The organism is Paenibacillus sp. LjRoot153 (assembly GCF_964253085.1).
Lineage (GTDB): Bacteria > Bacillota > Bacilli > Paenibacillales > NBRC-103111 > Paenibacillus_E.
This window is the reverse complement of the sequence record NZ_CAXUQH020000001.1, coordinates 7,432,645-7,490,315: the sequence shown is the minus strand read 5'-3', so window position 1 is coordinate 7,490,315 and position 57,671 is coordinate 7,432,645. Positions and strand designations below refer to the sequence as shown.

General features: G+C 48.0%; 50 protein-coding genes and 2 pseudogenes (2 of these 52 only partly in view). 40 read left to right on the top strand and 12 right to left on the bottom strand.

Annotated features, from left to right (window positions below; all coding sequences use genetic code 11):
• The 4 genes from ACSQ8P_RS32410 to ACSQ8P_RS32395 all read left to right on the top strand — a co-directional run.
• A protein-coding gene (locus ACSQ8P_RS32410; RefSeq protein WP_436238952.1) for an OmpL47-type beta-barrel domain-containing protein crosses the window boundary here: on the top strand, positions 1-2,492 show its 3' portion. The gene continues 799 nt to the left of window position 1, outside the view; the window shows 2,492 of its 3,291 coding nt (coding positions 800-3,291); its start codon lies beyond the left edge, outside the window; its stop codon occupies positions 2,490-2,492.
• 166 nt (positions 2,493-2,658) lie between these two features.
• Positions 2,659-3,867, top strand: a complete 1,209-nt coding sequence (locus ACSQ8P_RS32405) for a multidrug effflux MFS transporter (RefSeq protein WP_436238951.1) — start codon at positions 2,659-2,661, stop codon at positions 3,865-3,867.
• A gap of 100 nt (positions 3,868-3,967) precedes the next feature.
• Positions 3,968-4,804: a hypothetical protein gene (locus tag ACSQ8P_RS32400; protein ID WP_436238950.1), complete on the top strand. Its 837-nt coding sequence runs from the start codon at positions 3,968-3,970 to the stop codon at positions 4,802-4,804.
• A 184-nt stretch (positions 4,805-4,988) separates the two neighbouring features.
• Entirely contained in the window at positions 4,989-5,129 is a 141-nt protein-coding gene (locus ACSQ8P_RS32395; protein WP_436238949.1) for a hypothetical protein, read from the top strand.
• Positions 5,130-5,801: 672 nt separating this feature from the next.
• Here ACSQ8P_RS32395 and ACSQ8P_RS32390 read toward each other — a convergent pair.
• Positions 5,802-6,746, bottom strand: coding sequence for a DNA-3-methyladenine glycosylase family protein (locus tag ACSQ8P_RS32390; RefSeq protein WP_436238948.1), 945 nt, complete (start codon positions 6,744-6,746; stop codon positions 5,802-5,804).
• Between the two features lie 152 nt (positions 6,747-6,898).
• Here ACSQ8P_RS32390 and ACSQ8P_RS32385 point away from each other — a divergent pair, with 152 nt between their 5' ends.
• The 7 genes from ACSQ8P_RS32385 to ACSQ8P_RS32355 all read left to right on the top strand — a co-directional run bounded on the left by ACSQ8P_RS32385 (position 6,899) and on the right by ACSQ8P_RS32355 (position 13,285).
• Positions 6,899-7,441, top strand: coding sequence for a bifunctional transcriptional activator/DNA repair enzyme AdaA (locus ACSQ8P_RS32385; RefSeq protein WP_436238947.1), 543 nt, complete (start codon positions 6,899-6,901; stop codon positions 7,439-7,441).
• 30 nt (positions 7,442-7,471) lie between these two features.
• Positions 7,472-8,035 (top strand): methylated-DNA--[protein]-cysteine S-methyltransferase, encoded by a 564-nt coding sequence (locus tag ACSQ8P_RS32380; RefSeq protein WP_436238946.1) that lies wholly within the window; start codon positions 7,472-7,474, stop codon positions 8,033-8,035.
• Between the two features lie 229 nt (positions 8,036-8,264).
• Positions 8,265-9,926: a spore germination protein gene (locus ACSQ8P_RS32375; protein WP_436238945.1), complete on the top strand. Its 1,662-nt coding sequence runs from the start codon at positions 8,265-8,267 to the stop codon at positions 9,924-9,926.
• On the top strand, positions 9,926-11,041 hold the full coding sequence (locus ACSQ8P_RS32370; protein WP_436238944.1) for a GerAB/ArcD/ProY family transporter: 1,116 nt from the start codon (positions 9,926-9,928) through the stop codon (positions 11,039-11,041). Before ACSQ8P_RS32375 ends, ACSQ8P_RS32370 begins: the two co-directional genes overlap by 1 nt.
• Positions 11,022-12,239: a Ger(x)C family spore germination protein gene (locus ACSQ8P_RS32365; protein ID WP_436238943.1), complete on the top strand. Its 1,218-nt coding sequence runs from the start codon at positions 11,022-11,024 to the stop codon at positions 12,237-12,239. The genes ACSQ8P_RS32370 and ACSQ8P_RS32365 overlap by 20 nt, the downstream gene beginning before the upstream one ends.
• Before the next feature lie 15 nt (positions 12,240-12,254).
• Positions 12,255-12,455, top strand: a complete 201-nt coding sequence (locus tag ACSQ8P_RS32360; RefSeq protein WP_436238942.1) for a CLC_0170 family protein — start codon at positions 12,255-12,257, stop codon at positions 12,453-12,455.
• A 14-nt stretch (positions 12,456-12,469) separates the two neighbouring features.
• A complete protein-coding gene (locus ACSQ8P_RS32355; protein WP_436238941.1) occupies positions 12,470-13,285 on the top strand; it encodes an SPL family radical SAM protein in 816 nt (271 codons plus the stop codon).
• A gap of 21 nt (positions 13,286-13,306) precedes the next feature.
• On the opposite strand, the gene ACSQ8P_RS32350 is transcribed toward ACSQ8P_RS32355, so the two are convergent.
• Positions 13,307-14,245, bottom strand: coding sequence for a helix-turn-helix domain-containing protein (locus ACSQ8P_RS32350; protein ID WP_436238940.1), 939 nt, complete (start codon positions 14,243-14,245; stop codon positions 13,307-13,309).
• 201 nt (positions 14,246-14,446) lie between these two features.
• Here ACSQ8P_RS32350 and ACSQ8P_RS32345 point away from each other — a divergent pair, with 201 nt between their 5' ends.
• From ACSQ8P_RS32345 to ACSQ8P_RS32320, 6 genes are all read left to right on the top strand, one after another.
• On the top strand, positions 14,447-15,184 hold the full coding sequence (locus tag ACSQ8P_RS32345; protein ID WP_436238939.1) for a ThuA domain-containing protein: 738 nt from the start codon (positions 14,447-14,449) through the stop codon (positions 15,182-15,184).
• 225 nt (positions 15,185-15,409) lie between these two features.
• Positions 15,410-16,261, top strand: coding sequence for a helix-turn-helix domain-containing protein (locus ACSQ8P_RS32340; protein ID WP_436238938.1), 852 nt, complete (start codon positions 15,410-15,412; stop codon positions 16,259-16,261).
• Between the two features lie 105 nt (positions 16,262-16,366).
• Complete coding sequence (locus ACSQ8P_RS32335) at positions 16,367-17,884, top strand: ABC transporter substrate-binding protein (protein WP_436238937.1); 1,518 nt, start codon at positions 16,367-16,369, stop codon at positions 17,882-17,884.
• A 17-nt stretch (positions 17,885-17,901) separates the two neighbouring features.
• A complete protein-coding gene (locus tag ACSQ8P_RS32330; protein ID WP_436238936.1) occupies positions 17,902-18,804 on the top strand; it encodes a carbohydrate ABC transporter permease in 903 nt (300 codons plus the stop codon).
• Positions 18,801-19,625, top strand: coding sequence for a carbohydrate ABC transporter permease (locus ACSQ8P_RS32325; protein ID WP_436238935.1), 825 nt, complete (start codon positions 18,801-18,803; stop codon positions 19,623-19,625). The genes ACSQ8P_RS32330 and ACSQ8P_RS32325 overlap by 4 nt, the downstream gene beginning before the upstream one ends.
• A 52-nt stretch (positions 19,626-19,677) precedes the next feature.
• On the top strand, positions 19,678-21,075 hold the full coding sequence (locus ACSQ8P_RS32320; protein WP_436238934.1) for a sulfatase: 1,398 nt from the start codon (positions 19,678-19,680) through the stop codon (positions 21,073-21,075).
• 571 nt (positions 21,076-21,646) lie between these two features.
• Here ACSQ8P_RS32320 and ACSQ8P_RS32315 read toward each other — a convergent pair.
• Together ACSQ8P_RS32315 and ACSQ8P_RS32310 are read right to left on the bottom strand one after the other, a co-directional pair.
• Positions 21,647-21,949 (bottom strand): hypothetical protein, encoded by a 303-nt coding sequence (locus ACSQ8P_RS32315; protein ID WP_436238933.1) that lies wholly within the window; start codon positions 21,947-21,949, stop codon positions 21,647-21,649.
• Positions 21,950-22,281: 332 nt separating this feature from the next.
• Positions 22,282-24,339, bottom strand: a complete 2,058-nt coding sequence (locus ACSQ8P_RS32310) for a Tat pathway signal sequence domain protein (protein WP_436238932.1) — start codon at positions 24,337-24,339, stop codon at positions 22,282-22,284.
• Positions 24,340-24,637: 298 nt separating this feature from the next.
• Between ACSQ8P_RS32310 and ACSQ8P_RS32305 the strand changes: the two genes are divergently transcribed.
• From ACSQ8P_RS32305 to ACSQ8P_RS32250, 12 genes and pseudogenes are all read left to right on the top strand, one after another.
• Positions 24,638-27,037, top strand: a complete 2,400-nt coding sequence (locus ACSQ8P_RS32305; RefSeq protein ID WP_436238931.1) for an alpha-L-rhamnosidase C-terminal domain-containing protein — start codon at positions 24,638-24,640, stop codon at positions 27,035-27,037.
• A 57-nt stretch (positions 27,038-27,094) separates the two neighbouring features.
• Positions 27,095-28,237: a serine hydrolase domain-containing protein gene (locus ACSQ8P_RS32300; protein ID WP_436238930.1), complete on the top strand. Its 1,143-nt coding sequence runs from the start codon at positions 27,095-27,097 to the stop codon at positions 28,235-28,237.
• Between the two features lie 41 nt (positions 28,238-28,278).
• Positions 28,279-28,602, top strand: a pseudogene (locus ACSQ8P_RS32295) (SGNH/GDSL hydrolase family protein); the annotation flags it as partial.
• A gap of 36 nt (positions 28,603-28,638) precedes the next feature.
• Positions 28,639-28,767 (top strand): annotated as a pseudogene (locus ACSQ8P_RS32290) (family 43 glycosylhydrolase); the annotation flags it as partial.
• A 311-nt stretch (positions 28,768-29,078) separates the two neighbouring features.
• Positions 29,079-30,155 carry a family 43 glycosylhydrolase gene (locus ACSQ8P_RS32285; RefSeq protein ID WP_436238929.1) on the top strand — a complete coding sequence of 359 codons (1,077 nt, stop codon included), beginning with the start codon at positions 29,079-29,081 and terminating at the stop codon, positions 30,153-30,155.
• Positions 30,152-32,560 carry a glycoside hydrolase family 3 N-terminal domain-containing protein gene (locus ACSQ8P_RS32280; RefSeq protein ID WP_436238928.1) on the top strand — a complete coding sequence of 803 codons (2,409 nt, stop codon included), beginning with the start codon at positions 30,152-30,154 and terminating at the stop codon, positions 32,558-32,560. The genes ACSQ8P_RS32285 and ACSQ8P_RS32280 overlap by 4 nt, the downstream gene beginning before the upstream one ends.
• A gap of 29 nt (positions 32,561-32,589) precedes the next feature.
• Positions 32,590-34,098 (top strand): apiosidase-like domain-containing protein, encoded by a 1,509-nt coding sequence (locus ACSQ8P_RS32275; RefSeq protein ID WP_436238927.1) that lies wholly within the window; start codon positions 32,590-32,592, stop codon positions 34,096-34,098.
• Between the two features lie 100 nt (positions 34,099-34,198).
• Entirely contained in the window at positions 34,199-35,500 is a 1,302-nt protein-coding gene (locus ACSQ8P_RS32270) for an ABC transporter substrate-binding protein (RefSeq protein ID WP_436238926.1), read from the top strand.
• 85 nt (positions 35,501-35,585) lie between these two features.
• Positions 35,586-36,527 carry a carbohydrate ABC transporter permease gene (locus ACSQ8P_RS32265; RefSeq protein ID WP_436238925.1) on the top strand — a complete coding sequence of 314 codons (942 nt, stop codon included), beginning with the start codon at positions 35,586-35,588 and terminating at the stop codon, positions 36,525-36,527.
• Positions 36,517-37,353 carry a carbohydrate ABC transporter permease gene (locus ACSQ8P_RS32260; RefSeq protein WP_436238924.1) on the top strand — a complete coding sequence of 279 codons (837 nt, stop codon included), beginning with the start codon at positions 36,517-36,519 and terminating at the stop codon, positions 37,351-37,353. Before ACSQ8P_RS32265 ends, ACSQ8P_RS32260 begins: the two co-directional genes overlap by 11 nt.
• Positions 37,354-37,411: 58 nt before the next feature.
• Positions 37,412-39,145: a cache domain-containing sensor histidine kinase gene (locus ACSQ8P_RS32255; RefSeq protein ID WP_436238923.1), complete on the top strand. Its 1,734-nt coding sequence runs from the start codon at positions 37,412-37,414 to the stop codon at positions 39,143-39,145.
• Positions 39,146-39,165: 20 nt separating this feature from the next.
• Positions 39,166-40,764 carry a response regulator gene (locus ACSQ8P_RS32250; RefSeq protein WP_436238922.1) on the top strand — a complete coding sequence of 533 codons (1,599 nt, stop codon included), beginning with the start codon at positions 39,166-39,168 and terminating at the stop codon, positions 40,762-40,764.
• Between the two features lie 2 nt (positions 40,765-40,766).
• On the opposite strand, the gene ACSQ8P_RS32245 is transcribed toward ACSQ8P_RS32250, so the two are convergent.
• Positions 40,767-41,000, bottom strand: coding sequence for a hypothetical protein (locus ACSQ8P_RS32245; RefSeq protein ID WP_436238921.1), 234 nt, complete (start codon positions 40,998-41,000; stop codon positions 40,767-40,769).
• On the opposite strand from ACSQ8P_RS32245, the gene ACSQ8P_RS32240 reads away from it, so the two are divergent.
• On the top strand, positions 40,999-41,604 hold the full coding sequence (locus tag ACSQ8P_RS32240; RefSeq protein ID WP_436238920.1) for a hypothetical protein: 606 nt from the start codon (positions 40,999-41,001) through the stop codon (positions 41,602-41,604). The genes ACSQ8P_RS32245 and ACSQ8P_RS32240 overlap by 2 nt on opposite strands.
• A 160-nt stretch (positions 41,605-41,764) precedes the next feature.
• Here ACSQ8P_RS32240 and ACSQ8P_RS32235 read toward each other — a convergent pair whose 3' ends face one another.
• Positions 41,765-42,394, bottom strand: coding sequence for a GntR family transcriptional regulator (locus ACSQ8P_RS32235; protein ID WP_436238919.1), 630 nt, complete (start codon positions 42,392-42,394; stop codon positions 41,765-41,767).
• A 73-nt stretch (positions 42,395-42,467) separates the two neighbouring features.
• Between ACSQ8P_RS32235 and ACSQ8P_RS32230 the strand changes: the two genes are divergently transcribed.
• The 7 genes from ACSQ8P_RS32230 to ACSQ8P_RS32200 all read left to right on the top strand — a co-directional run bounded on the left by ACSQ8P_RS32230 (position 42,468) and on the right by ACSQ8P_RS32200 (position 48,478).
• The gene (locus ACSQ8P_RS32230; protein ID WP_436238918.1) at positions 42,468-43,103 is read left to right on the top strand and encodes a GntR family transcriptional regulator; all 636 of its coding nucleotides are present in this window, start codon (positions 42,468-42,470) and stop codon (positions 43,101-43,103) included.
• 79 nt (positions 43,104-43,182) lie between these two features.
• Complete coding sequence (locus tag ACSQ8P_RS32225) at positions 43,183-44,331, top strand: mandelate racemase/muconate lactonizing enzyme family protein (protein WP_436238917.1); 1,149 nt, start codon at positions 43,183-43,185, stop codon at positions 44,329-44,331.
• 17 nt (positions 44,332-44,348) lie between these two features.
• Positions 44,349-45,344, top strand: coding sequence for a zinc-dependent alcohol dehydrogenase (locus tag ACSQ8P_RS32220; protein WP_436238916.1), 996 nt, complete (start codon positions 44,349-44,351; stop codon positions 45,342-45,344).
• A gap of 14 nt (positions 45,345-45,358) precedes the next feature.
• Entirely contained in the window at positions 45,359-46,216 is an 858-nt protein-coding gene (locus tag ACSQ8P_RS32215) for a fumarylacetoacetate hydrolase family protein (RefSeq protein ID WP_436238915.1), read from the top strand.
• 27 nt (positions 46,217-46,243) lie between these two features.
• The gene (locus ACSQ8P_RS32210) at positions 46,244-47,011 is read left to right on the top strand and encodes an SDR family NAD(P)-dependent oxidoreductase (RefSeq protein ID WP_436238914.1); all 768 of its coding nucleotides are present in this window, start codon (positions 46,244-46,246) and stop codon (positions 47,009-47,011) included.
• A 33-nt stretch (positions 47,012-47,044) separates the two neighbouring features.
• Positions 47,045-47,917, top strand: coding sequence for an SMP-30/gluconolactonase/LRE family protein (locus tag ACSQ8P_RS32205; RefSeq protein ID WP_436238913.1), 873 nt, complete (start codon positions 47,045-47,047; stop codon positions 47,915-47,917).
• A 165-nt stretch (positions 47,918-48,082) separates the two neighbouring features.
• Positions 48,083-48,478, top strand: a complete 396-nt coding sequence (locus ACSQ8P_RS32200; RefSeq protein ID WP_436238912.1) for a stalk domain-containing protein — start codon at positions 48,083-48,085, stop codon at positions 48,476-48,478.
• Positions 48,479-48,554: 76 nt separating this feature from the next.
• On the opposite strand, the gene ACSQ8P_RS32195 is transcribed toward ACSQ8P_RS32200, so the two are convergent.
• From ACSQ8P_RS32195 to ACSQ8P_RS32175, 5 genes are read right to left on the bottom strand one after another with little or no spacing between them, the layout of a single operon-like run.
• Positions 48,555-49,331, bottom strand: a complete 777-nt coding sequence (locus ACSQ8P_RS32195; RefSeq protein ID WP_436239663.1) for a 3-hydroxybutyrate dehydrogenase — start codon at positions 49,329-49,331, stop codon at positions 48,555-48,557.
• Positions 49,332-49,370: 39 nt separating this feature from the next.
• The gene (locus ACSQ8P_RS32190) at positions 49,371-50,036 is read right to left on the bottom strand and encodes a 3-oxoacid CoA-transferase subunit B (RefSeq protein WP_436238911.1); all 666 of its coding nucleotides are present in this window, start codon (positions 50,034-50,036) and stop codon (positions 49,371-49,373) included.
• Between the two features lie 24 nt (positions 50,037-50,060).
• Positions 50,061-50,747 (bottom strand): CoA transferase subunit A, encoded by a 687-nt coding sequence (locus ACSQ8P_RS32185; protein ID WP_436238910.1) that lies wholly within the window; start codon positions 50,745-50,747, stop codon positions 50,061-50,063.
• A 25-nt stretch (positions 50,748-50,772) separates the two neighbouring features.
• Positions 50,773-51,960 (bottom strand): acetyl-CoA C-acetyltransferase, encoded by a 1,188-nt coding sequence (locus ACSQ8P_RS32180; RefSeq protein WP_436238909.1) that lies wholly within the window; start codon positions 51,958-51,960, stop codon positions 50,773-50,775.
• Entirely contained in the window at positions 51,957-52,868 is a 912-nt protein-coding gene (locus ACSQ8P_RS32175; RefSeq protein WP_436238908.1) for a 3-hydroxyacyl-CoA dehydrogenase family protein, read from the bottom strand. The genes ACSQ8P_RS32180 and ACSQ8P_RS32175 overlap by 4 nt, the downstream gene beginning before the upstream one ends.
• A 136-nt stretch (positions 52,869-53,004) precedes the next feature.
• On the opposite strand from ACSQ8P_RS32175, the gene ACSQ8P_RS32170 reads away from it, so the two are divergent.
• Together ACSQ8P_RS32170 and ACSQ8P_RS32165 are read left to right on the top strand one after the other, a co-directional pair.
• Entirely contained in the window at positions 53,005-53,898 is an 894-nt protein-coding gene (locus ACSQ8P_RS32170; protein WP_436238907.1) for a LysR family transcriptional regulator, read from the top strand.
• A gap of 569 nt (positions 53,899-54,467) precedes the next feature.
• Positions 54,468-54,884, top strand: a complete 417-nt coding sequence (locus ACSQ8P_RS32165) for a VOC family protein (protein WP_436238906.1) — start codon at positions 54,468-54,470, stop codon at positions 54,882-54,884.
• 506 nt (positions 54,885-55,390) lie between these two features.
• Here ACSQ8P_RS32165 and ACSQ8P_RS32160 read toward each other — a convergent pair.
• Positions 55,391-56,623, bottom strand: coding sequence for a M16 family metallopeptidase (locus ACSQ8P_RS32160; protein WP_436238905.1), 1,233 nt, complete (start codon positions 56,621-56,623; stop codon positions 55,391-55,393).
• A 603-nt stretch (positions 56,624-57,226) separates the two neighbouring features.
• Between ACSQ8P_RS32160 and ACSQ8P_RS32155 the strand changes: the two genes are divergently transcribed.
• Positions 57,227-57,671: the 5' portion of a TetR/AcrR family transcriptional regulator gene (locus ACSQ8P_RS32155; RefSeq protein WP_436238904.1), read on the top strand. 134 nt of this gene lie beyond the right edge of the window; only the first 445 of its 579 coding nucleotides appear in the window; it begins with the start codon at positions 57,227-57,229; the stop codon falls past the right edge of the window.

Genomic DNA, 57,671 nt, shown 5'->3' with positions numbered 1-57,671 from the left:
CGGTTGATCAAGGTGTGTATAACGGAGGCGGCATCGCGGAAGGTCCGTACGTGGCTATTTCCAAAGCAGGCGCAGGCAAGGCTGCCTTCATCGGGGATTCCTCACCGGTCGAGGATGCAACGCCGAAATATGTGCGCGAGGATACGGGTGCGAAGAAGACGACTTATGACGGTTTTAAAGAAGTGGACGACGGAACGCTGCTCGTCAACATGGTGAACTGGCTTTCTACCAAAGAAAGCTATACCAGCTTCGCAGAAGTAAGCGGCATGCAGTTGGATCAGCCGACGGCTTTGCTGCCTTTTGAAGCTCCGGCGGCATCGACAGAACCACAGCCAGAGCCTTGGGCAGCGCCAAACGCAGGCTACAAATGGTACGACCGCAGCACGTTTAAACCAGGTTCCTATGGCGGCCCTGCGGCAACGGCGAGTACCACGTACAGCTTTGTGAAACAAGCGGTATTGCCGAATGCGGCAGACTTCCCGATCAGAGTCGTTGTGGATAACTTGCCGCCTTCGACGACCGTAACGGGTTTCTCCCTGGGAATCTATCTGGTCAGCGGTGGTTCACAAATCGCCAAAGTACAGAATGCAGATGGCACCTGGCCGACAACTTACGCGTATAGCTCCGCGTTCAGTGTAACTGCAGATATCAACGGACACGCGACGAAGGATCTGAATGTACGCGTTGTTCCGGGAACGACCGCGCCAGCGAATCTCAGATTGCGCTTGAATGGCACGAATCTGAAAACCGAAGCCGTCACTTTTGGAAATGTGCCTGCAGAAAACTTGCCGGAAGAGGAGAATCCGATTCCTGCCAAGATCGCCATTTCGGAAGCACGTGCGAAAGCAGCAGGTACGTTGGTGACGGTAGAGGGTATTGTTACGACGGAGCCGGGTGCTTTTGGCGGGCAAGCCTTCTACTTGCAAGATGCGACAGGTGGCTTGTATGTATTCCAAAGTTTGAGTGGCTTCCACCAAGGGGATACGGTAAAAGTAACAGCCTCAACAGCGCTATTTAACACGGAGTTTGAGCTTGCTGATCCTGTAGAGATTGCCAAAACAGGCGTCGCTGCACTCCCAACACCAACCCCAGTATCCGCTGTGACAGCGGACAACCAAGGGCAATTGCTCACACTTAGCGATGTAACGATTAGCAACATCATCACAGCAACACCGACGGGTTCTTTTGAATTCGACGCTGTCAAAGACGGCGTAAGCAATCACATTCGTGTCGATACACGAACAGGTTTATCCTTGAGCACCTTCCCGTACACAGCTGGGCAAAAGGTGACCATACAAGGTGTTGGCGCTATTTTCAAAGGTGTCTATCAATTGAAGCCACGGGGCTTGAGCGATTTCAGCGTGGCTGCTGATACCACTGCACCAGTAACAACAGCTGCCTTATCCAGTGAACCGAATGGAGCGGGTTGGTTCAAAGATGACGTTACCGTCACGTTAACTGCCGTAGATGATCAAGAAGGTGCGGTGGCTACTCAATATGCCACTAATGGCGGTACTTCTGCGGCATACACAGCGCCAATCATGATTGGTACTGAGGGCTCAACAACAGTGAGCTATTCCTCTACGGACGGTGCGGGTAATGTTGAAGCGCCAAAGTCCTTGCAAGTGAAGCTGGATAAAACAGCGCCTACAGCGACCCTAACCGAGTCGGGTCATGCGGTTAAGGATGTGACGGATGCGACTTCGGTGACATTCGATTTGGCAACCAGTGATACAATCTCGGGTGTTGTAGAGCAATCCCTGACCTTGGATGGTCATGCGATTACAAGCGGTCAAACGATTGCCGCAGGCAGTTTAGCCGTAGGTGCACACACTGTGGCGTATCTTGTAGCGGATGCTGCAGGGAACACGACGAGCGCGTCTCAGACATTTAACGTGGTTAAGCCATTATCCAATGGCGCTCCTGGCAAGCCCGTTTTATCCTCCAATAACGGCTATTCTGGTTTAAAAGATGGCAACTACACGATCACGATGAACATGTGGTGGGGGAATAATGGTACGATTTTCAAACTATACGAGAACGGTGTTCTTATCAGCACGAAAACACTTTCCGATGCGTCCCCAGCGGCTCAAATCGCCAAAGTGGATGTATCCGGTAAACCAAACGGCACGTACACTTATACCAGTGAACTTATTAATTTATTCGGTACGACAACTAGTCAACCCATCGTTGTAACGATTACTGACGCATCCCCAGGTAAACCAGTCTTATCGCAGAATAATTGGGATGGGGATGGCAACTACAATGTGAGCATGAACATGTGGTGGGGCACCAACGCAACAGGGTATCGCCTCTACGAAAATGACGTGCTCATTGATACGAAAAGTCTGCAAGCTGCTTCACCGAGTGCACAAAGCGCTGTAACAGCAATTGCTGGTCGCGCAATCGGTGTTTATCAGTATCGCGCCGAGCTGTTCAATGCAGCTGGCGTGACATCCAGCGACGTGGTGAATGTCACGGTTACGAAGTAGCCGGAGGTAAAAGAGAATGCAGTGCAGCCCTTCTGGTCTTAGACCGGAGGGGCTGTTCTGTGTTCGCACCTACCGCGAGCAGGTTATCCTTCATGCTGAACCAACTAGACAAAACCATATCCCAATGGTAGGTTAAATGGATAATTAGGAAAGTAAGTGATCTCATATGTCCATTACTTCGCAAGCTAAAGAAATAACGAGCGGCAGCCGCTTATGGATGGTGCTGGTGCTCGGTTTACTCGCCTCCTTCGGGCCGCTTTCCCTCGATATGTACTTACCTGCGCTACCTGTCATAGCGGGTGATCTCCATACAACGACTTCGCTCGCACAAATGAGCTTAACTGCCTGCATGCTCGGTCTCTCCCTAGGCCAGCTCATTGCTGGATCGGTGAGTGATGTGCGCGGAAGACGCATGCCTCTGTTGGTCGGCCTCTTGATTTATGGCGTAGCCTCAGCACTTTGCATGGTTGCTCCATCGATTTGGGCGTTCCTGATCCTGCGCTTCGTGCAAGGGATGGCGGGAGCTGCTGGGATCGTCATTTCCCGAGCGATCGTTCGTGATATGTATGAGGGCGTGGCGTTGACGAAATTTTTTGCGCTGCTGATGCTTGTGAATGGTTCGGCTCCCATCCTAGCTCCGATTATCGGGGGACAGCTGCTGCAATTCACCTCATGGCGCGGTGTCTTTCTTGTGCTCAGCTTGATCGGTGTCGTGATGCTAATCATTGTTGTACTTGGGCTAAAAGAAACCCATCCGCCGGAACGCCGCTCCAAAGGCGGGCTTACGAATACCCTGCGTATATTCCGAGGTCTACTCACTGACCGTTTGTTCATGGGCTATGCGTTAACGCAGGGGCTCATTTTCGCAGGCATGTTCGCATATATTTCAGGGTCGCCGTTTGTTTTACAGGATATATTTGATGTTTCTCCACAAATGTTCAGTGTAATCTTCGCGGTGAATGGGGCTGGTGTTATCCTTGCTGGTCAAATTACGGGACGACTTGCGGGCAAAGTCAGCAATCACCGTTTGCTTGCTGGAGGCTTAGCGATAGCAGTTCTAGGAGGCTTGTTGTTGCTCGTTGCAACGCTTAGCGGGGCTGGGCTCATGTTGATATTGCCGGCGTTCTTCCTCATCGTGGCCTGTATTGGTCCGGTTTCGGTATCAACTTCCTCCTTGGCTCTGCAAAATCAAGGGAAAACAGCCGGCAGCGCAGCAGCCTTGCTAGGTCTTATGACCTTCGTCATCGGTGGTTTAGTAGCACCACTTGTCGGTCTTGGCGGCAGCCAGACAGCTGTACCTCTTGGCATAATCATCGCTGCTATGGAGCTGGGTGGCGTGCTTTGCTTCGTTTTCCTAACGAGAAAAAAAGCGTGATCGGCGAATACTTTTTTTAAAAAAATTCAAAGATTTTTCACAATTAACGTTTATACTGAAAGAAGAATTGACCAATTTGTGAAAAAGGTGGCTAACTCGCATGAAGCGCATTCATAAAACGTGGCTTATCGGCACACTGGCAGCTGGATTATTGATCAGTGGCGGCTTCGTACTTCAGTATAATCAAGCATTTGCTAATGACACAGACACGACGACTCCTGCACCTAAGAAGATTCAGGATAAACATAGCTTTGAAAAGCGTCAAGCACCAAGAGGCAGCTTTGATTTCGGTAAGGGCGGTATTGGAGGCGAAATCGATTTTTCTGCCATCCTTGGCATAGATAAGGGCGTCCTTAAAGCGGAAATTGATGCGGGTAAAACCCTCGTTCAAATCGCTCAGGAGAAAGCCAATCTCAGTGAAGAGGCGCTGCTTGCTAAACTGACAGAGGCGGAAACGAAGAAAATCGATACAGCACTTAGCGAGGGGAAAATCAAGCAAGAGCAGGCGGATAAGCTCAAAGATGGGCTCGCCGATCGGTTGAAGAAAATCGTAGAAGCGAAGCCTCACGCAATGAATTTCGATAAAAAGCCAATGCCTCGCGGCGGGAATATGCCTGGTGGTGTATGGGGCGATCCGCATGAAATCGCAGCGATTCTCGGCATCACCGAGGAAGAACTAGCGACTGAGCGTCAAGCAGGGAAGTCCCTTGCCGAGATCGCTGCAGCGAAAGGCATCACCGAGGATCAGTTGATCGCTAAGATCAAAGACAGCATGACGGATAAGCTGAAAAGCTTCGTTGAACGCAAAGGCGGCGGCGAGCGTCCAGTACCACAGCCACGTGGAGATGGTGGTTCGTTCAAAGGTAAGCCAGGCCACGGCGGGGAGCAGAGAACTGCTCCGTCATCAGCACCGAAAGCGACGCCTTCGGCTACTTAATTCGTGGTCGTAATCGACTTATAGGAATAACAAAAGGTTGCCACATTCGATACCATTCGAGCGAGGGCAACCTTTTGTGCTGAGTCGGGTGAGATGGAGGGAAGCGGTTAGGTGGCGTAGAAGTTTTCGCAGGAACATCGTGTTAGGTAGAAGAGTAGGAGTAACTTGAAGGAGGAGTAGCCAAATGGAAGAACTTATCGGTCATTGTCGTACATGTGAGAAGCCCATCTATTGCAAAATGGGATTTCTGGATGGCGTCGTACAGCCGGATAAATCATTAGTATGCTTTGCATGCTCAGGTGAGGTCCAGGAGGAGGATGAGTGAGTGGGTGTGGAATTGGAGGAGTGAATGATGAACTCTGATGCTGAAAGGAATGGACTAGTAACATCAATGACTGATCCGCGTCCTGAACAAATTAGCGGCACCAACTGATGAATTACCGCCAGAACAAATTAGCTACTTCAACTGCTGATTCTCGTCAGAACAAATTAGATAGCGCACAATTTCCCTTACCGACCAACATTAGATTAATCCTGCTCCCTCACTCTCTTTTCACTCTACTTTCCACTTCACTCTTCATCCCACGCTTCCCCTCACTCCCCAATTATGGACGCTTCCCAGCATTAGATGGAAAAAGTACATCTATTTTCATGTGATTTCGCTAAAATAAGCATTTAACTGGATAACATGTAGTTATTTCAAGCAATTTTGCTCAAAAGGGTGAAATGTTGAGGAATTAGCTACATGAAATACAGTTAAATGGTTTTACAGCTGAAATTTGCCGAATTTAGCTACATAAAATACAGTTATTTTGTGGCGAGGGCGAGGGCGAGGGCGAGGGTTAGGGTGATGGGGTGGGCGCGCTCGGGGGACGCCCGGCGGTCGCAACCTCGGTGAAGCCCGGCGGGCGCGCTCGGGGACGCCCAGAGTGACCCATGCTGCCGCACCGGTGGCCGCGTCTAGCGTCGTGTCGCTAGCCGCGTCAATCAGCCGCGGCTAATACAACACCCGCCACAAGTAAAACGTGGCGTAGGCCTCCCAGCCCCGCCAGCCCTCCGCGAGCTGGCGGATCTCTTCGAGCGAGGGCTTGGCCTCCAGCCCAAGCACATGCTTCAGCGCGTTATGCAGGCCGACATCGGCCAACGGGAACGCAGCGGGGTTGCGCAGACAGCGCATCAGCACATAGTTGGCCGTCCAGGGGCCGATGCCGCGAATGCGCAGCAGATCTTTTTCCATGGCTAGGAAATCGCTCATCGCAAGCAGCCCAGCCTTGGACAACGTGCATTCCGCCATGAGATTGGCAACGCCAATAAGGTACTCCGCTTTTTTACCCGTGAATTGTAAAGCGGTGAGATCCTCAGTCGTGAGTGCAGCGATGCGCTCCGGCGTCGGGAAAGCCCAATACGTTCGTCCCTCCCAATGCAGGGAGGTGCCGAAGTGCTCGACTAGACGCCTCTTGAGCGTATAGGCAAAAGCCAAATTAATCTGCTGACCGATAATCCCCCAGCTCATCGCCTCAAACAAATCCGGAATCCCCATCAAGCGCAGCCCTCGGAATTCCTCCGTCACTTGCCGAAGGATCGGATCCTTCATCTCATAAAATGGCGTCAAATCCGTCCCCAAATCAAACCACTCCCACACATAGCGAGCGATATTTTCATGGTCTGTAGAAGTTAAACTAGCACCATTATAGTGGACAATTCGGATATGAAGCACTTCGTCATCCTCACTGTGGACAGCGATAAGCGCGAGGTTATCCCCAACGGGCAGCAGCTTATAGATGCTGGAGTTATCCACAACGAATAGGCACTCATTCGTTGAGCGGCTTAAATAGCCGATATTTTGCTCGTATCGAAAAGGGCCTGGCAGAGCTAGCGAGAGCGTGCTCGATTGTTCGTGCCATTGTAGGCTGGATGGGTCAAAGGCTTGCAGATGTGACATCGTCATTCTCCTTATCGTAGGAAGTCGTTACATGCATTATCGCCGAGAGCGGCTTTTGTAATCTTGCTTTCTCATCTCGGAACCCTTACAACCACAGGCATGTTTGGGTATACTGAGCTTATAAAAGGAACGCAAGGAAAGGGGCATCCGGTATGCAGGAGCGGTTTTGGCAAGCTATCGTAGCGAATGATGCGGCGTATGATGGGACATTTTATTATGCGGTGGCGACGACAGGGATTTTCTGCCGGCCTTCCTGTAAATCGAGGCTTCCGAAGCGGGAGCATGTGCGTATTTTTCATCATCAACAAGCGGCTATGGCTGAAAGTTTCCGTCCTTGTAAAAGGTGTCGGCCTGACGGCATCCGGCTTCCCGATGAGACATGGGTTGCGGAAATGAAGGCGCATATCGAAGAGCACTTCGCCGAACCGCTGTCGTTAGCGACGCTTTCGGAGCATTTTTATGCGAGTACGTACCATCTGCAAAGGACTTTTAAACGAATAGCTGGCGTGACGCCGCTTATGTATATTGGGCAGGTCCGGCTGGAAGCTGCTAAAAAGCTTCTCATCACCACGGACTTGGCCGTGCAGGTGATTGGGTCGCGGGTGGGGATAGCGAATGCTGCCCATTTTGCGACGTTGTTTCAGAAGAAGACCGGGCTTACGCCGACGGAGTTCCGACAACAGCTAGTTCATTAACGATAACCGAGTTGGGAGGTTGGATGCAACATGGGGAGAGAAGTTACGGAAAGTAAGGTAAACCATAAGATCTACTGGGGTGCGGTTCGGTTGCAAGGTCGTAATTTCGTGATGGCCATAACGGATGTAGGGTTGGGTTATTTGCAGTTTCAGAAAGGTGACTCGAGAGATGGCGTTGACGTTGAAGCGTGGCAAGAATTCACCCAATGGGCGAGAAAGATTGGACACCCAAGCGGATGGTTTCAGCAAGAGGATCGGTTAAAGCCTTACATGCTGCAATTGGATGAATATCTGCGAGGAGATCGGGCGGTGTTTACACTCGCACTGGATTTACGGGGGACGGAGTTTCAACAGTCGGTCTGGAAAGCACTACATGGCATTTCACATGGTGAAACGGTAAGTTATTCACAGGTGGCCCAGTCGTTAGATAAATCCAGTGCTGTGAGAGCGGTCGGAACAGCCATCGGCGCAAACCCTGTGCTTATCGTTGTACCTTGCCATCGAGTCGTAGGGAAGGATGGCGCGCTGACGGGCTATCGTGGCGGGCTGGACAATAAGGAGAAGCTTTTGCGGTTGGAGCGGCAAGGGAAGTAAGTCAATGAATTTCTATATGTAATAAGGATTTTACAACTTTATGGGAGTCGTTTATTGTCACTATTCAATGACATTAAGCTGGCTCCTATTCTCCGTTATTGATAATAAATTCACTCCCATGTATTCTTCCATGCATAGAATCTCAAATATGGATCAAAATACGGGGAAGGAAATGAATGGGAATAGGAAGCTGAATTCATCATGAGCGTGTTTACAGGGGGCGAATTGCATGACCTTTTGGAGTTGGTATAAGCTACGGTCAAAACAAATTTCCCCAAGTCAGCAGCCTCGGATGATCCCGCTGAAGGATTCACCTGCTCATCAGGTTATGGAAGCAAATAAAGAGGCGAGTGTCAGCACGCAACTCGAAGCGACGATAACTTTCGTTCAAAAGATACTCGGCGAAAATGACGATTTCATCATACGTCGAATTTGCATGTTTGACGATCAACCAGCTGTCGTGATGTATTTCCCTGATTTGATTGATAAACAGTATTTGAACGATCATATTTTAAAGCCTTTGATGCTAACGTCCTCTCAAGATTATGCTAAAGCAGTAAGCCGCCCTATGAAAGAGTTTCTTTTGAACGATACGCTTTATGCGTGTGAAGGAAGAACGGAAACACATCTGAATGATATTATCCAGGCCATTGTAGAAGGGAACACTGTTCTTCTAGTTGACGGAATAACGGATGCGTTTATCTTCAGTACACGCCATGTTGACAAGCGGTCGATCACACAGCCAGAAACTGAACAGGTGATCCGTGGCGCACGGGAAGGTTTTATCGAAATGTTGGGTACGAATTTGGCCCTGCTTCGTTACCGTCTCCCGACGCCGGATTTACGGATAAAAACGATTCGAATTGGACGTATCACCAAATCCAAAGTGGCGCTCTGCTACATAGATGGGGTTGTGAATCCTGCACTCGTAGAAGAGGTGTTCAGACGATTATCGTTGATTGATATCGATGGCATCCTGGACGCTGGGTATTTGGAACAGTTTATTGAAGATAACCATATATCCCCGTTCCCGCAAATTCAAAACACCGAACGACCGGATAAAGCGGTCGCAAATCTGATGGAAGGCAGAGTTATCCTGCTTGTAGACGGATCTCCGTTTGCTCTCATATTGCCTACGGTATTCAGTCAATTTTACCAAACGGTCGAAGACTACTCAGAGAGGTATCTCCTCGTCAGTTTTATACGGCTATCACGCTTGGTAGCCCTGATTTTCTCACTGATTTTCCCGTCGTTATATGTAGCCTTAATTTCGTTTAATCCGGAGCTGATCCCTACTGAGTTTGCGGTAGCGGTAGCGGGGGGGAGAGCGGGGGTGCCTTTCCCTTCCGTCATAGAAGTTTTGATCATGGAGATATCCATGGAAGTATTAAGGGAAGCAACACTTCGGCTGCCGCAGCAGGTTGGTGGAGCGCTCTCCATTGTTGGCGTGCTTGTCGTTGGGCAGGCAGCGGTTGCAGCAGGATTTATCTCTCCGATTACGGTTGTTATCATCGCTTTGACGACGATCGGTTCCTTTGCCACACCGGCTTACAATGCGGCCTTGGCCTTGAGACTGCTGCGCTTTCCACTTGTGGTTTTATCTGGCATATTCGGCTTATATGGGGTGATGATCGGGTTGATTCTGATCGCCAATCATATGCTTTCTTTAAGATCATTCGGTGTTCCTTACTTGAGCCCGCTAGTCCCTGGTAATTTTCAAGGGATGAAGGATACGCTTGCACGGCTGCCGCTGTGGAGCATGCCCAAGAGACCGGCACTTTTACACACACCGAATGACACCCGCCTTGGGAAAATAACGAAAGAAATGAGTGAAGAAGCTCCAAACAACACATTAGACCCTTTGAAGTGGAAAAAGGAGGAACGTAACTGATGGAACATCCTCGCCAGATCACAGTCATTCAAGCGGCGATCATACTGATTAGCACAATCATTGGGGTGGGCGTATTAGCCCTCTCGCTATTTGCTGTCAGAGCTGCCGATTCCGGGGCACCGCTTGTAACATTGCTAGGTTTTTTGGTTGGTTTATTAGGACTTTGGCTGATAACGAAGCTCGGTATGCGTTTTCCTACGCAATCTATTATTGAATATAGTGAGGATTTGATAGGTAAATGGGCCGCGCGCGGATGCAGTGTTTTGATTATCGTTTTTTTTTGCTTGCTTACAGCACTGGCATCACGTGAATTTGGGGAGGTTGTTGTCACTTCCGTCCTAACCAAAACACCGCTAGAGGTGACGGTGATCGTCATGCTGCTGCTAGCGGCAGTTTCCTCTCGCGCAGATATAACGACTTTTACGTATTTTCACCATTTTTATTTCCCGATTATCGTATTTCCAGGAATATTGATTGTCGTACTCTCGCTAAAAAATGCACAATTAATCAACCTTCTGCCCCTATGGGGGAATGGACCAAGCGGCATGTCAGGGGGAATCCTCACGATGGCAGCCTTATTTCAAGGCTCCTTTGTCATGACCATCGTCATACCTGCAATGCGCAGGCCGGAGAAAGCCATGATTGCGGGGTATGTTGGCATGGTAACATCCGGGGGGTTATATATTCTTATCGTGATTGCGACAGTAGGCGTATTCGGAGCAGAGGAAATTAAAAAGTTAGTTTGGCCAACGCTGGAATTAGCCAAGACGACTTCACTGCCTGCCAACATCCTGGAGCGTTTAGATGGCGCATTTCTTGCGGTATGGGTTACTGCAGTGTTTACGACGTTGTTGTCTACCTATTATTTAGCCATTAATTGCTTAAGCCAGCTGTTGCGCCTCCGAGATCATAAAATGTTCGCCTTCTTTCTTGTTCCCTTTATCTATGTCATCGCGATGTTCTCACAAAATCTGCTGCAGTTGTATGAAATCATTCAAGTTGTCGGCCGCTGGGGACTCGTATTCACAGTTGCGTATCCATTTGTCTTATTTATTGTGGCCATGATTCGAAAGAAAAAAAGCCGGGGTGATCAACTTGTGGCAAAGTCTGATTAAACAGATTCTTGTTTTCGTGTTGGTTGCCCCTTTGCTTACAGGTTGCTGGGATCGCTTAGAAATCGAAGATCGAGCCGTCATCCTAGCGATTGGCATTGATAAGGCGAAGCCGGGTGATGAGAAAGAAAGCAGCAATGCTACGCATATTCTCAAACAGGATTCAGAGACCAATAAGGGACTCATTCGTATTACCGTTCAAATTGCTGTTCCCGGCCGCATTCCTTTAGGTACTGGGGGCGGATTCGGCAGCACTCCCGGGGAGAAACCGGTCTGGGTGCTGAGCAGTGTTGGATATACCATTGATGATGCTTTAATGAATCTTCAGCAGCAGCTCGCAGATCGTTTGTTTTTTGGCCATTTGCGGGTCATTGTGCTATCGGAAGCTGTAGCCAAAAATGGAATCGAGAATGAAAATGACTTCTTTCGGCGTCAACCTCAAGTCAGAAGAACCGTTTGGATGGTCGTATCCAAAGGAAATGCGGCTGACATCATGAACGCTACTCCGCAATTGGAGCGTGTTCCGACTTTATATTTGCTCGCCACCTTGGAACATGCCAGAGAAATGGGCAAGCTGCCCAACATTTTCTTGGGCGTCTTTTTCAGTGCCAGTTCTGCCAAGGGACAGGAAGGGATTCTTCCCTATTTGGAATTAAAGAAGGAATCGAACATAGAAATTGCCGGGATGGCCTATTTCAAAAACGATAAAATGGTCGGCACCTCAACAGCATTGCAAATCGGCCATTATATGGCGATGAAAGAAATTAACCCAGGGGGGTATAGTGTCCTTCAGGAAATGCCAGGCGCGAAAACGATGGTTATTTTCAAAAGCAAGCACCGGAAGTCGAGAATAAGAACAACAATCAGAAATGGAAAAGTACATACCATCATAAAATGCCAAGTCGAAGGGGATTTAGCGGAGAAATCGAATGAGAAGGTACTCATCACAAAGGAAAATTTGAAGCTGTTAGAGGAGAAAATTCAAAATGACGCTAATGTTGGATTTATAAAATTTATCCAACAGACTCAGGAGGATGGCAGCGACATTTTCGGCTTCGGGGAGTATGTGCGCGCGACACAGCCAGCCTACTGGAACAAGGAAATCAAAACCAAGGAAGCATGGGAAGATATGTATAAAGAGATGGACGTCGAAGTCTCGATGCAGGTTAAAATTAGACGAATTGGGACGAAAACCAACTAGGGAAGGATTCGGCCAATGATTACGTTTAACAATTACACGGTTATGCTACTGTTGATCTCTGGGTTGCTCGTCTTAGTTTTCGATGTAAAAATTTATGCTAAGGCCAACATGCTCAAAGAGAAAAGGGGAGCGTTCATCGTCGGATGGTTCAATATCTCTTTAGGCGTCCTTTCGTTCCTCGGCTATTTGGTGTATGAGAGGTGGTTCTGGAAATAAAAGGAGGTACACCTATGGTCAATGTGCAGAGAAAGCAATCGAAGACGCTGCTGACAAAAGCGAGCGGCTTCCTCGAAGGTTACTCGCATACGTTAAATCCGTACACGGGCTGCTCCTTTGCCTGTTCCTACTGCTATGTTCGGCAAATGCCAGTAGCCTTATTCCGCAGTGAAGCCTGGGGCAGCTGGGTCGACGTGAAGGAGAATGCGCCTGCGCTCCTCGCCAAGGAGCTGGCGAGGGCCAAGAGCAAAGGGCCCGTTACGATCTTCTTCTCCTCGGCGACGGACCCGTATCAGCCGATCGAATACAAGGAGCGGCTCACCCGCGCGCTCCTCGAGGTGATGTCCGTGCAGCAGCCGGACTTCTTGTTCGTGCAAACCCGCAGCCCGCTCGTGACGCGGGATGCGGACCTGCTACAGCTGCTCGGCGACCGCGTCCGAGTCAGCATAACGGTGGAGACGGACCGCGAGGATATCCGCCGAGCGTTCACCCCGTCCGCGCCACCGATCGCGGCGCGGCTAGAGGCACTCCGCGAGCTCGCCGCTCGCGGGATCCCGGTGCAGGCCACGATAGCGCCAGCGCTGCCAAGCTCGGAAGGCTTCGCCGAGCGGCTGGCGGGCATCGTGGATCGGGTGTGCATCGACGATTATTTCATGGGCGATGGTGGTGGAGGCAAGCGCACGGAACGCATCGGCGTGCGAGCTATCTATGACGCGCTGGAGCTGACCGACTGGTACAGTCGGGATGCGTATCGGCGCGTGCACGAACAGCTCCTGCGGCATTTTCCGCAGGAGCGTGTCTTTGTCTCGCAGGAGGGCTTCCTCCCTTGAGAGCCAGTATTCACTCTATTTCTAACCCAACTGGTGCTCATCCTTCAACTCCGAATGGTCACGCAGTCGCTGCTTGAATTCCTTCGGTGAGCATTGATTATAACGCTTGAACAGTTTGTAGAACTGAGCCATGTTCTGAATGCCGACCTCATAACTAATTTCCATAATGCTGAGATCCCCTGTGAGTAGGAGGCGCTCGGCTTTTTTGATACGTTTATAATTCACATAATCAATAAAGGATAATCCCATCACTTTTTTAAAATACTTAATAAAGTAATGATAGCTCAGATTTAGAATGCGGCATACATCTTCGACCGTAATTCTCTCTGTCAAATGCTCGTCGATATAATCCAGCGCCGGACGCAAACGTGAGATGCCAGAATCCTCGGTCAGCCCAGCAAGATCACGTTTATCATTGCGTAGAAGAAGCAACAGGAGGTGCTTAATGGCAGCAACGATGGCTAGCTCATAGCCGATTGTACGAGATTGCGATTCCTCATGAATTTGTCGGATGAGCTGGTAAGCGCTTGCTCTGACTGCCCTATTCGAACGAAAAAGTTCATTAAATGGCTCCAACGAATGTGTCAGTTCCGAAAATAAATGTAAATAAGCAAGTGTGCTCAGATCAAAGTGCTGCGTCAAATCAATTTGAAATACAATTTGATGCAAGGGCTCTTCGGAGTATTTATGTGTGCGATGGGGCTGTGAGGAACCAAGCAGCATGACATCCCCTGCCTCCATGATCGTATACGCATCCTTAGTTTGGATAGCGAGTTGACCCTGGGTTACGACCAGAAACTCAACTTGCTTATGCCAATGCCATGTCCATGGGTCGGGTAGGTCGGATTGGTGGAAGTCATGTTTGATTTCCCATATTTTTAAGAAAAGAAGCGGGTTCTGGTACACAACTTCTTCATTTCTAATTTCAGTTAAGTTTGTAGGACTAAGAGTAGGGTTCATAGGCAGGGATACCTCGCTGGACATTTTTCAATAAGACCGACGCCTAAAAATAATAAGAATTAGCCTCATTAAGTATAACATTGCAGGGCAGCAGATGACACTATTGAATAAGAAGTAGGCACAATTCTGCCTTTCCTTGGCGCTTGGGAAAACCTATACTCAGAAGTAAGAATGAATACGCTATCGTGGAGGCATAGAATGATGAGTAAACCATTAAATGTAACTGTTTGGAACGAGCATCGTCATGAAAAAGAAAGTGAAATTGTCCGCGCTGCCTATCCAGATGGCATACATACAGCCATTGGTGAGGGCCTGAGCGGTTCTGTCCAAGTCACATATGCAACTTTAGACGATCCCGAGCATGGGTTGACGGAAGAAGTTTTGAACAATACGGACGTCCTCATTTGGTGGGGACACAAAGCGCACGGCGAAGTACAAGACGAGATCGTAGCTCGTGTTCAAAAGCGTGTGTGGGCAGGCATGGGCCTAATCGTCCTGCATTCTGGTCACTTCTCCAAAGTATTCAAAACCCTTATGGGCACATCCTGTGATCTCAAATGGCGCGAAGCTGACGAGAAGGAACGCCTATGGGTTGTTGCTCCAGGCCATCCAATCGTGGAAGGCATTGGCGAGTACATAGATCTTGAGGCAGAGGAAATGTACGGGGAGCATTTTGATATCCCACAACCGGATGAACTCATCATGGTTTCTTGGTTCGAAGGCGGCGAAGTGTTCCGCAGCGGTTGTACGTTCCATCGCGGGAACGGGAAGATTTTCTACTTCCGTCCAGGTCATGAAACATACCGTACGTACTACAATGAGCAAATCCGCCGCGTCATCTCCAATGCGGTTCAGTGGGCAGCGCCATCCACACGTGAATACCCGAAATACGGTAACCACAAGCCATTGGAAGAGATTAAAGCGAAGGTTAAAGCTTAAAATCATAGCGTAGCGAAGTACAGAGCATGCTCCCAAATCTTTGGGGCATGCTTTTTGCTGTTGGCAATTAGTTGATTTTGCTTTTCTTGTGATTTAAACTTACAGAAATCTAATAGGCAGATTAATCCTAAAAGAATAATTGACATTAAGCGGCGCCTCTGGGATGACAATCCTGTTATCTCAGGGGCTTTTTTTACGTAACCATACCAAATAAGGAGTGAATCCATGTCAACTCAGATCGAGGATCTATATGCCATAACGCTGTTTGATGTTAAAAAAATACAATACTACTCTCGGATCATGTTTGATTTCGACCAGCCTTATCTGACGGTATCTTACATCAAAAAAGGAGAGGTTATAACGACAGACGACGGTAAAGAGTATATAGCCAAAACCGGAGATGTTATGATTCACCGCCCCCATACGCCTTTTAACGTTATTTCGCAGGAAGAAGGAGTCCATTATCTGCTCAGCTTGAAATTGCATGTTAGAGAAGGAGAAGATTTCTTTCGATTATTTCCATTGGACAAAGTCATCAAAATTAGGGATACATCTCTCTATGAAAAGAAGTTCGACGAACTTCAAGACTTATGGCAGCAGAAAAATGAGGAACTCAGCTCTATGCAGTCCGTCTTTCTAGCGCTCTTCCTGATTCATGAAATTGTAGAAAGCTCTAAAATCGGTGAAAAGCGCAAATCCAGGGAGACGTTCGAGATAGCCCGGTTTAATTATGCCCTGCATTATATTGAGAAGGGGCTGGAGCGCAATATTACACGTGAGGAATTAGCAGAAATTTACCATATGAATCCCGTTTATTTTAGCCGTGCATTTAAACAGGTGTATGATCTGACACCTATGCAGATGCTTCAAAAAATGCGCGTCATGCAAGCTAAACGAATGCTGGAAGACCCCGAGAATACGATTGAATTTATTTCTCAAAAATGCGGCTTCTACGATGCGTCTCATTTCAACCGTGCTTTTCAAAAAACATTCCGCATGTCCCCCAATCAATATCGGAAAAGTATCAAAAGTACAAAAAGTGGAATCGCGTCTACATGGTCTGAGGATAAATTGTAAGATAACATAATAGTTAAATCGAAGGCATCAAATCCTCATTGCGTACCCTACACGAGCTCTTCGTTCAGGAAGTAACATTTTTCAGAAATAAAGGGGGATATACCATTGGTACAAAAACGGAAGTATGCTGCCTTATTCATCGGATCTGCTCTAGTTGTACAAAGTATGACGGCTTGTTCAGCTTCAAATCCGAATCCGAACAGCACAGGAACTCCTGCTGCAACAGGGACTGCCGGGGAGAAAGCCCAGGCGTCGACATCCGGAGAAAAAGTTACCTTGCGCGTGATGGACTGGGCAGACAGCGAGAAGCCTTTTCGTGAAAAGTTTATCAAAGATTTTGAAGCAAAATACCCCAACATCAAAATTGAATATACGCTAATGAGCGTCGATCAATTTCAGAATACCATTACAACCGCGATTAAATCAGGGGATGCGCCGGATCTATACCCAATACCCGGCAACATGTCATTAAGCATGGCGGTAAAGGGAGAGTGGTATCAGCCGTTAGATCCGTATATTGACGACACTTTCAAAAATCAATTCGCAGATGGCGCATTTGTTGAAGGCTCGACCATGCTAAATGGAAAAATCTACTCCATTCCAGCCCTGGCGAGTGTGCCGAGTACGCTTGTATTTTACAATAAGCAGTTGTTTCGAGATGCCGGATTAGATCCCGAAAACCCACCAAAGACTTACACGGAATTCCGCCAAGCTGCTAAGAAAATCACAGAAGCAGGCAAAGGCAAAGCTTTCGGTATCATCGAGGGCGGTAAACAAATTGGTCGATGGAAATTAGCGGCTATGGACTGGTCGACACTGGGAGGCAGCGGTTTAAATCAACAATCGCCGATCAGTTTGGTAACGCATGATGCTAACTATGACAGTAAAGAAGTACTTGATGTCATGAATTTATTCAAGGGGATAAAGGATGACGGAAGTTTCCATCCGAAGACGATGAGCATATCTGCACCTGAAGCTCGCGCCTTATTTGGAGAAGGTCAAGCCGGTTTTATATTGCAAGGGGAATGGTCGATTGGCGTATGGAAACGTGACAACCCGAACTTGGACTTTGGTGTCATGGCGCCTCCTGTTCCGGATGAAGGTCAGAAGGGCTTCCTGCCTAGATCCAGCTATAGTCCTTGGATTGGCATGTCCAAAACAACGAAGCACCCAAAAGAAGCTGCCTTGTATTTAAAGGAGTATTTCAATAAAGATTATCAGTCCGTACTCGTTAAAGCGGGAGATCGCTTCTCTATTTTAAAAGAGATAAATGAGAGCTCATCGGAAATACCACAATTCAAGCAGTACTATGACATCGCTCAGAAGTATTCGCGTTTAGTACCTAATCCGCAAATCAGGAACCCTGAACTAGCAAGTGTATACGGAAATTACAAGGATGTTCAGCCAGGTGTAGGCGATATTCTCCAAGGCGTTGTATCCGGGGCAATTAAAGATCCTACTGCTGCGCTTAAGCAGTTATCCGATATTGTCGATAAGTCATTAGATACAGCGATTGCGAAGGCAAAATCAGAAGGCGCAAAAGTAGACAAAAATGATTTCATCTTCTCGAATTGGAGTTCTGATAAGAATTACACACAGCAAGATTATAAATCAATTCAATGACGGGGAGTTCGGGCATCATGAAAACCAAGTGGAGAATTGAAATCTGGTGTTGGCTGTTTCTACTTCCTACTATAGCACTTTTCGTTCTGTTTCAAGGCTGGCCGATCTTGGCCAGCTTGTATTATGCCATGTTGGATTGGTCGGGACTAACGTCAGATTCAACCTTTGTCGGACTAAATAATTTTGTTGATGTGGCGAAGGACCCTTACTTTTGGAATGCGTATAAAAATAGTTTTAAATTTATGTTGGGTGTAGTGCCATTAAATCTCCTTGTGCCCTTAGTGCTTGCCGTCGTTTTGAATCGTCCCAAACTTAAGGGAGCCAGCATATATCGGACGTTAATCTTTTTGCCGGTGGTCACGACGACATCAATTGTCGGTATTATCATGGTTTTCATATGGGGCAGTGACGGAGCGGTGAATGATGCGCTTATGAAATTAGGTTTGCTCGATACACCTATTAATTGGCTAGGTGACGCCAAATGGTCGATGTTTACCGTTATTCTCATCTCGGTGTGGAAAAACTTAGGCATTAACATGATTTATTGGCTTGCCGGACTGCAGAGCATTCCCAAGGATCTTTATGAGGCGGCTGAAGTGGATGGAGCAAGAGGGACGAAATTATTTGTTTATATCACGATACCTCTTCTATTGCCGATAGGAGCCGTCATCTTATTGCTAAATGTCGTCAATTCGCTGAAAGTGTTTGATTTAATTAAAACCATGACCAACGGAGGGCCATTCTTTGCCACGGATGTTGTGTCCACTTATATTTATCGTTACGCTTTTTCCAGTGAAATGGGATTGCCCCAATTAGGATATGCTTCGGCAGCGGGTCTGTTCTTTGCAGTAACGATTAGTGTTCTAGCCATTATCCAATCCGTGCTGAATAAACGAATGAAAGGTCGTGCAAAATCATGAAAACCTTTCAATTATCGATGTTTCACGTCGTCATGACTGCTTTTTGTCTCGTATGGATCTATCCGTTCTTATGGATGGTTTCAGCATCCTTCAAAACGCAGAGTGAGTTTTTTGCAAACGGCCTTAAGCTAATTCCAAACAGCTTTCAAATGGGTAACCTGATCAGAGCATGGAATGAAGCAAACTTTGAGCGGTACTTTCTAAATAGTGTGGTTATATCGGTCAGCACCATCCTCATCGTACTAATCGCAACAGCAACGTGCGGTTATGTGCTTGGCAGGTATACGTTCAGAGGAAAGAAATTGCTCTTAGGCGTTCTAGTTGCCAGCATGTTTGTACCCATGGAGTTTGCCATTATTCCAATCTATGATCTAATCAAACATTTGGGACTGATGAACAATTTACTGGGGGTTATTCTTGCGGAAGCGGGAGGAGCGCATATTATATTTATTCTGCTTTTCTCAACGTTCTTCAGTCAGATTCCTAAGGAGCTGGAGGAAGCTTCCATCATGGATGGTTGCGGGTTTTTAAGGACATTTCTTACGATTATGCTTCCGCTATCCAAACCCATCGTCGGCAGTGTGACGATTATGCAGTTCATTTGGTCCTGGAACTCGTTCATGATTCCTTTAATACTAACGCTCAGTTCCCCGAATCTCCGTCCACTTGCTGTTGGATTGTATGCATTAAGGGGAGAGAACGTTGTCGATTGGACAGGGATTGCGGCCGGAGGTACGATTGCCATTCTTCCGATTATTGTTATTTTCTTGTTCTTGCAGCGCTACTTTGTAGATGGGATTGCCGGGGCAGTGAAGGGTTAATGATAGATCATGCGCGTGCTATAAAATATATCAAAGGCAGGTTACATAACTTATGCGAATCCTTTATCTGGATTTAGATTCTTTGCGTCCTGATCATCTCGGCTGCTATGGTTACCACCGAGCGACCTCTCCTAATATTGATCGTATCGCAGAAGAGAGTGTTAGATTTAACAACTATTACTGCTCGGATGCACCGTGTATGCCATCCAGAACAGCCTTAATGTCTGGCAAATTCGGCATCCATACCGGCGTTGTCGGACATGGCGGGACAGCTGCGGATATGAGACGCGAAGGAATGGAGCGGGGCTTCAGTGATCGTTTAGCGATGGAGAGTCTTCCTGGCGTATTGCGCAAGATTGGCATGAAAACGGCATCAATCAGTACCTTTTCAGAAAGACATTCCGTGTGGACTTTTAATGCAGGGTTCAATGAAGTGTTTAATCTGGGGGATAAGGGGGGAGAATCGGCTGATAAAGTGCTGCCGATCGCACTGAAATGGTTAGAGGATAATGCGAACACAGAGGATTGGTTCTTACATCTGAATTTCTGGGACCCGCATACTCCTTATAGAGCGCCAGACCACGTAGGCAATCCTTTTATTGACGAACCTATGCCGGCATGGATCACAGAAGATGTATTTCAGCAGCATAAGCTCAAAAGTGGGCAGCACAGTATTGAAGACATGAATAAGCTTGCCAAGTCGCATTATTATAGACATCCAAGGCATAGCCAAATGATTGAGGAACATAACGATTTAAGGGCGATTATTGATAACTATGATAGCGCAATTCATTACATGGATGAGCATATCGGGCATGTGATTCAAATGCTCGACAAGTTAGGCGTGTTAGCGGATACAGCTATTATTATTAGTGCAGATCATGGGGAGAATATGGGGGAGTTAGGTATTTACTCCGAGCATGGAACAGCGGATCAGGCTACCTGCCGAATTCCTATGATTATCCGCTGGCCTGGTGGCCTTAAAGGAAGTGTAGACGAGGGTCTCCACTATCAACTTGATCTCGCGCCTACACTGGCAAGCTTGCTTCATACGGAGAAACCTGAGTCTTGGGATGGTTTGAGCTATGCGGAAAGTATTACGAAAGGTACGGATACTGGAAGGCCATACTTGGTGGTATCCCAATGCGCGCATGTCTGTCAGCGAAGCGTCAGATTTGAGAATTGGCTGTATATCCGCACCTATCACGATGGTTATCACGGATTTCCGAAAGATATGCTGTTTGATTTGGAAAATGATCCATACGAACAGTACAATCTTGTTGAAGAAAGAAGCGATATCCACATGAAAGCTGTCTATTTGCTTAATGAATGGCATGATGACATGATGCTGTCGATGAAGGAAGACGCAGATCCGTTGTGGACCGTTATGAAAGAAGGCGGACCTTTCCACGCGAAGGAATATAAGCAGATATTGGATGCTGTGAAATGAGTTCTTTGAGATCCCCATGAATTAATCACGGGTATAGGTGCTCAGTTAATCTTGATATATATATTCACTCATCATCATCATCACTGCTGCCATCTATTCACTCTCACTCACTACTGTAGTACAACGACATGAAAGTACCTACAATGAAACCTTGTTAAATCAAGGTTTTTTGTGTTTGTAGGGATTTTCTTGTCGTTTTTTTTGCGACAAGAAAATCCCTATATAACGGGTTAAATATGCATTATTAAAGTATGGAGCAGATGGGAAGAACAAAAAAACTTGGCCTGATAAGGACATTTGGATAAATTGCGTAAGAAGGTCACGGTTCGCAGATTCGGAGGTATCGCTTTTTGACTCTAACTAAAAGCGATTAAAGCCTGCCGCTAATAGAACTAAGTAATCAAAATATCAAGTTTATTAAGTAGGGAAATCCCCACGGGTTATTCCGCTAAATGGGAATGTTCAACAAACTACAAAGTGAGGCTGCCGCGAAATTGACCGGCAACCTCAATAAGCTATTGGGAGTTTAATGCAACAATATCCTTAAGCTGTAGCCTTTGATTCAGGTTTTTTAACGCCCCGATTCACGTCCATTTGCGACCTTTTCAACCCAATTAGGATTCATAATTAACGCACGCCCAATTGCGACTAGCGGCAAACCTAATTCCATAGCTTTAAGAGCATTATCCGGTGTTATTATGGAACCAGCAGCCATCACAGGTACCTTACCGTTTGCTCTTCCAAGAATTAATTCAAGACGCATTTGTTCATCTTGATTATCTACTGGCTTTGAAGACACATTATCTAATGAAGCATGAATATAATCTAAATCCTGTTCAACAAGGAAATCAAATAATTCATACGTGTCTTTCATACGTAATCCGTCCACTTTGTGGATTCTTCCGCAATCAATGGTTTATTTCTGGTAGGGCTACTGAGGATGAAAGCCTGTTATTGGCATCATTAATAAAACAGATAGGGACAAAAAAAGAACTTCGGGAATTTTTTCGCAAATGTGCTTGGCAAATGTTATATGGCATCTTATGAAAGGTTGAATGAGGTGGGTACAACGCAGCTTGTATACATCGATGAGAAGGAGGTTTTGGGGCATTTTTCTGAAGAAAATGGTTAAAGAATAGCCCATATAAAAAGGAAGCCGGTGGAGATCCACCGGCTTCCTGCTTTTCTATAAAAAACTTGTTTCACCTAGTGGACAACGACACGAACGCGACCCAGGTTTTGGATCTTCGCGAAAGGCGTGTTTGCGTCACCCTCGCGTTGGGAGGTTGCTCGCAACGCGGGGAAGTAGACACCGGGCTTGGTATATTGGTATGTCATACTCACTTCCACCGTCTGTTTGGGAGTTCCAAAGGTCGTTGTAGTGAAATTGCCATTGCCAAGAAAGTCCCACGCGGTGTTTACGACCTTGCCGGCCCCCGTTGGGACCTGAATTTTCGCTTTGAAGGTGACGGTCTGGCCGGAGGAGATGTCGATTCGGTCAGTTCCTTTAACGGTCAGATCGACGACGGGCTGGATCCCGCGTCGTACTGCAGCGTTTGCCGGTATACTGACCTGATTTCCGACCATTTCGTACCGGGTCGAATGCGCAGGAGCCACGCCCTGCTCTGCCCAGGTGCTTACGTCACGAAGCGCTTGTTCGAGAATGCCTAAATAGTCCACAAGAAAGGCATTGTGGGGAGCGACATGATCCGCGTAGTCGTTATACCAAATCCGGAAGTTGTCGTCGTAGCTAGGACCGAGGTTTGCCTTCACTCTTTGGCTGTACCAGTCTCCATCCCAAGGGTACGCGTCGACGTCGAGCAGATTGGTGACCACGATAACTTTGCCGTTGACCGAGCCGGTGTATGTGCCGCCGCCGGTTACGCTTTGGGCGATGAGTTGACCGATCTCCATGGGACGCTGAGGGTAGAGTGGCGTTCCGTCAGGTGCTCTGAACTGGTCCCATGCGGAGAAGCCTGGCTGCGACGGTACCTGGTGACGATGGTACGTTAGAAGCGCGAGGGGCCACTGGTTATCAATCTGCAGCTTGGCGTTGTTATTGATGGCGTTCAGTACGTTCTCCTGGTTCCCACTTGCGATCGTGAAGACCTTCGTAGCCGCATTAAGTGAACCGGATAGTGTTCCGATCTTCGTCGTGCCATCGGCTGCATAGAGTGTAAAGTCGAGAACGGGAAACTTCGGTGACGCGGGTGCGTTATCGATCATTAGGCTCGTTGGTACATTTTCTCCGTTCCGGGTGACCTGGGAAATGCCAACCATTTGATCGATCTTGGCCGCGCGGAACATATCGCCAAGAGACGATTGCTCAGTGCCGAGATACCCTGGCTTGCTCCAGAAGTCATTGGCATACGTGGGATCGAGGGCCCGAACCGTGCCTGCGAAGCCCAAAAGGCCCTGCGGATCATTAAGACCAAGCAGATACGAGTTATCCATCCACCCACGTAGCGGTACGCCCAACTGCGTCACCTCTTGCAGCACCGCCTGCTCGTCCTCGTTGAGACCAACGTAAGGGTCGCCGCTGCCACCCGGACTTACTGCGTCCGCGATTTGCGGTGCCTTGTCAGCGAGCACGAAACGCGCGAAGGCCCGGACGAAGAAGTTGTTCGGGATGGAGGTCGGCGTGCCCGGGATAAATGGCACGGCTCCGTCCCATACGCCGGAGGTGTTTTCAATGGCGCTGATGGTCATGTAAGAGCCGCCACTGCCACCCCAGATGTAGCCATAGACCCTGCTGGACGAACCGTAATACCTCGCCGCAACCGTCTTGGAGAACTTAGCTGCGGCCGCGTCGACTCGGTAGCCACTGCCCCCGTTCGTCTGAACCGTGTAGGCACCGCTGTCCGCGCCGAAGCTGATGGCATTGTCTTCAGCGTTTTCACTGATAAGCGGGTACACGTAATGATAGAAGCGGCCCTTCCACTGGCTCTTAGGAGGGAAGTAGAAGTTGAACTTCTTATTGGTGCCCTCGAAGTGGCCCGACACTTTATGAATCGGCACCGAAGTGGTTAGATCGATTTCGCTATCGATGACCGGATGGCTGTAAAGTGAATCTACACAGTCAGCCGTAACCCACATGGGTCCACCAGTAACTTTCGGTTCGCATTGCACTGGTAACGATTCGGCCGCCAAGGTGCCTATGCCCGGCAATAACAACGTACTGAGCATGGTCATAACTGTTGCCAGTTTCCAGACCCGATTCACATGCGGATCGGCAGCTGCTAGGACGCGCGATTTCTTTGACATTCTCATATTATTCCTCCTTCGAATTTGAATACGCTTTCAATTATAGGTGCCGCGAAACTCACAATTATATTTAAAAAACTACAAAAACTTTAGTTTTTCAACGATGATGAGATGAAGATGCCTTTCCACTGTGCCTTTATGAAGGAATCGGCGGATAGTCTACATCTTTAAATAGTCAAGTGGATAACGAATCAAAGAAAAACTAAAGAATTTGTAGATTTTTAGAGTGTATATCTAAGCGTAGTATTTGTATATTTTGTCTCTGAGACTATCCAAAAATAGGGGGAGTATACGCTCAATGACACAACAGGAACCGTGCAAGCTTCATGGAGCTTATTGGATTAAACCGGCAAGTGATGCTTACGCTCTGAAGGGGCTAAACCCGGATGTGAGAGAAAATCGTCTTTTTTACTACCGGCTTGCCGTCCGGCTTGACGAGCCAGATTCATTGCAACTTTCGATTAGTGCGAATACCCGATATCGACTGTGGATTAACGGAGAGCCGATTAGCTCTGGACCTCTCAAGGGAGATCGTTGGAGACATTATTACGATACGATGGACGTAAGTTCCAACTTGCGAACGGGAATTAACGTTATTGCCGTTCAGGTATGGTCGCTTAATACTTATCTGGTCAATGATCCGACAAGATCGGATCAGCCGCTTTACTCCATGACATCATTGCCGATCGGTCCGAGGCTTGCCGTAAGCGGTACATGCTTAAACGCGCATGGTGAGCCATTGGCAGATATCGCAACCGGCTTGGCCGATTGGCGAGTCATGGTGGACGACGCGGTCACTTTCCACTCCGACGAAGCCTATACGATCTTTATGGGAGCGATTGCAGAACGAGTGAATGCGGATAATATTCCGGAGAGATGGAAGCATTCCGATGCGCAGGGCTTATGGCTAGAAGCGGAAAAGGGCGATCCTTGTCTAGGAAGAGATGATAGTTATCCCTACCAAATTGTTCCTCAGTTGCCGCTTATTCAGCGGCCGATTCCCTTGCTGTACGAAGTTAAGCGGGATTTTCGCCGTGAAATGCTTATTCGCAAAGACGATCTGCAGGCATTTAGCTTCTCAGACGCTGGATGTGAGGACGCATGGGTGGAGATCCCGCCTTATAGCCGCGTTGTTGTCGAATTGGATGCGGGGGAATTAACCACCGGCTACCTCTCTTACCCCATGGAGAAAGGCAAAGGGTCGCATATCGTGTTTCGCTACGCCGAACGGTATTTTGAACGAGGCAACGAGAAAGCCAACTCCGTTAGAGACGACGCCGAGAACGGCGTCATTATGGGTATGGAAGATAATTATTATCCTTCAGGAAGATCGGAGTTGTACGAGCCCTTCTGGCTGAGGACATTCCGATTTGTACGGATCGAAGTGCAGACAGAAGACCAGACGCTGCGGATCCGGAGCCCTTGGTACAGGGAGAGCGCCTATCCGCTTGGGCCAAAGACTTCCATCACTTCGCCGGCTCCTTGGGTGGAGCAGTTATGGAACATCAGTCTCAGGACTTTGCAGCTTTGCATGCACGAGACGTATGAGGACTGTCCCTATTATGAGCAGATGCAGTTTATCATGGATACCAGACTCCAAGCTTTGTTTACCTATAGTGTCGGAGGAGATACGGGCTTGGTTCGAAAAGCGCTGGAAGACTTTCACAACGCGCTGCTTCCCGAAGGGATTACACAGAACCGGTTCCCGAGCGCGATGGTTCAGATTATCCCTTCGTTCTCTTTGCATTATATTTATATGCTTCACGATTATTATTGGCATACGGGTGATGTCGATTTGATCAAGCGATACCGTCCCACGGTCGATGCCATCCTGGACTGGTTTGATCGAAAGATAGGCGGCTCCGGTCTGGTTGAACGGATCGGTTATTGGGAATACATCGATTGGGTGGCGGAATGGGAAGCGGGAATGCCGACCGCCGGCAAGGAAGGGCCTTCAACAATCCATAACCTGATGTATGCAAGCGCATTGCAAACGGCTGCGAAACTGAACGCAGCGACGGGGCGCAGCCATGTTGGAGAGGAGTACGAAGCTCGCGCAGGCATGATCCTAACTCGAATCGAACAGCAATGCTGGTCCGAGGAGCAGGGCATGTACCGTGAAGGACCGGCATTCGAGCAGTACAGCCAGCATGGGCAACTGTGGGCGGTCCTTTCCGGACTCTGCGACGGGGAAAAGGCTAGGCAGGTGCTTAGTCGCGCGCTTGACGATCCTAGCGTATTGAAATGTTCCTTCTCCATGGCATTCTACTTGTTCCGCGCCTTGGAGAAGGCGGGTCTCTATGAACGGACGGCCGACTTGCTGGATCAATGGATCGGTCTCCTCTCGCTCCATTTAACCACTCTCCCAGAGACGCCAACGGAACCGCGAAGCGATTGCCACGCATGGAGTGCACTGCCACTGTACGAGTTCACGCACTGCATGTTGGGTCTTAAAAGCGCGCAACCGGGATGGCGCGAGCTGGAAATCGAACCTCACACGCTTGATTTACCGGAGATGAGCGGCGAAGTGGCGACACCGGCTGGCGTCGTATCAATTGCGTGGCGCCGAACGGAGACAACCTTCACCCTTTCCGGTAAGGTGCCTGACGGCATCCCGTTCCGCGTACGTTGGGGCGAGAGGATCGACAACTATTATGAGGCGGGAGGCGACTTTATCGAATCAATTGACTTGGCGTAAATGAGTTTCCAATCGGATTGACCGGCATGGCCATTATTTAAGAATTGAGGGATAAAAATGGGGGATTATAGGCATGTTGAGGCACTGCTTCAATCTTTTGTAGACAAAGGTTTGACAAACTGTTCGTGTTCGGTTATTCATCGTGGGGAAACGGTCTATGAAGGCTATTTCGGTTATGCGAATCCTACGGAGAACCGACCGGTTGGTCCCGAAACGATATTCCGGATTTATTCAATGACCAAGGTTATCACGTGCACGGTCGCATTGATGCTTTATGAGCGGGGACTTTTTTTGCTGACCGACCCTCTCTATGATTATCTTCCCGAATTCCGGAATCCGCTGGTCTACCGACATGAAATGGATGGCTCCCTGTATACGTCACCGGCAGCAACACCGATTCGCATCATGGATTTGTTCAAGATGACCTCCGGGTTGACGATGCATGGGGACAGTAATGAAACCGAGCGGCAGGTATCTAAATTTACTCTCAAGGATATCTCCAATGTGCGGATGATGGCCAAGAAGCTCGCGGAAATCCCACTTGCATTCGACCCGGGGACTCGATGGCATTATGGATTCAGTCACGATGTGCTTGGTGCGTTGATCGAGGTACTGTCGGGTAAGTCGTTCGGACAGTTTCTGAAGGATGAAATCTTCGAGCCGCTTGGGATGAACGATACGTTCTTCCGGATTCCGGACAACAAGAAGAGCCGATTGTCCACGCTAGATGCAGAAACGGAGGATGAGTATGAGCTTGCAAGGGGCGATTACATCTACCAGCCGAATGCGACGCTGGAATGCGGCGGGCACGGTCTTCTCTCGACACTTCGCGATTACGCCCGTTTCACACAGATGCTGGTTCGCGGCGGAGAGCTTGATGGGACGCGTATTCTGGGGCGCAAGACACTTGGTTTAATGACGACGAACCATTTGGATTCCACGCAGTTAGCTGACATGGAGGCGGGGGGGACCTGGCCCGGATACGGTTATGGTCTTGGCGTCCGTGTAATTAATGACCGAGCGAAGGGTGGAATCAACTCCTCTTCGGGCGAGTTCGGCTGGGCAGGGGCTGCCGGGACATGGATGGCGGCAGATCCCGATGAGGAGCTTTCCATCGTCTACATGCAGGGCTTGCTGCCGAAAAAGTACAATGAGATTCGCGGACACAAGCTGAGAGCGGCGATTTACGGCGCGATCTGAAACACTCTCAGGAACGTTCAAGAAAACTAAATTAATTGTAGATTGAGGAGTATGAAGCCACGTTGCGGGAGCTGGTGCTAGCGACCAAATCGCAGGTAAGGGGCATCGTGTTGATGACTCCGTTCTACATCGAGCCGAATACGGCGGACGCCATGAGGAAGAGAATGGATGAATACGGTACGATCGTGAAGCGCGTGGCGGAAGAGACAGGTTCCTTGTTTGTGGACACACAAGCGGCCTTCGAGCCGGTGCTGCGCGAGATTTATCCGGCTACTATAGCTTGGGACCGCGTCCATCCTTCTGCGATCGGGCACATGGTACTCGCTAAGGCATTTCTTGGCACCGTCGGCTACGAATACAAATGATATGACGGCCAGATTTACTTATGAAGGAGGCTCGTTATGTCGGGTACAAAAAAAAATTACAACAACCCCGTGATTCCGGGCTTTCATCCGGACCCAAGTATCTGCAAAGCGGGATCCGACTTTTATTTGGTTACCAGCTCATTTCAATATTTTCCTGGGGTACCGGAGGAACTTCCGCTCTGTCATGCTCCAGGTAAAGCAAGAGCGTTCATGACTAATATTGATAGTAGAACCTCAATTAATTTTGGGGTTCTTTTTTATTTTTTCAAGCCGCGAGGAAATTGCAGACCGCTGATGTTGGGATCCGTTACCCTTCAGTTCTAATTGGTTTACATATGTCCTGTGCGCCGTAATCAAAGAAAAACTATATTTTTTGTAGATTTCCTGACTACATGCTGAAATTTTGAATTTGTATAATTGGACTGCAGTTTCTAAATACATTACCGAAAATAAATAGAATCGGAGGACATTGTGGTATGAAAAATAATTCAATTAGACCTGGACAGACTTGGTTAGATACGGAGGGGAAACGTATTCAGGCACACGGAGGGTCCATCATTACCGTTGGGGACACCTTTTATTGGTATGGAGAAAATAAAGAAAAAACAAAACCTGGAAGCGGCATCTGGCATTGGGGAGTAAGATGCTATACATCAAAGGACTTGTACAATTGGGAAGATAAAGGGATTATTATTCCCCCAAATGAGCTTGATGAATCTTCACCACTACATCCTGCCCAGTATGTGGACAGACCACATATTATCTTCAATCAAAAAACGGGTAAGTATGTATGCTGGCTGAAAGTGATGCAAAAAGATGGGACGCAAAAGTCAACCGTTTTGACTGCCGACCATATTCTGGGGCCTTATACGATGGTGCAAAGTGATCTGCGCCCATTAAATATGAGTGCGGGAGATTTCGACTTGGTCGTATCTCCCGACGGCAAAGCCTATTATTATTTCGAAAGAGTCCACAGCGAGTTCATATGTGCTGACTTGAACGAGGATTATACGGATGTAACCGGATATTACTCGACGCATTTTCCAAATATCCAACCGCCATTTGTTCGGGAAGCGCCAGCATATTTTTTTAGAAAAGGGTTGCATTATTTGTTCACATCCGGCACTACGGGCTATCATCCGAATCCATCGGAAGTCGCTTGTGCGAAAGCCGTCCATGGTCCATGGACAGTCTTGGGGAATCCCCACCCGAAGGATACCTCCTGTACATCATACAATTCTCAGATTACATCCGTATTTAAGCATCCGTTTAAGAAGGACTTGTATATTGCATTAGCTGACAGATGGATGCCGAATCTTCTGGATTTGGCGGGTGAAGATCATGCAAACGGAAAAGGATATCAGAAAACTGCGGACATCTATAAGGCTATTTTTGAGCAGGATACGGATTATGTCATGCAAGAAATCCATTATTCCTGTGATTTAGATATTGATACTTCAGTTTCAGATTATGTATGGCTTCCTATACGTTTCGATGGAGAAATGGCGTACCTGGATTGGAAAGAGGAATGGAAAGTGGAGGAATTCGAATGACAACTTATCAATATCTATATCAGAACCCTGAACTATCTTCGGAGGAAAGGGCGAAGGATCTCCTCGAACGTATGAGTATAAAGGAAAAAATGGGGCAGATCGTCTGTTACTTCCCCAGACAGTTATCGGAATATGAGGAATTAGAAAATAACTATTCACATGGAGTGGGTCAGGTCAGTGCCCTTGAGATGAGGGCGTTAGACACACTTGAGGATGCCGCAAGGTTCCAACGTGAAATACAGGAAATAGTCATGGCGCTAAGTGAGCATCACATTCCAGCGATCTTTCATATGGAGGGTCTTTGTGGTGCGTATGTGCAAGGGGCAGCCAGCTTTCCTTCTGGGATTGGAAAAGGATCTTCGTGGGATCCTGATTTAGAGAAAGAAATCGGGAAAATTGTTGGCAGGCAGGAGCGGGCGATTGGTATCTCTCAAGTCTTTGCACCAGTATTAGATATTTCAAGGGACTCTCGTTTTGGCAGACAAGGCGAGACCTATGGTGAAGACCCTACATTAGCATCTGCCATGGGGGTTGCCTATACCAAAGGAGTCCAATCAGAAAAAACAGGTAATCTGCAATCAGAATGTGTTGCTAAGCATTTTTTGGGCTTTCATGGTTCTGATGGCGGAATCCATGGAGCCCACTGTGATATTCCGCCCAGATCATTGCAAGAAATTTATGGGAAGCCATTTCAGGCTGCTATTTCGGAAGCTGGTTTAAGGGGGATAATGCCTTGTTATGCTTCCATTAATGGAGAACCGATTTCCGCATCTAAAGAAATATTGACAGGATTATTGCGAGACGAGATGGGCTTTGATGGAATCACTCTATCAGATTATTGTGCTGTTATGAATATTCATCAAGTTCAGAAGGTGTCTGAAAGTTATACGGAAGCAGGACTTCGTGCATTAAGTGCTGGTATGGATATGGAGCTTCACTTTAAGAAGTGCTTTAATGACGAGTTAGCGGAATGGTTTGCTACTGGAAAAGCAGATATTGATATTTTGAACTCGGCTGTAAGGCGAATCTTGGCTACTAAATTTAGAATGGGGCTTTTTGAGAATCCATATGCTTTATCTGGTGAAGAGTTGACAAAGGCTTTTCATGGCTCAGAGGATGTAGACGTCACGCTGCAGTCTGCTAGAGAATCGCTAGTGCTCTTGAAAAATGATGGTACTCTGCCTATTCAAAAGAGTGTGAAAAAAATTGCTGTAATAGGATGCCATGCTTCAGACGCTCGAATTTTCTTTGGAGGCTATACCCATTTTAGTATGGCTGAAGGACTGTTAGCTGCTATTTCTACTATGGCTGGTTTGGAAACAAAGGCAGACGAAAAGAAATCTGTAATGAAGACAATCCCTGGAACCCCTATACAGGTGGATGATGATCCAGCTTTTGAGGCACTATTACAGAAACAAAAGCCAGGAATCAAGAATTTGCTGGAGCAATTAAAGGAATGTCTCCCTCAAACTGAAATTGAATATTCCTATGGATATCCAGTTGCAGGAAATGATATGTCTGGCCATGAAGAAGCTCTAGCAATAGCCGGGGAGGCCGATCTGGTTATTCTTACCTTAGGTGGCAAGCATGGAACCAGCTCCATTGCATCCATGGGAGAAGGCATAGATGGTACAGATATCAATCTGCCCATCTGTCAGGAAATCTTTTTAGAAAAATTATCTGAATTGCACAAAGGGGTAGTAGCAGTACATTTTAATGGTCGTCCCATCTCCAGTGATGCAGCAGACAAGTATGCGAATGCGATTCTAGAGGCGTGGAATCCGGCTGAAAAAGGTGCAGAGGCTATTACAGATGTATTACTTGGTAACTATAATCCAAGCGGGAAACTTCCACTATCTGTAGTACGTTCCGCTGGGCAGACTCCAGTTTATTACAATCATCCGAATGGCTCCAGTTACCATCAGGGTGAAAGTATAGGTTTTTCCAATTACGTGGATATGCCCCATACACCAAGATATTATTTCGGACATGGACTTTCTTATTCGAGTTTTGGATATTCCAATCTGAGATTAAGCAGTACGCAAATTGAGCCAAACGGCGTTATCACGATTCAGTTTGATATTGAAAATACGGGTGAAATGCAGGGGACAGAAGTAGTTCAGCTTTATGTCAAGGATCGTTTTGCTAAGATGACTAGACCTGTTATGGAATTAGCGGGATTCAAACGTGTTGAGTTAAAGCCTGGAGAAATGCAAACAGTCAATCTCCACGTTGAACCTAGCCAGATGGCGTACCTAGATAAGGACATGAAGTGGTTCATTGAAGCCGGAGATATCGACGTTAAAATCGGCAGCTCCTCTCATGATATCAGACTGGAGGGCAGCTTTAGAATTACATCGGATTTATATTTGGACGGTAAAAATAGAAAGTTTTACTCCAAATGAAAGATTGGGCAGATAGGGAGATGGTTAAGATGAAATATTCACAGACCGTTGAACGATGGTGTGTTTTCGAGGTTGAATTGCAATCATCAAAGTGTTTCGCAAAGCCATATCAAGAGGTAACCCTGCAAGCTTACTTTCAGAAGGATCAAAAGAGAAACAAGTTTATTGGGTTCTATGATGGTGGATCGACTTGGAAAATCAGATTTATGCCGGAGGAGGAAGGGACGTACACGTTCCGAATTTCATCCAACCATGTGGAATTCGATGGTTTGACTGGCGCTTTCGAATGTACGGAGGCTCAGGAAGGCAATCGCGGCCCGGTTAGGGTGAACGGGAAGCATTTCAACTATGCCGATGGAACGCCTTTCTTTGTCATGGGAACGACGGCGTACGCTTGGACCTACAGGCCCGAGGAGATCCGGCGGCAAACGTTGGAATCCTTCTCCAAATACGGTTTTAACAAGATCAGAATGCTCGTATTTCCTAAGTATTACAAAGGCGGGGAAAACGACGTCAACATTGCTTACGACCCGCCTGTCTTCCCGTTCGCAGGAGCACCGAATGAATTTGATTTCCAAACGCTGCTTCCGGAGTACTTTCAGAATTACGAAGAGCGCGTCAAGGATCTGCTACGCCTTGGCATTGAGGCGGATGTCATCTTATTCCACCCTTATGATTGTTGGGGCATTGATCGCGGCATGCAGCAGGAAGACGACCTGCTCTATGTCAAATATGTGATTGCGAGACTTTCCGCGTACCGGAACGTATGGTGGTCGCTTGCAAACGAATATGACATTACCGAAACTGAGGACGGCAAGTTTTGCGTGGGGATAGATCGCAAGGATTGGGACTTATTGGGATCGTTTATCAAAGCGAACGACCCGCACCATCATCCGATCTCGAACCATAATATCCCGCTCGGTTGGATTTATCCGGATCGGGACTGGCTCACCCATGTATCCTATCAACACCCTGATACTTATACCTTATTGCTTGAACTAAAAAACTCCTACAATAAGCCCATTATTAATGACGAGTACCAATATGAAGGAAACATTAAGGATGAGTGGGGCAATAACGATGCGAAGACGACCGTCCTGCGCCATTGGCTCTCGGCAATGGCCGGCGGGTATGCAACCCATGGCGAAGTGATGAAAGCGGATGGCAACGACAAGGATTTGTTTTGGTCGTATGGGGGGGCATTAGTTGGAGAAAGCGGCTCGCGCTTGAAATTTATGAAGCAAATCCTGGAGTCTTGTCCCTATCAGGACATGGAACGGGATTCCCGGAATACGGACGGCCATCATTATTTCGGCTTGCATCTAGGTATCGACGATTATTTGTTTTTCTGCCGCTACGATTTGCCGGGTAAGAATTTCTGGCATGGTCCCTTTGACGGAACCGAACCCGAGTATGAAGCCGAATTCTACGACGTATGGAATTGCGAATTGGTTGAGAGAAAGCTGATCAAGAGAGGGGATAGGATCCCGATACGGGAATGGACGGCGATTCGTTTAAAGAAATCAAAGAAAAACTAATGTTATTGTAGATTTTCTAAATACATGCTTGACTCCAATACTCGTATAATCAGGCTTAGAAAGCGCGCGCAATCAAAATATGTATCACGGAGGGTCAAAAATGGCATTTATTAAGAAATCTAGCATGGTTCTGCTCTCTACAATGTGTTTAGCACTAGTGGTAAGCGCATGCGGAAGTAACTCCGGTTCCAACAAGACGAACAGTCCGGCATCAACAACCGGTAATTCATCCAGCGCTGCGCCCTCGGGCAAAAAGATTAACTTAACCTTGATGTTTGCTTGGCCGGGAGATACGAATGCGGAAGAAGAAGAAAAGATGGTCAAGGAACATTTCAAGGATAAGTATGATATCACCTTCAAGCAGGTCGATGCGAATGTTGAGAAGACGATTAAAACAACAATCGCCGCAGGCGAACCGGTCGATCTCGCCTTTTATTGGCCAAACGGGATGGAAACCTTCGTCAATGCCAATATGGCACTGGATCTTACGCCATATATGCAGGGTGACCCTAAATGGAGGGACTCCTTCATTGACGGTACATTGAATTTGGGGACTTATAACGGTAAAGTCTATGCTGTTCCGAATACCCCCGTATACGGGTTGATGATTGCAAACAAGGATCTGCTGGACAAAGCCGGCGTTACCTTGCCGGATCAACCTACTTGGGATGAATTCACGAAAGCACTGGCCACCATTAAGGCAAAGCTTAGCATTACACCTTTCGGGAACGCATGGCCAAGCTGGACGAACCGGTTTTTGCTACAGACGATATGGCCGAATGAGCAAAAGCTGCAGGAGTGGAATGATGGTAAAATCCCGTTCACCGATCCGACTGTTGTGAAAGCTTTCGATCAAACAAAGGATCTCTATGACAAGGAGTACATGTACCCGGGCAAAGGTGCGCTTACGGTAACCCAGGATCAAGTTCTAGCTGGGTTTAAGGATCAGAAGGTCGCCATTATGGCCACTGTCAATTTCATCGCCGATGGAGCGATTAAGAATGCGGGAATAAAAAATCCACAGATCTTGTCCTGGCCTACTAATGGTACGGGCTTGAAATTGTCCCCAGCAGCAAACGGATATATGATTCCGGCGAATGTGAAGCATCCGGAAGCTTCCGTTGAGATCATGAAGTATTTGACGAGTCCGGAGGTTCTTCAATACCGGATAGACCATGGTGCGCCCGTCACAGTTAAAGGCGTAAAGCCCGCAGATTCGAATTCCAAGGTTGAACTGTATGCCAGGGATGCCGGGAATCCATTCCACAAAGAAATCGGAGCTCTGGATCCGAAACTGAATGACTATAACGACACTAAGATGCCGGCCAACTACATCTTTAAAGGGATGGCCGCTTTGGAAGAAATGGATAAATTGAGGCAGGATGCAATCAAGCAAAAATAGCAGTCCATGACGTGATGAATACGACAATGGGTGTAAGCCAACCGTCTTATGCCCATTGTCGTTCCCAGAAGAAGGAGGGGATACGGTGATTAGCCAAGTGAAAAGTCAAACTTTGCAAACAGCGATTCGAAAGAAGAAAGGTCGGTCCCTGCATGTTAATACGCAAATGCTAGGGATTGCGTTATTGATCCCGGCGGCAATCTTTATCGCCTTTACGGTAATTATTCCGGTCGGTTGGAATTTTGTTTTGTCTTTTGCCAAGTGGAGTCCTTTAACCAGTATGCAGATGGTCGGTTTGGATAACTATATCGAAATATTCAAGGACCAGGTCACCCTCAACGGGTTTAAGTATTCCATTATTATTGCGATAGTTTCCTCTTTGATCGCTTTGATTTTAGGGTTGCTGCTTGCCTTGCTTGTTTATCGGACCGGAAACAAGGAGGGGGCGGTCCTCAGGCTGATTTTCTTTGCTCCAAGCATGATGCCTTTTATCGTCATCGGGTTGATGTTTGCCTTTATTTTGGATCCTTCTACCGGACTTATTAATCGTATCCTTGAGTTAATCGGATTGGAAAGCTTGCAGCATGCATGGCTGTCTGAACCGGGACTGGTGCTGTTGGTATTGGCTGCGGTCAGTGGCTGGAAGGGCTCCGGCGCCGTGATGATGCTTTTCTATACGGCTATCGTTACGATTCCGGCTTCCATGTTCGAGGCTGCCCGGCTTGAGGGGGCAGGCTACTTCCGCCAAATCCGCATCATTATCCTGCCTCTTATCATGCCGACGATCCGGTTGGTATCGATGTTGGTGCTCATCGGCTCGTTCAAAACCTACGATATCGTTATTACGATGACGAAGGGCGGACCCGGCGATTACTCGAAAACAGTACCGATGCAGATGCTGGATGTCGGTTTTCGATACAATGAGTTTGGATACGCAGCCGCGATCGGCGTTTTGTTTACTATCCTTGTAGGTTTCATCATATTCATTTCGATGAAGATGATAAGGGGGGACGTTTATGAGTATTAAAAGATGGGATTCGGCCCTGCTTATACGAATTATTCTCTTTATGCTTGCTGCCTTAACCCTATATCCGGTTCTTTTTACGGTCTTTACCTCTCTGAAGACATCTGACGAGTTTTACAGCAATTTATGGTCGATTCCGAGTCAATTCCATTATGAGAACTACGTGGAGGCGTTTCAAACAGCACGACTTGGTGATTATATGGGGAATAGCATCATGATCGCTGTTCTTTCTTTGTTTACCTGCAGCGTGCTCGCTACCTTCGCTGCGTATTCGCTTGCCAGGCTGCGGGTTCCCTTCGCCGGAGCGATTGTAGGCGTCTTGTTTCTTCTGCAAATTTTACCCGGTGAGTCCATGATTATTCCGTTGTATATGATGATGACGAAATTGGCGATATTTAAGGTCATCTATCTTCCTATCGTAATCGCCTATTTGGGCTGGATGCTGCCCGGAACCATTGTCATCCTGTGGAATTTTTTTCGCTCGATTCCCGACGAACTGCTGGAAGCAGCAAGAATCGACGGCAGCAGCGAGATGAATACGATGTTCAGGATCGTTTTTCCGCTGGCAGGTGGCGCCGTCGCTACCTGCACGGTGTTCAATTTTGGTTTTGTATGGGGAGAATTGATGTGGGCCCAAATTGCTACGTTGACGACGGAAAGAGGCGTTCCAATTTCTGTTGGCCTCATTAATTTTCAAGGACAATACACGACGAACTGGACCTTGATGAGCGCTGGCATGTGTATGGTGCTTCTTCCGCTGATTTTACTCTTTATTATCTTACAAAAATATTTCGTTCAAGGCTTAACTTCTGGTGGTGTAAAAGGGTAAGATAAAGACGAATAGGGCGGCTTCGATTGCACGATGCCGTTTTATTCTCCTTATATGAATGAACTCCTGGGGTGTGGTCATCATCGTACTAAAGTTCAAGGACTTGCCTTTAATTTTCAAATTTTATTTAAGCATAGTGGTGTTAGTCCTGCTTCCCTTAATCGGTATGGGGTTTTATTTAAACAGTCAATTTGCGGCTTTAACGCTAAATCAATCAAGTGAAATTGCTCTCCAAACGTTGAAGCAGACCAAGCAAAATTTTGAAACTTTGTTCGCGGATACGAAGGACATTTCAACCCGAATCTTATCTAATGAGCTCGTACAACAGTTTGGCGCAGGCAACTACAACAAAGAGTTAGAGTATGACAAAATCTATTTCAATATGAACACTTGGTTGGATGATGTCATTGGCTCCAAAAAACAATATCGTTCTATAAGCCTGTACGCAGACAATGCGGTGATCCTTCAAAAAGGAAATCCGGTATCGGATTTGGATCCATCCGCGACGGAGCGTGCAGTGCAGGAGCAAGGGAGAGGCTTTTGGCGGACAGGGTCCGGGACGATCTCCTATGTTCGCGGAATTATGGATTTTAGAAAAATGGGAAGAATGATTGCTGTAGAAAGATTGGAAATTAACGAAGAAATTCTTAATCAATATTACAAAAACATCAATTCTTATGCAGGTTCTCAAATTTTTCTTTTGGATGCTAACGGCGTAGTCTTATCTTCAACGGATAGGAACATGATTGGGGATAAGATCGACGACGATTATGTTCAAAAAAACCTTCTCATGAAAAACGGATATTTTACCGCTGATATCGAAAATTCGAGATTTATTTTTCTCTTTTATACGATGGAAGAAACGAATTGGACGCTTGTGCAGGTCATCCCAGAAAAGTCCTTTACCTTGTTGAAATCAACGGTAAATATGGTGCTGCTGATTGTCATAGCGTTATGCCTCATTTTCGGCATTTTGTTCTCCTTCATTCTGCACCATTATTTGATTAGGCCGCTTCTGCAGTTGCGCAAAGAAATGACGAAGCTCAAAACCGGCAATTTTAACATTGCTCTACGTATAGACTCCAAAGATGAAATCGGCGAAATCAGCAGTGGATTTTTGCGTATGACAGAGCAGTTGAAAGAAACGATCAATGACGTTTATTTGTCCAAAATCAAGCAAAGAGAAGCCGAAATCAAGGCATTGGAATCGCAAATTAACCCTCATTTTCTATACAATACGTTAGATTCGATTCATTGGCTGGCGATCAAGCAGAAAAACTACGATGTCAGCGAGCAAATTGAAGCCCTTGCTGAAATATTCAGGCACGTTCTGAATAAGGGGGAGCCTTTAGTAACCATTGGCCAAGAGGTCGATTTTTTGATCAATTATATGTTTATTCAGAAACGGAAGTATGGGGAACGCATGAAGCTTCATATTGATGCCCCCCCTGACTTAATGAAATATAAAATGCCTAAATTAGCTCTGCAGCCCTTGGTTGAAAACGCGATCTTGCACGGTTTGGAGCAGGTGGTCCAGGGAGGCATGATCGAAGTCAACGTTTCCAAAGTGGAAGAGGGGATCCGGTTCATTGTGACCGATAACGGTATGGGGACGGATGAATCCAAAATTCATCATATGATGAGCAATGTCGATGAAGCGAAACACGTATTCGCCTTGAAAAATATCGATGACAGAATCAAAACAAGCTATGGACAATCATTTGGGCTCTATTTTACCAGCAAGGTTGGTGTCGGCACAAAAGTCGAGGTGCTCATTCCACTTATAGTTTAACGGAAATGCGGGTGAACGGAATGAAGCTGTTGATTGCAGACGATGATGAGCAAATCCGATCGGGTATAGAGCAAGGGATCGATTGGTCATCTTTGGACATGAAGATGGTTATTACAGCTTCCAATGGCCTTGAGGCGCTTGAGCGATTTACCGAACTGCTTCCGGAGATCGTGATTACGGATGTAAGAATGCCCGGGATGGACGGACTTGAGCTCCTGAAGAAAATCAAAGAGATCAAACCGCAAACAAGGGTTATCATCTTAAGCGGATATAACGATTTCGAGTATCTGAAGAAAGCTATACAATTGGATGCTGTCGATTATGAAATGAAGCCGATTCGTGCCCGGAGTTTAATCGCTTTGATCCAGAAAGTAAAAGAAGATATTATTCGGGAACGGGTCACGGAGCAAGAGTTTCAGAAATATCTCGAGTCCTATAAAACTTCTTTCGGAGAAGAACTCATATCGGGTAGTATCACGGACCGGTTGATCATTCTGGAAGGCTTGCAGCAATATTACGGTTTCGATGGAACGAAATCGCTCGTATGCGTATCTGCGCAAATCGATGGAGATTGGAAAAAGAATTCGGATACAGCGAAGATCGCCGCTGACACCATTTGCCGTCTTTTTGCGGCCAGCGATTTAGCGTCCCGGGGGATCTGTCTGAGGTCGAAGGAAGCGAAATTGGTTTTCTTGGTGACGATAGAAACGAAGTCTTACTTATACTATCGTCAATTTGCAAGTGAACTTACAAATCGATTGCGGTCTTGGAATCGCGAGACGAGGTCCGTATGTCAACTGTCGTTCTCGTCCGGTATCAGCAGCCCAGGCAGCGTTGCGGAATTCGTAAAGCTGTATCAGGAAGCTAATCAGGCATTGTCTATGAGGTTATACGAGGGCAGTGGCTCGATCCAAGTCTATAATAATACCGCTGAATTAAGCGATAAAACGATTGTCGGTTTGCTGGAAAACGCAGAATTTATCTTGCAATTGTCCCAAGGGGACTTTGCTTCCGCTACGGGCATGGTAAATAACGAATTTGAGTGTATGAAGAAAGAGCGTGAATATAGCAGAAAAAGCGTGGCAGCCTATACGCGGAATTTACTTCACTTTTTTACGGTCACGAATAGAATCGTTCCTGCTGATCGGATCGAACAGATTCAAAGCAAAATTGCATTCATTGAAGGAAATGCGGATTACCTATCGATCGAAGAATTCAGGGAAATCGTTGTCTCTGTTTTCGAGGAGACTCTCACGCGCTTAACCAAGGATCTCAGTCCGGTGATGCTGCGTACGGACGAATTCATCCGCAAAAACTTTACGCGCGAGCTTACGGTAGAGATGCTCTCCGAGCAGGTGGGCAAGACGCCAAACTATTTCAGTCATTTGTTCAAACGCGAATTTGGAGTCTCTTTTAAGGAATATGTGACCCGATTGAGGATATCCAAGGCGAAAGAACTCATTCTCCATACGAATGATCTCATCTATGAAATTAGCGGAAAGGTCGGTTTTTCCGATTACACTTACTTTACCCAGGTCTTTAAAAAAATGGAAGGGTACCCGCCTGCTGCGTTGAGAAAGAATAATTTAGTGAATGCAGACGAGTTAGGGGAGAACTAACGTTAAATCAAGGGGATTGTTTTACTGTTCCAGTAAACAATCCTCTTTTCTCTACGGAAGTTATGCGCAAGTTTAAGTTCTAGGACCAGAAAGAAATCGAGGAGTCTTCGTTTGATTTTTCTTTTTCGGAAGGCGGCGGTGGGTGTCATCCTAAGCGCGTTGTTGATGCCGGGCTGGAGCACTTCGGCGGCTTCTTCACCGCCAAAGTGCGCACCGAGGGAATTTGGAGGAGCCATGTGGGTCACCGCTGATGTGTCGACCCACAGGTACAATCGCCCTCTCATTGACAGCGAGATCGATCTGACTACCAAGTTCTCCAAGACGGTCGCAGCGAAATACTATGGCTCTTCCAGCCAGATATACGGCTACATCTACGGCGGCAGCGGCAATCCCTATGACGGTCTCAATGAAACGGGAGCGGGCGGTACTGAGCGAGGTGACGAAGTTAGGCGTACCTCTGAGGCCTGGGAGGACTACCCGTATGTACTCGGTTTGAACGCCACCGATGCTCTCCTCGGCTTCGCAAGCACGGTTCGGGGCGTCGATCCTACGTATGTCGACGACTTCTGGAGCAAGCTGGGGTACCATTGTAATGATGTTAATGAGCAAGGGTTTACCTTATATATTCATAACCATAGTCATGAGTTTAAGAGGGTAGGCAATGAAACATTATTTGACTGTCTAATTGAGAATACCGATCCGACATATATCAACTTTGAGTTGGATCTTGTCTGGGTAGTAAGAGCTGGACTGGATCCGTTGGTTTACCTTGAAAAATTGGGACGTAGGTGCGATCGAGTTCATCAAAAAGACATCCAAAAAACACCGCTTACCCGATAAACCTGTTTGATGCTATGAAATTGGAAGGAGTCGAAGAGTTAGACAATATCCAAAGCTACCGAAAATATATTCCACAGGAGGATCATGCCGATTTGGGGACCGGTATATTCGACCTCTCGGGGACTTATGCAATGGCATTTTGGTCCACTAGGTAGAGCCTTTAGACCCATGTTCGTTTTAAGATTTGAAGGTACTGAAATAAAGCGTCGCGAAATGGCTCCAGGCCGCTTGGGATTAAAGCGATAAGTTGAATTACCGTGTGGGAGGTCTCCAAATAATTGGGGGCCTTCCATCTTTTATTATTGTTCGACCAAAATAATCTGGTGGTCGTATGAACAAACATTTTGGACATTTCTTCATTGTGACAAATTTGAATCAAACCGTGCAGAAACTCAAATTCAAACGGAACCAAAGCGTCGGGATCAAGCGTATCCGCTTCTAGTAAAGCGTTCAAGAACTGAAGCTTGTTAGTTGAATATTCGGCGATTTCCTGTTGCTTTAAATCCCAAACGGCATTTACGGAAAACAAAATAAAGGAAATCATGATTTCCAAAAGGTCGCTTACCCTTTGAGCGGATGAATCCAAAACAATGACGCCATGCTTAGGCACGATCCGAACAAAACCCTCTTGTTCAAGCTGTTGAAGAGCGGCTCTAACCGGCGTTCGGCTCATATCCATCAAGCTGCTTAGCTCCACTTCGGAAGTCGCCTGGCCTTTTGGCAATTTTCCAGTGATTATCCATTGATGTATGGTCTCGTATGCTTGCTGTCTTAGGGATGATGTACTCAATTTGCGGTTCCTTCCCGAGCTGAAATGTTATAATTATCTTAAATCAATTGTTCATGGAAAGGAAGCAAGGAGTATGTCCAGCACAGGAACTACATTAAGAGAAATTGCCTTTGAAACGATTAAGCAAAAAATTGTTAACGGAGAATGGCAGGGCGGAACGTTTCTTTCCGAGCGGGCGCTCAGCGAGCTCCTTGGTATGAGTAAAACGCCGATTCGTTCGGCCATGGACAGACTGGAAATGGTTGGACTCGTGAAGCTTAGACCTAACCAAGGTGTTATCGTACAAGAAATGTCTCTGAAGAAAATCATGGAAATCTATGAGCTGCGGCTTTCGCTCGAAACCTTTGCGGCCAGACAGCTAACCGGCAAGATGGATGCGTACTTTTTTCGTCGGTTGGACGATAATTTAGCTCTTCAAGAGCAATGTGTGCAGAAAGAGGATATTGTCGGATTTGTACAATTGGATCGCAATTTTCACGCCATGATGATCTCGGGATTGGACAATGAGGAGTACACGGAAGTGATGTCCAGACTGCAGGACAAATTTTTGATGGCGGTACGGGCAACGTTTTACAAAAATCAAAGCCGCTTGTGGGGAAGCTTGAACGAACACAAGCTAATTCGGCAAGCTTTAGAAGGGAATGATCCGGCGGCTACGGAAAAGCTGCTGTACAACCATATCCAATATGTCAAAAAGATTATGCTTTGATGTATACAAGTGAGACATCTTGTAGATATAAAGAGGCGATGGTACTTTTAACTCATATGATGAGGGAGGTAAAAATGGCATGAAGATCACGGACGTACACACTTATATTGTGGGGAACTCATGGAAAAACTGGCTTTTTGTGCGAGTCGACACGGATGAAGGAATTTCCGGTATTGGCGAAGGAACTTTGAACGCTTTTGCCAAGACCGTTGAAGCTGCAATCCATGAACTCAAGCATCTGGTTATTGGTATGAGTCCATTTGATGTTGAGGCGATTTCCTTAAAGATGATTCGGGACGTTTATTCGGATGGCGGCCAAATTCAAGGCTCCGCCCTTGCGGCCATTGAAACTGCATGCTGGGACATTATGGGTAAGGCAACCGGTCAGCCAGTGTACAAGCTTCTTGGAGGCCAATGCCACGATAAACTACGCTGTTACGCAAACGGCTGGTACCGTGGTGGTACGGATGAGGAAAGCTTATTTAATCAGGCGAAGGAAGTTGTGGCGAAAGGTTACACGGCACTGAAGTTCGATCCATTTGGTTCTGCTTGGCGTACCGTTGAGCGAGCCGATTTCTCCAGTGCCATTCGCAAAATCGCCGTTGTTCGCGAGGCGGTCGGCCAGGAGGTAGATATTCTGATCGAGGGGCATAACCGCTTCAGCGTTCATACAGCTATTCAGTTCGCAGATGCGATGGCGCCCTATCGTCCGACCTGGTTTGAAGCCCCGGTTCCTCCTTATCGGCAATCCTCGGTGATCGAGGTGGCGAAGCGCAGCCCGGTGCCGATTGCCTGCGGTGAGGATTACTATAACCGAGAACAGTTTGCAGAGCTTCTCAAGCACGATGCCGTTCATATTATTCAGCTGGAGCCGCAATTCCTGGGACTTAGTGCATCCAAGCAGATTTGCGGCATGGTGCACGCACATAACGGTGTTACCGCTCCGCATAGCGCTCAAGGTCCTATTTGTTCCATTGTGTGTGCTCATTTGAATATGGCGACTCCGAATTTCTTCTTGCATGAAATTTTTGATGAATTTAATGCTTCCTGGGCACAGGAAATTTTGTCTACTTCGTTCAAAGTAGAGAACGGATACCTTCAACCGCCGGAACGGCCGGGTCTCGGCTTCGAGCTGAACTTGGACGAAATCGCTAAGCATCCGTATGATCCCGGCCACTGGCTGCCCTTGTTCAGACAAGGCTGGGAGAAACGGGAGCGCGTTGAATAGAAGGAGATGACATCGACATGAAAGCATTGGTATATGAAGGACCCCGGATGATGAACATTCGGGAGGTGCCGATCCCCGAGATTAAGGAAGATGAGGTTTTAATCCGCGTACAGCGGGCAGGAATTTGCGGTTCCGAGCTTAGCGGTTACTTAGGTCACAACTCCCTTCGTAAACCTCCGCTGATCATGGGACATGAGTTTTCAGGTGTAGTTGAACAGTTGGGAACCCAAGTGGATGGATTGCAAGTTGGAGATCGCGTTACGGCCAATCCGTTGGTGACTTGCGGACACTGCCGTTATTGCCAGAGCGGTCAATCCCAATTGTGCGGCGAACGAAATTTGCTTGGAGCTCACAGACCGGGAGCATTTGCCGAGTATGTAGCAGTGCCAGCGAGAAATGTATATCGATTGGAGGATCACGTGTCATTGGAGGAAGGGGCTTTTGCCGAACCTTTTGCCTGTGCGATTCATGTATGCCGGTTGCTGACGTTAACTCCGACTGACCGATTGCTCATTTATGGTGCCGGTCCGATCGGCCTGTTCGCCTTGCAGGCTGCTCAAGTATATGGCCTTCGGGATATTGTGGTCATGGACCTTAACGAAGCAAGACTAGAAATCGTTAAAGAGCTGGGCGGGATTGCAGCTACCAGCCTGGAACAGCTTGAACCGTCGCTCCGTGGAGGCTTCGATGCAGTGATCGATGCGGTTGGGGCTGAGGCAACTCGCAGAAACAGCGTACAGGCAGCGCGGCCTGGTGGCAGAGTGGTGTTCACAGGTTTGCATGAAGCGGAAAGCAAGTTGCCGGTAAACGACATGATTCGCAGTGAAACGGTTACCATGGGGGCATTCGCTTATTCGCAAAATGATTTTGAAACGGCATCGCTGTGGATCGGACAAGGGAGAGTTAATATGCTGCCATGGGTTGAAACCGCCCCCCTAACCGAAGGCAGCATGTGTTTTGAGAAGCTGATTTCCGGCCCGGGTAAGGTCGCGAAAATAATTTTGAGTTTATAAGTTGGAGGGTTATTATGAAATTGCTACAGTTTTACCATTTGAAAGATGATCATCAACAGCTTAAGGTCGGTATTTTAGACAATCATGATACGATAAAAGCGCTGACCATAAGTGGAACCGCTCGGGAGTTCATAACGCAATTCGCAGGGACTAATCAAGCGGAAATCGAAGCTCTAACGGAAGGCGCCCCTGTTTACAACTTAAATGAGGTAAAGCTGCTATCGCCTTTGACGGATCCCGAGAAAATCATCTGCATCGGGTTGAATTACCACGATCATGTGATTGAATCCAATATGCAAGTTCCGAAGGTGCCGGTGCTGTTTCCAAAATTTAATAACTGTTTAAACAGTCACAATGACAAGGTGGTCATTCCGCAAGAGGTATCGCAGTGCGATTATGAAGTGGAACTGGCTGTCGTTATCGGCAAAACGGCCAAGAAAGTTTCGAAGGATTCCGCCATGGACTACGTATTCGGATATACGGTATTAAATGATGTCAGCGCACGAGATATTCAGCTGAATGAACCTCAATGGACGCGAGGGAAAGCGATTGACGGTTTCGCTCCTATGGGACCTTGGATCGTAACCAAGGATGAAATCCCGAATCCCGGAAATTTGCCTATCTCTTTAACCTTAAACGGCGAAATCATGCAGAACTCGAATACAAAGGAATTGATTTTCGATATTCCCCATTTGATTTCGTTCCTTTCGAATACCATCACACTTCAACCAGGAGACATCATCAGCACAGGGACGCCGCCTGGAGTCGGAATGGGGAAAAAACCACAGGTATGGCTTCAGCCGGGGGACATTGTGGAAGCGACAGTGGAAGGAATCGGTACACTTCGAAGTACTTTTGTATCGGAGCAATAAAGTTAACAACGTGGAGGTGTGTTCCGAATGAATTGGAAGGGGAAGGTTATTATTGTGACGGGCGGCGGCGGTGGCATAGGCCGCGCCGTTGCACATAAGTTCGCTGCCCAAGGAGGACAGGTCGCTGTCGTCAACCGAACAGTCGGAAAAGCAGAGGCTGTTGCGCAGGAAATTTCAGAAGCTGGGGGCCGGGCTATTGCGATTCAGGCAGACGTTGCACTGGAAGCCGACGTAAAAAGGGTCGTTCAAACAACGCTGGACACGTTTGGGAAGATCGATGTTTTGGTGAATAATGCCGCAATGTGCCCGCAAATTCGCCTTACGGATATGAGCCTGGAACAGTGGAATCAAGTGATCATGAATAACCTTACCTCGGTTTTTCTGTTTTGTCGGGAGGTTATTCCGTCCATGCTGGAGAATGGCGGCGGCTCCATAGTGAATGTAAGCTCGGTCCATGCACTGGCCACGCTGGAGGGGTATTCGGCATACTCGGCTTCCAAAGGGGGCATCTCGGCATTGACGAGGGCCATTGCTCTCGATTATGCCCGTCAGAACATACGGGTGAATACCGTGCTTCCCGGAGCCGTTCATACTCCGATGCTTGAAAGTAGCGTGAAAAACCTGGATACCCCTCGCGAGGAGATCATGAAGCAATGGAACGATTCGCAACCGATCGGCCGCGTAGGACAGCCCGAGGAGATAGCAACTGTGATTCTGTTTGCTGCCAGCTCGGAAAACTCTTTCATGACGGGGGCTACGCTGGTCGCTGATGGCGGGATGACTGCGGAGCTGTAAATATATTAGGTAGTAAAGGGAAGTGTTCATGTAGTGAATTCGCCAAGGGTTGTCGCGGACGTTAAGGCGTTGCTGGGGGAAGGACCTAGTTGGGACGCCAAAAGCGGCAAATTATATTGGGTTGATATCCTGTGCAATCGTCTTTATGTATTGGAGCCGAGCTCCGGATGTCAATCCGTTTATGACTTCGACCAAATGATCAGCGCAGTTGTACCGAGAAAGACTGGCGGCCTCATGGCTGTAACCGAAAAAGGATACCATTCCTTATCGTTGAAGGATGGAAAATTGATACCCATATATGATCCCGAGGAGACCATGACTAATAGTCGTTTCAACGATGGGAAATGCGATCCGCAGGGACGATTCTGGGCTGGAACAAAGGATCTTGAGGATACGCCAGGCAAAGGAAGTTTATATCGTCTTGATTCGGACTATAGTTGCCGTACGATGATTCCTAACGTCACAATATCCAATGGTCTCGCATGGAGTCCCGATCGTACAAAGATGTATTATATCGACAGCGCCGCAGAGCAGGTAACGGCCTTTGATTATGATGATCCCACAGGCAAAATTACAAACCCCCGGTGCGTGATCGATTTTAAGCCTGAAGAGGGCTGGCCCGACGGAATGACGATCGATACGGAAGGCATGTTGTGGATTGCGCACTGGAACGGATGGCAGGTCTCCAGATGGAATGCCCAAACAGGGCAATGTCTGGAGAGAGTTTCTGTTCCGGCGGCACTTGTGACATCCTGCGTTTTTGGAGGTCCGGCTCTGCGAACATTGTACATCACAACAGCAACTTGCGGTCTTACGGAGGAGGAGCAACTTAACCAACCTTTTTCAGGTTCACTCTTTGCTGTGGAAACCTCTATACGGGGAACTCCGACGTACGCTTTTGGGTAACTCGTCGCAAGAATTACCGTTTACGAATGGATCTATCAGTCGAAATAAGTAAAGGAAAGTGCTTCAGAATATACGTTAAATAGGCGTTCACTCTATTGGGTGAAGGCTTATTATTTTTATGGGAATGTGGAATTTTGCTTACAAGAAATGAATTCTGATAACCAAATGCACAATTCAATGTGGAAGCCTTTTATTGTAGATGGCAGCACTTATGTTCCTTTGCGATTGGTTTCTGAATTGCTAGAAACGGATATTCAGTGGGATGGAGAGAATAACTCAGTTATTTTGGGCAAGAAGGTGGAAGGTACACCGCTTGGATCGCCATTCAAAGTTCTAAAAGGGAACGATAATATTAATTTTGAGATGAGGGTGCTCAGTGGGCGCATGTCGACATGGCGGGGCCGATGGAATCGGAATCGATCAAAGGATATATCGTTGCCGACGCAACCGGTTATGAAGCACGATTGTTGGCTGAATATTCCGCGGAATGTGCGGCAGATTCGAATTAATTATACATCTAAATACAGCAGGCCTCCTTGTGGGGGCCTGCTGTATTTTTAAGACTATCTTATTTGCCCGACCGCACCAGCAACTCAAGGAGGCAGAACCCGTTGTTCTACTAGGCAGTCTTCAACCGCTATTGCGCCGTATAGCCCCCATCCAGCAACACGGCCTGACCGGTAACTCCCTTGGCCTTCTCGCTGGCGAGGAACAGGGCGTAATCCGCGATCTCGCCCACTTCCAGGAATCGGCACTGCGGAACAAGCGGGAAAATGACCTCTTCCAGCACTTTCTCCACGGGTACGTTGCGGGCAACGGCCAAATCTTGCAGCTGTCCACGAACCAAAGGCGTATCGACATAACCCGGACATAACGCGTTAACCGTAATGCCGAACGGGGCTGCTTCCAATGCAGCGACTTTGGTTAAGCCAATGACCCCATGCTTGGCGCTATTGTAGGCGGCTTTGCCCGGGAAACCGACGATTCCGTTAATCGATGCGATATTGAGAATGCGGCCGTAGTTCTGCTGCTTCATAAGGGGGAGGGCGTGTTTGATGGCGATGAAGGGTGCAGTCAGCATGATCTTGATCATGATCTCGAACTTCTCCGTCGGAAAATCCGCGATCGGCGCGACGTGTTGCATTCCCGCATTGTTGACGAGAATGTCCAATCGGCCATACCAAGATGCAGTTTGTTCGATGAGTCCGATGATGTCCTTCTCCACCGTCATGTCTGCTTGAATAGCAACCGCTCTGCAGCCGGACTCGGCTAAATCACGCACGGCTGCTTCAAGTACAGGGCCGTTGCGATCCGACAGAACGACCGTTGCGCCTTGCCGGGCAAAGCTCCCGGCAATATTCAGTCCGATTCCTTGGGCGGCGCCGGTGACGATAACAACGCGATTCGTGTAAATGGTCCTCAGCTCCTCTCAGGAAGTAGTTAAGCCAGCTCACTAATAGGCATTCATCTGCAGCGTATCGGACAGCAGAAGCGGCGGCTCCGTTGCGCCGCGGACATCCTCGATCGTGCAGCCTTCGGCGACCTCAACTAGAAGTAGGCCTTCTGGCGTAACATCGATAACCGCCCAGTCGGTAATGATCCGATTCACCACTTGCTTACCGGTCAAGGGAAGGCTACAATTGTTAAGGATCTTGGGCTGGCCAGCCTTGTTGACGTGCTCCATAATGACTACAATCCTCTTCGCGCCGTGCACCAAGTCCATGGCTCCTCCCATGCCCTTGACCATCTTGCCGGGAATCGTCCAATTGGCCAGATCTCCGGCTGCGGACACTTCCATGCCGCCCAGAATCGCCAGATTGATATGTCCGCCTCGTATCATGGCGAAGGAATCGGCACTGCTGAAATAAGCTGCGCCCGTAATGGCGGTGACGGTTTCTTTGCCGGCATTAATCAAGTCGGGATCGACGCGGTCCGGCGCCGGATAAGGGCCGATGCCGAGCAGGCCGTTCTCGGACTGCAGCACGACTTGTTTGTCCGGCGAGATATAATTGGCAACCATGGTGGGAATGCCGATTCCCAGATTGACATAATAACCGTCATGCAGCTCCTTTTCCGCGCGCCTGGCAATTCGTTCGCGAATGGACATAGGTTCGCTCATCTCTCAGTTCTCCTCCTTGGCGGATCAGCGTGTCGTTAGACGCTCTATGCGCTTCTCTTGTTTTCCTACGATGATTTGCTGTACGTAAATGCCCGGAGTGTCGATGGATTCCGGATCCAGATCACCCGTTTCGGACAACTGCTCCACCTCCGCGATCGTGACCTTGCCTGCCGTCGCCATCATCGGATTGAAGTTGCAGGCCGTCTTGTTATAGATGAGATTTCCCATCCGGTCTGCTCGGGCCGCGCGAACGAGGCTGAAATCAGCGGTTAAAGCGTGCTCAAGAATATATTCCTTGCCACCGAAGACTCGGGTTTCCCGTCCATCGGCTAGCGGAGTTCCGACCCCGGCAGGTGTGTAGAATGCCGGGATGCCGGCACCTCCAGCTCTAATTCTCTCCGCAAGCGTGCCTTGGGGGACCAGCTCGGCCTCGATTTCACCGCTTAATACCTGACGCTCGAACTCTTTGTTCTCCCCGACATAGGAGGCGATGATCCTCGTAATCTGCTTGTTTCGGAGGAGCAATCCCAGTCCCCAATCATCGATCCCGCAATTGTTGGAAATCACGGTTAAGTTGCGGGTGCCGCGGTCAGCCAGCGCGACAAGCAACTGCTCCGGAATACCCACCAAGCCGAAGCCCCCGACCATGAGCGTCGCGCCATCCGTAATGCTGCTGACGGCTTCTTGAAAGGAATTCAATATTTGTTTCATAGAGCAATCGTCTCCCTTCGCATAGTTAAATTCCCTCGACAACGACCGCAATCCCTTGACCACCGCCGATGCAGAGCGAGGCCAATCCGTAGCGGGAGCCCCGGCGCCTTATCTCGTGAAGCATCGTAACTAGCACGCGGGCTCCGCTCGCGCCGATCGGATGACCCAAGGAGATGGCTCCACCGTTGACGTTAAAGATCCCCGGGTCAACATCGAAATGCCTGGTATAAGCCAAAGACTGCGCGGCGAATGCTTCGTTCACCTCAAGCAGGCTGATATCGGTCATGCTTAGACAGGCTTTCGCGAGCGCGCGCTGCGAAGCGGGAACCGGACCGATGCCCATCATAGCGGGATCGACGCCCGCAGAAGCGTGAGAGCGAACGATGGCGAGAGGTTTCACGCCAAGAGACGCGGCTTTGCGTTCGGACATAATGACTAACGCCGCTGCGCCGTCGTTGATTCCGGACGAGTTGCCGGCCGTAACGATTCCGTCGTGCTTGAATGCCGGACGCAGCTTGGCAAGCGCTTCTAGCGTCGTGTCCGGGCGCGGGTACTCATCCACGGTCACGGTCAGCGAAGCGCCTTTTTTCTGCGGAATGTCAACCCTGACGATTTCATCGGTGAACCGTCCGGCTGCGACGGCTTCAGAGGCTTTCCTCTGGCTGTCCACGGCAAACCGATCGAGCTCTTCGCGTGTAAATCCATATTTTTCGCAAATATTCTCGGCGGTGATCCCCATATGGTAGTCGTTCGCTGCGCACCAGAGCCCATCCCGGATCATCGTGTCAGTAACTGTCTGATCTCCCATCCGGTAACCGGAGCGGGCACCTTGCAGCAGATACGGTGCCAGGCTCATATTCTCCATGCCGCCGGCTACGACGATGTCACTGTCACCGCAAACAATGGCGTTATAAGCCAAGCTGACCGCCTTCATTCCCGACCCGCACACTTTGTTGATCGTCATCGCGGCGCATTCCACGGGTAACCCGGCGGTTAGCGCGGCTTGGCGGGCTGGATTCTGGCCCAGTCCGGCCTGCAGGACGTTGCCCATGATGACTTCATCGACTTGCGCCGGGTCAATCCCCGCACGCCGGATCGCTTCGGCAATGGCGACGGATCCCAGCTTGACGGCCGAAACGTCCTTGAACATCCCGTTGAAGTTACCGACCGGTGTCCGGACCGCGCTTGCGATTACCACGTTATTCGTAGTCACTGGGAAGATCCCTCCGTATTCTTTTTCATTTTTAACGAGACCAGCTTTTGCAGATTGCTTTGCAGTTCCTCAGCCGTTCCAATAGGATCCTCGTAGCTGTAGTAACCTTTACCGCTTTTGATGCCGAGATGGTCTTCAGCTTTTCTCGTCAAAATGGATTCCGGTTCATCCGTGCTCACGCTGAGCTTGGGGAAGAGATGCCCGGTTACCTTGGACCAAATATCGAGCCCGCCCAAATCCGCAATCTCGAACGGTCCCTTGAATGCCCACCGCAGACCGAGTCCTTCTTTGACGGCCGTATCGATCTGTTCGGTGTCGGCAACTCCGTTCTCCAGCAGGTAACATGCTTCCCTCATCAATGCCGCTTGCAAGCGATTGGCGATAAATCCGGGAATGTCCTTGTTCAGAACGACCGGGGCCTTCCCGCATGCGCGCATCAGCTCAACGATCTCCTCCATGACCGCTGGAGATGTTGAGGGCAATCCAACGATCTCGACCAGGGGAATAAGATGCGCCGGGTTGAAAAAATGGGTGATGACCATCCTGCAGGCGAACGGCTGCCCCTCCGCTAGAGTTTCGAGAGCGAAGGTGGAGGTGTTGGAGGCAACGATTGTCTGTTCCTTAATGAGCCGCGCCAATCGACCGTATACGTCCCGCTTGATCGTCAGCTGCTCAGGAACGGCTTCCACGATCAGGTCGGCGTCTGTAACCGCTTTCTCGAGTTCACTGAATAAGAGGACGGCGGACTGTTCATCGGCTCTCTCCTGCGAGAGCAGCTTCTCCCTGGTGGAGGGCAGCGAAGCTTTGTACGGTTCATACAAGGATACGGCGAAGCCGTGGTTGGCGAACAGATGGGCTATCCCGATCCCCATGGTGCCGGCTCCCAGGACAGCGATTTTCTTGATCATGAAAAGCCTCCTAATCGAACGCCAAAATAGTGTTAAGCAGGTCATATATTCTTATTTTACAACCGATATTTTTATGGGTAAAATACATATATAGAATAAAATATATGCAATATATCTATATAAGGGTGTGAAAGCCATGGATTTACGGCAATTAAGCTATTTTATGGCGGTGGCTAGTCATGCCAGCTTTTCTAAGGCCAGCGAATCGATTCATCTCTCTCAGCCTACGCTGAGCAAAATGGTGAAAAACCTGGAGGATGAGCTGGGCGTCGTGCTGCTCAACCGCTCCACGCGGAAGGTCGTGTTAACGGAAGCGGGGAAGGTGGTGCAGACGCATGCCCAGACGATATTGAATGCGATGCAGAACCTGCTGTCGGCGGTAGCGGATTTGACGGAGATGAGGACGGGTCAATTCACCTTGGGACTTCCGCCGGTGATCGGGGCAAGCTTCTTCCCCAAGGTGATCTCCGATTTCCATCAGCTTTACCCGGACATCCGGATTCAGCTTGTCGAGGAGGGAGGCAAGAGGATCGAACAGCTGCTGCTAGAGGGCGCGATAGATTTGGGAGTGGTCGTGCTGCCGGTTGACGAGAGGCTGTTCGAGATCGTGCCGATCGTGGAGAGGCATTTGAATCTGGTTGTTCCCCTGTCGCATAAATTGTCGGGGAGGGAGAAGGTGCTGCTGACCGATCTTCGGGACGAATCGTTCATTCTCTTCCACCAGGAATTCAACCTGCATGATCGGGTGAAGGAAGCATGCGTCCGCGAAGGGTTCGATCCGAGGGTTGCCTACGAAAGCACGCAGTGGGATTTCATCTATGAGCTGGTATGCGCGGGTGAAGGGATATCGTTGCTTCCAGAGACGATCTGCGCGAAGTTCGATCCGGGCATGGTTCAGGTCATCCACCTGATCGAGCCGGATATTCATTGGGATCTGGGGATCATATGGAAGAAGGACGGCTATGTGTCCCATGCGGCCCAAGGGTGGATCAGGTTTGCTCAGCAGGTATTCGAAAGGGCTGGGGGTTAGACATTCAATTATCGTGAAGTAATAGATTTTCAGGCTTCGCAATATATTGACGCAATATATTGACTTTAACATGAATTATACCTAATTCGGGGTTATTGGAGGGGTAACATGGCGCTTTGAAAGACTGGCTATCCAATACATTAGGCAAATTTAGATAGGTTCATTGTAAACTTGTGGGAATGGAATTTCTTCTTCTGGAGTTGTTGGACGTCAAGCGGACGAACGTCAAATAATTTGACCCGTATTTCGAAGCGTCAAGAACTTGCCCGATTACCGTAGTAGGTCCGCGGAATGGTGATTTGTTGCACTAACGAAGAACGAGAGTTGAGGGGCTTGCTTCGCGGCGGCTCCTCTTTTGCTTATTGAAGTAAAGGGCAGGATTCTTCAATCGTTTCTCGAATATTTTCTGAGTTGGATAATTTCCTGGACTTTGTGATCGGTTTTGAGACTTATTTTCAAGATTCACGCTTCCGAATCAAGTAGACCGATGAATTTCCGAATCAGCTGTCGTCTAATTAAACGAAGACATCAATGACAACCAAATTCATTTAACGATGGGGTGTATGAAAATGGCATTAACGTCCGCATTCACGAGCTTCAACTTGCCTGTAAAAAACGTAGAACAATCGAAGGATTTCTTCACCGGACTCGGCTTCGAGTTCAACCCGCAGTTCTCCCAGAAGGACAAGTCGGAATCCATCGTGATCGGTGACAACCTGCAGGTCATGCTGATCTCCCAAGAATTCTTTAATACCCTCACGCAGAAGGAAACCGTCGATACGGACAAGTATGCGCAAATGACGATCGCATTGGCCTTCGAGAGCCGAGAAAAGGTCGATGAAATCGTGAATACAGCGGTCTCCCTGGGCGGGAAAATACACGAAGATCCTGAGGATTATGGGTTCATGTATCATTGGGGCTTCGTAGACTTGGACGGCCATATGTGGGCAATCAACTACATAAACACGGATGCAGCTCAAGGTTAAGGATAACGGAGAGCGCACTCATTCTTGGATTAACAAAGGAAGACGCCGGGCACCTTCCCAGGCGTCTTCTTCGCGATAATTAGTTTTGTTCGGTATAGGCTTTAGCCTGCTTGCTGGAGCTCGACGGAGTTGGAGCTTTTCGCGTTAAACTAACGGATAACGATAGCTCAATAAGCATCTAAAACAGGCTGCCGCTGAAATTAATCGCGGCAGCCTGTTTCGCTCCCTCAGAGAAAAAGGATTTTCTCACGAAATGCTCGCTCATTCGCAGGATTTAAAAATGCATGTTAAATAGGAGTTCAGTTCCGGTGTTTGGGTAGTGTGTTGCAGGAAGTTCCGTTAGAGCGCATGCGGGAACAGAAGATGCTGATGTATTTGCAACATCTTCCATAATAAAGTTATGCTGCACACTTCTCTCCACAAGGTCCTTGGGATTCACTCTCCCAAATCTCGACAGGTCCTTGGTTTTGTCTTATTGAAAAATCACACCGAATTTTAACAGGGTTTTAAGAAAGTTGTTCGATGGCGCTCCATGTCTTCGGCACCACGGATGCCACATAGACGTTCCCAGCCAAGGCATATTTCTGCGCCACCCGCAGTACCTCATCTGCGGTCACCGCCTCTACTTTGGCTACGAAAGCATCAACATCAAACTCCAGTCCATACAGTGTGCTATAACTCAGAGAATCATTTTGTGTGAGCACATCATCCATACCGATTACCAGCTGTCCGGTCAAACAGGCAATGGCGCGGCGGAGCTCCGCAGCACTGACGAGACTTGTCTCCAGATCCGCCAGGTGCTTAAACAGAATCTTTCTTGCCCCGTTTACGTACGTTGCCGACAGTCCCATATATCCCAAAAGGTAGCCGCGATCATGAAAAGACTCGTAATCCACATCGACCGCATACGCGAGTCCCTTTTCTTCACGAATCTCATCATACAAACGAGAAGACGCATTTCCATGCGCTCCTAAAATCGTGGCAATAACTTCAAGCGCCGGCTCATCGCCGCTCCCGTAACCTGCTACCGGAATTGCCCATGAAATATGCGCCTGTTTGACGCTGCGTTTGACAACCGCCTCTTTTTGCTGCAGATCATATTCACGCCTCTCCTGCTCGGCACGATCCTTTGGCTGATGAACGTTTAGGCGTTCCAAATAGGAGAGCACCGCATATTCATCAAAATTGCCCGTCGCTACAAAGATCACAGCGCCTGTGTGATAGTGCGCATTATAAAACTGAAGGAGATCTGAGCGCTGGATCTTCCGCACGCTTTTCTTAGTACCCAGAAGCGAGCTTCGCTTCAACAGACCTTCGAGCACCTCGCCGGAAACCGAAGACGGTTGATCGGCATACATATGAATTTCTTCGATGATGACCTGCTTTTCTTTTTCGATTTCTTCTTCCGGGAGCGCCGGCTGCCAAAAAAAGTCCGATAGGAGGTCCAGCGCCTCCATGCCGTACTTGCTTTGCACCTGGATGTAGTACTTGGTTTCATCCTCCGAGGTATAAGCATTGGGAAGCGTGCCGAGGTCCGCGGCGTCCTGGTTAATCTTTTTTGCCGTTTTCGTGGCGCTGCCTTTAAAGAGCATATGTTCGAGAAAATGAGCAGTCCCAGCAGGGACGCCTACTTCCATGTTGCATCCTGCTTTAATCGCGTAGGCAAAGACCGCACTGCGCGAAGACGAATCTGGCTTCAGCACGACTTGTAAATGATTTTTTAATGTCATGATCTCCATGCACAGATCCCCCTTTACTTTGCATTATGAATTTTCCGGAGGGAACCTTCGTATCTGGCTTCCGTGCTATAATATACCTATATTACACTATTTTGGTTCATACCTGTAGGAGCGTTGGTATGTTCGAGTCGAATGAGGAAATCAGGATCATGCACTCTTCAATATAGATGTTACAAACGCTGAGGATAAGGAACTACTCGAAATATTAGAGTCTGTTTTAATAAAATATACCTTGAAACAGGACAATTAATTGAGGATATTACTAAGTGTTATAAAGGAAGGATTCATGAATTCCAAACTGATTATGAGCGTTTTTGGGTTATTTAAAGATATGAAGAAGTTATCAGGGGAGTGCTTGTCCGTTATAGGGCATTTGTGATGAATTTGAGCAATCAACGGATTGCTTTATTATCCTTAAGGATACGAGAACTCCATGAAAACAGCTGCAGCGCAGCCTATTAAGCTAAAGGGCAGGATAGTTCCAATATGTAGAATTGTAGGACAACCAACTCAATGGAAATATTATGTCATTCAAAAAAGAGCATAACGATTCTTTACTGATCGTTCTCAATATGTTATATTAATTGAGGGAGGGAGATGGGAATGGCGAGAAGCAAGGAGTTTGAAGAGAAAGAGGTCTTGGATAAGGCGATGCGGCTCTTTTGGGAGCAGGGGTACGAGAAAACGTCCATGACCGAGTTGGTTGAGCATATGGGTATTCATCGAAGAAGCTTGTATGATACTTTTGGAGATAAGCATAATCTGTTCCTGAAAGCGATGGATCGGTTTGACGACAAAATCAGCGCCGCGCTTGCAGGAGGGGTTAAACGATCCAAGACCGCATCGGAGGCATTACAGTTTATTTTTGGTTTCATGATCGACGGGGATGAGGACTCGCCAGCCGGCTGCTTAATGGTGAATTCGGCCGTAGAATTGGCGGCGCGCGACGTCGAGGTGGACAACAAGTCCACGAAAGCATTCACGACAGCAGAGCAATTGCTCAGGGAGATTATTATTTGGGGACAACGTGACGGTGAATTTACCTCCA

Coding starts and splice junctions, on each gene's coding strand:
- ACSQ8P_RS32405 (WP_436238951.1), top strand. CDS start 2,659: ATGTCCATTACTTCGCAAGCTAAAGAAATAACGAGCGGCAGCCGCTTA.
- ACSQ8P_RS32400 (WP_436238950.1), top strand. CDS start 3,968: ATGAAGCGCATTCATAAAACGTGGCTTATCGGCACACTGGCAGCTGGA.
- ACSQ8P_RS32395 (WP_436238949.1), top strand. CDS start 4,989: ATGGAAGAACTTATCGGTCATTGTCGTACATGTGAGAAGCCCATCTAT.
- ACSQ8P_RS32390 (WP_436238948.1), bottom strand. CDS start 6,746: ATGTCACATCTGCAAGCCTTTGACCCATCCAGCCTACAATGGCACGAA.
- ACSQ8P_RS32385 (WP_436238947.1), top strand. CDS start 6,899: ATGCAGGAGCGGTTTTGGCAAGCTATCGTAGCGAATGATGCGGCGTAT.
- ACSQ8P_RS32380 (WP_436238946.1), top strand. CDS start 7,472: ATGGGGAGAGAAGTTACGGAAAGTAAGGTAAACCATAAGATCTACTGG.
- ACSQ8P_RS32375 (WP_436238945.1), top strand. CDS start 8,265: ATGACCTTTTGGAGTTGGTATAAGCTACGGTCAAAACAAATTTCCCCA.
- ACSQ8P_RS32370 (WP_436238944.1), top strand. CDS start 9,926: ATGGAACATCCTCGCCAGATCACAGTCATTCAAGCGGCGATCATACTG.
- ACSQ8P_RS32360 (WP_436238942.1), top strand. CDS start 12,255: ATGATTACGTTTAACAATTACACGGTTATGCTACTGTTGATCTCTGGG.
- ACSQ8P_RS32355 (WP_436238941.1), top strand. CDS start 12,470: ATGGTCAATGTGCAGAGAAAGCAATCGAAGACGCTGCTGACAAAAGCG.
- ACSQ8P_RS32350 (WP_436238940.1), bottom strand. CDS start 14,245: ATGAACCCTACTCTTAGTCCTACAAACTTAACTGAAATTAGAAATGAA.
- ACSQ8P_RS32345 (WP_436238939.1), top strand. CDS start 14,447: ATGAGTAAACCATTAAATGTAACTGTTTGGAACGAGCATCGTCATGAA.
- ACSQ8P_RS32340 (WP_436238938.1), top strand. CDS start 15,410: ATGTCAACTCAGATCGAGGATCTATATGCCATAACGCTGTTTGATGTT.
- ACSQ8P_RS32330 (WP_436238936.1), top strand. CDS start 17,902: ATGAAAACCAAGTGGAGAATTGAAATCTGGTGTTGGCTGTTTCTACTT.
- ACSQ8P_RS32325 (WP_436238935.1), top strand. CDS start 18,801: ATGAAAACCTTTCAATTATCGATGTTTCACGTCGTCATGACTGCTTTT.
- ACSQ8P_RS32320 (WP_436238934.1), top strand. CDS start 19,678: ATGCGAATCCTTTATCTGGATTTAGATTCTTTGCGTCCTGATCATCTC.
- ACSQ8P_RS32315 (WP_436238933.1), bottom strand. CDS start 21,949: ATGAAAGACACGTATGAATTATTTGATTTCCTTGTTGAACAGGATTTA.
- ACSQ8P_RS32310 (WP_436238932.1), bottom strand. CDS start 24,339: ATGTCAAAGAAATCGCGCGTCCTAGCAGCTGCCGATCCGCATGTGAAT.
- ACSQ8P_RS32305 (WP_436238931.1), top strand. CDS start 24,638: ATGACACAACAGGAACCGTGCAAGCTTCATGGAGCTTATTGGATTAAA.
- ACSQ8P_RS32300 (WP_436238930.1), top strand. CDS start 27,095: ATGGGGGATTATAGGCATGTTGAGGCACTGCTTCAATCTTTTGTAGAC.
- ACSQ8P_RS32285 (WP_436238929.1), top strand. CDS start 29,079: ATGAAAAATAATTCAATTAGACCTGGACAGACTTGGTTAGATACGGAG.
- ACSQ8P_RS32280 (WP_436238928.1), top strand. CDS start 30,152: ATGACAACTTATCAATATCTATATCAGAACCCTGAACTATCTTCGGAG.
- ACSQ8P_RS32275 (WP_436238927.1), top strand. CDS start 32,590: ATGAAATATTCACAGACCGTTGAACGATGGTGTGTTTTCGAGGTTGAA.
- ACSQ8P_RS32270 (WP_436238926.1), top strand. CDS start 34,199: ATGGCATTTATTAAGAAATCTAGCATGGTTCTGCTCTCTACAATGTGT.
- ACSQ8P_RS32260 (WP_436238924.1), top strand. CDS start 36,517: ATGAGTATTAAAAGATGGGATTCGGCCCTGCTTATACGAATTATTCTC.
- ACSQ8P_RS32255 (WP_436238923.1), top strand. CDS start 37,412: ATGAACTCCTGGGGTGTGGTCATCATCGTACTAAAGTTCAAGGACTTG.
- ACSQ8P_RS32250 (WP_436238922.1), top strand. CDS start 39,166: ATGAAGCTGTTGATTGCAGACGATGATGAGCAAATCCGATCGGGTATA.
- ACSQ8P_RS32240 (WP_436238920.1), top strand. CDS start 40,999: ATGTGGGTCACCGCTGATGTGTCGACCCACAGGTACAATCGCCCTCTC.
- ACSQ8P_RS32245 (WP_436238921.1), bottom strand. CDS start 41,000: ATGGCTCCTCCAAATTCCCTCGGTGCGCACTTTGGCGGTGAAGAAGCC.
- ACSQ8P_RS32230 (WP_436238918.1), top strand. CDS start 42,468: ATGTCCAGCACAGGAACTACATTAAGAGAAATTGCCTTTGAAACGATT.
- ACSQ8P_RS32225 (WP_436238917.1), top strand. CDS start 43,183: ATGAAGATCACGGACGTACACACTTATATTGTGGGGAACTCATGGAAA.
- ACSQ8P_RS32220 (WP_436238916.1), top strand. CDS start 44,349: ATGAAAGCATTGGTATATGAAGGACCCCGGATGATGAACATTCGGGAG.
- ACSQ8P_RS32215 (WP_436238915.1), top strand. CDS start 45,359: ATGAAATTGCTACAGTTTTACCATTTGAAAGATGATCATCAACAGCTT.
- ACSQ8P_RS32210 (WP_436238914.1), top strand. CDS start 46,244: ATGAATTGGAAGGGGAAGGTTATTATTGTGACGGGCGGCGGCGGTGGC.
- ACSQ8P_RS32200 (WP_436238912.1), top strand. CDS start 48,083: ATGCACAATTCAATGTGGAAGCCTTTTATTGTAGATGGCAGCACTTAT.
- ACSQ8P_RS32190 (WP_436238911.1), bottom strand. CDS start 50,036: ATGAGCGAACCTATGTCCATTCGCGAACGAATTGCCAGGCGCGCGGAA.
- ACSQ8P_RS32185 (WP_436238910.1), bottom strand. CDS start 50,747: ATGAAACAAATATTGAATTCCTTTCAAGAAGCCGTCAGCAGCATTACG.
- ACSQ8P_RS32175 (WP_436238908.1), bottom strand. CDS start 52,868: ATGATCAAGAAAATCGCTGTCCTGGGAGCCGGCACCATGGGGATCGGG.
- ACSQ8P_RS32170 (WP_436238907.1), top strand. CDS start 53,005: ATGGATTTACGGCAATTAAGCTATTTTATGGCGGTGGCTAGTCATGCC.
- ACSQ8P_RS32165 (WP_436238906.1), top strand. CDS start 54,468: ATGGCATTAACGTCCGCATTCACGAGCTTCAACTTGCCTGTAAAAAAC.
- ACSQ8P_RS32160 (WP_436238905.1), bottom strand. CDS start 56,623: ATGGAGATCATGACATTAAAAAATCATTTACAAGTCGTGCTGAAGCCA.